Genomic DNA, 57,671 nt, shown 5'->3' with positions numbered 1-57,671 from the left:
TAAACCAAGGGAAAGGCCAGTTCTTAAATTATCTGCAAGGAATCATTCACGACCGGAAGGTTAATCCATCCGAAAAATCCTACACAACGAGTTTATTTGAACTGGGTGTGAACAAGATTGCACAAAAAGTTGGTGAAGAGGCTGTCGAGTTAGTAATCGAAGCTAAAGACGACAACGACGACTTATTTAAGGGAGAGGCTGCTGACCTGCTATTCCATTTCTTAGTTCTGTTGGAGCATAAAAATATGGATCTCGACGACATTGTGGCGGTATTACAGTCACGGCATAAAAAACAATAGATTCGGATTTGAGGTTAGTTTGTTCGACATTGGCAGGCATCAAACTAATGTTTGAGCAATGTTCTCACCAAACACATTTTTTTTTCATGGGACTGATTATTCGTATTCTTATCAGCGCAGTAGCCGTTTGGGTCGCTGCCTATTTCATTCCAGGTGTTTCAGTAACCGGCGGAGCTGGCACGTACCTGGTTGTCGCCATCGTATTGGGTCTGTTAAACGCGTTTATCAAACCCATTCTAACGGTTCTGACCATCCCAATTACCATTATTACTCTCGGCTTGTTTCTGTTGGTTCTTAACGTCTTAATGGTTTATCTGACAGCGTATTTAGTCCCGAACTTTCACGTCACTGGTTTCATCGCGGCTCTGCTTTTCAGTTTTGTCGTTTCCATTGTAACGGCTTTAATTGACGCGATTGTCTAACCAGAGGTCTACGTTAAAAATGAAGAATGCCATAACGTTGATGTTATGGCATTCTTCATTTTTAAGGATCATACTTACAGATTTAAAGTCAGTCTTCAAACGTCATGCAAGCTTGTTCAGTCTAAAAATAATTTACAATGACCTTTATTCAAACACCAAATGCACCTGTTCCGGGTGGACATTATTCGCAGGCTGTAATTCATAATGGACAAATTTATGTGGCGGGAATTCTGCCCATTACTGCCGAAGGTCAAAAACTAGCCGACGTATCTATTGCCGAACAAACGGAACAGATATTAGCCAATCTTGACGCTATTCTGCAAGCCGCCGGTAGCAAACGAGACAACGTATTGAAGGTAACCGTTTTTATCACAGATATCAGTGCGTGGGGCACGGTCAATCAAGTGTATGCTCAATTCTTTTGTGACCATCGCCCGGCCCGTACCGTTGTACCCGTTACTCCTTTGCATTATGGATTCAGTATTGAGTTAGACGCTATTGCGTTTGTTTGAGTACCCATCCCAGCCACTTTGTGACTGATTACCCTACCAAAAAATCAGCTTATTTATTATGGAGTCAGGTTCTCGAACCTGACTCCATAATGACTCAAACCTGACTCCACCAGATCATTATTCTACTTCACCTTCACTCGCTCTCCGGCAGAGTGGGCAGAGAATTCCGGTGCATAAAAGCATTGTACTGTAGCGACACCCGCCGAGAAATCACCCGTCTGGGCAACGCGCAAGTCATACTCAAATACATGCGTCCCAGTGGGTAGGTAGCTCATAAAGAAATCTGTGCTGGCATCGCGGGGCGATTCGTAATAACCCAGCCCATTCTGGTATTTGTAGCCCGATAAAGCCGCCACGGGCTCAAAACCTGACGCCCGACCATCTTTAAGGTGGACATATTCCATTGCCCGATCAGTTTTCAGCAACAACCGAACTTTGATTAGATCACCCGGTTTAAGATTCTTCTGAGACGCTACAGTTGTAATAATTGGTCCACTTGGTGAATCGTGCTGAACATAAAGCGTTTTCTGTACAGACAACCCTGCGCTACCTGGTTCAACATGATCAAGTGGTTCGAAATGCTGCCAATATAAGGCACCCCAAGCGGGACCATCGGCTTTTTTCGTGATTTGAATAACCCCCATCTCTGGCTTGATTTCGCTAGCGGCATAAGTCACTTTCTGATAACCAGTGATTATCTCGGTTTTTGTAATACGGCTTTCGATAGGCTGACCACCCAAAGTAACTTGCGTATTTACACCCGTACTAAGCCAGTCGCCACCCCGTAACAGAAGTGCATAAATGGCCTCGGTTGTGGCTTTGGTTGATGACCATGACTGCGTTTGTTTCTGGCGCAGCAGCCAGCGTTTCATATTATCGACTGTTGCCCGATCCTGTTTAATTTCGTCAAACGCTTCAATTAGATAAGCCTGCGTTTCAATGGGCGTTTGATACCAATTTAACCCACTTTGGTTATCAGGCCAATACACGCCCAACTCATCAGATTCTCGTGCCCGTTCGCGTAGAGAGCGCAGGATGCCGTCAGGCGTTTTGGCATCACCGAACCGATGGAGAGCCATTGCCGCCAGAGCCTGCCCTTGTAAACTTTGATTGGGCCAATCACTAGCCACATGCTGCTTCAGGTAAGCTAATACCGCTTTATCAATTGGTTTATCCAGATAAAAACTGCGGGCATACAAGTACTGCGTGGCCAAGAAATACCAGGAACTGGCAACTTTACTTTTCTTTTTCGACTCTTCTTTTTTCTGTTCATCTACCCACTGCTTCATTTCGGCATCGGCATATTGGATAGCATTAAGATGCATCTCGCTCAACTCAGAAAGCATACCGGCAGGAAAGCGAACCCCTAACTTCTGCAAATGGCCAAATCCACCCAGAATGTGTAATGTTATAGCCAAATTGGGTTCCATCCCGCCAAACCACCGAAAACCGCCCCCGGCTGGAGTGCCCCCGGCGGTCTGTAGTTCTTTCAATTTCTCAAAAGCCCGAATTTGTTCGCTCTCCATTCGGTTAGCGTCGAGCAATTGTCCCAGCTTCGCTTGTCGGGCAGTTTCGGAGCGAGCATCAGCCAGCCAGGGCGAATTTTCCAACATAACGCCTTTCAACTCCTCGTTCGATTCTAAGGGACTGCGGGGTGGCGTTTTCTGCCATTCTGTAATTACCTGCTTAAAAGCCGGTTTGCTGACTACGATGTGGGCCGCCAAACTGTTGGCATATAGTCGGCTGAATAGCTGTTCGGCACACTCGTAACGATACTCCATTAGATACGGCAACGATTGCAGCGCGTACCAGGTCGGGTTACTCGTTACCTCTACAGTTAGCCGTTCATGCTGCACAGGTAATTCAGGAGAGAGACTGGTTAAGGCTTTAAGTTTAAACTCCTTAGTCACCGTGGAATGTGACCCCGTTCCGTTCACCCAAAATGGTTGTGTGTCAGTCACAAGTATTCGATTGGGCAATACGGGTACCGTAAATTCTTCGCCATCGGTGAACAAGCCAGAACGAGCCGTTAACCGACAGGTTACCGTTTCGAGACCCGCTGGAATAATCAATGTCCAACCAACAACTTGACCTTGTCCGGCAGCTATGGTCATTACTGTTTGAAGATTACCGGTTGTAAGTTTCTGATTGATAGGCTCGCCGGTAAGAGCATCCAGTAAACTAAGGATTGCCGTAGCTGACATGGTTTTGTCAGTTAGGTTGTTAACACGAGCCGTTAGCCGGATAGTGTCGCCTTCTCGCAGGAAACGGGGCGCATTAGCCGTAATCATTAACTCCTTCTGCGTAATAATCTCCCGCTCAAGCGTACCAGTTTTAAGGTCTTTCGTATGCGCGAATGCCAACAGTCGCCAACGGGTGAGGGCTTCCGGCATCGTGAACTTCATTACTATATGCCCTTTCTCGTCGGTTTTAAGTTGGGGTAAGAAAAAGGCAGTTTCATTAAAATTACGGCGCGGGTTGATAATCGGGTCTTGATTTGGGTTAGATTTCGATTTGTCATTTGGCTCAGCAGCAACGGCTTCATTCAATTCAATAATTTCCTGACCACTGGCTGACGCATCCTGCATGGGAGCCGCAGCCCGACTCGCGCTCATCTTGGCAACGGCACCGGTCAACTGTCGGCCTCCGCCATATCCACTACGAATTCGTATAATGTCGTTTCGTCCACCCCCCGTCAACTGATCATATCGGCGCGTTGGCATGGGCGGTTCCGGACGGTAACGAAATAAAATAGTATTACTGAATCGAACCGCAAAACTTCCCGATTCCCAGCCATAGAAAATAGGTGAGTAAGGCTGGTAAAATGTTGTTGGCCAGTCTAGTTTGTCAAAAGAATCCAGCGACGCATCGTAGAGTGTTGCTACCAATTCGGCAGGTTTCTTGTCTAAACCACTAATGATTAAGGTCCATTCTTCGCGTTCGCCGGGTTTAAGTTTATTCCGGAATGTCTGGGTGGCGATCTGGAGCTGTTTGTTGGTGAATGGTACTGTAATGGTCTGTGATTTCTGATAAAGCCGCCCGTTTTGCACCATTGCAAAATGCACCGCAAACCCACCACGCTGCCGTTCAGTAACGGATAAAGCCACACGTTGGGGTCGACCATCAGTTTTCAGCCATTCCTGCCGGACTATCTTCTGGTTCTCTTCTATAGTCATCAAGATCCAGCCTGGTTGACTGTTTCCAACCCAGAAGACAGCTTCCTCCCCCGGTTCGGTAGTGGCTTTACGAATCTGCACCCAATCGTCAGCCCGTGCAGAAGCCACCGGCTGTTTGTCATTCACGACCGCAAAAAATGTCCTGTCGCTGGTTTTTTCTCCCGTCGAATCCACAACGGTTAATTCAGCAACGTATTCGCCGGGAGTAAAGCGACTTAAGTCCGGTTTTATGAGCGAATCGGCTGGCGTTTGAATAGCCTGTTGCTGTACCATTTCGCCTTTGGGCCAGAAACGAGGATCGTTTTCATTGGCAAACAAATCATTCGGGAATAGTCGCTCAAACTCAGCGCGACCCAATAGTTGACGATCAGGCCGGGTCCACAGGCGACTACGCAAAAGCCTAGTTGGTGGTTGCAGTTTATAAATCGTCACTTGCCCTTTTACCGCTACTTTCTCACCCGATTGATTCGTAATTTTTATGGGGAAGGCGATTGGTTTATCGGTCTCCACCTGCGCCGGAATGGACAAACTAACTTGTAGGGCCGAGTAGCCGATGCGAAGAGTTTGGGTACTGCTACGCGTTTCGCCCGCCCGATCTGTTACATCAGTCGTTATGCTAAACTCAAAAATGGGATTATCCTGACGAGATTTTTCAAGATCAGGGGAGGCTGTAAATACAACATTTATAATTCCTTGGGCATCTGTTTTCGTCGTTCCATTGGTAATCTCAGTTTGACCTGTGTTTGAGGAACCTCCACCCCGGTACATAGACCACCATTCCCAACGTGGCCGGAGTTTTCGTACCACTCGATAGCGCACTTCGGCCCCATCGACAACCGCGCCAGAAAAGGTTTTAGCCTCTGCGGTAAGTGTGATAGTCTGGCCCAGTTTAAACGACTGTTTTATGGGTTTAGCCTTTACCTCAAACGTTGGCCGCTTGTATTCTTCTACCCGAACACTAGTACTTCCAAACGGTGTTTGTAAGATCATGACACCCGTTAACCGCCCGACCGGAGCCGTAAAACTGGCCGTGAACGTACCGAACTCATTGGTTTTGAGCGTTTGTTGAGCTACGCGCTCGCCGTTCTGATCAAGCAGTTCAACGGCTACGTCCCGATCAGCAACGACACCAAATTGATTTACTTTGCCATCATACAGCAAACCTTTGACATAGATTAGCTGACCGGGTCGGTAAATGGCCCGGTCGGTGAAGAGTTTGACGTTGGACTGAACCGCTTCCTTATTTTGATTTCCGTAATAGTTGTAATAAAATTGCTGATCAGAAAGTAGGGTATCATCGCCAGCCGTTAGCAGGTATCGAAAGCTGGTTTGCAGCGGCATATTGCCCATTGGCACCTTAACTTGCCCATTAGCATCCGTTCGAAATGAATTGCGGGGATCAGCAAGTACAAGTGTTTTTGTCTGCACAATGCCAACAGATGCCTTCTTCACAGGCTCACCCGTCATCCGGTTGGTTACGTAAACCGTTTTGTTTAGTTCGGGCGTATTGATAGGCGATAGCACATAACCGAGCGACGAAACCGTGAAGACCGCATATTGCACTGGTGCCGTTTCTGCCTGAAATTTATCGTCCGTGGTGGCCAGCACAATGTACTGGCCTGTTGGCAAACCAGACACGGGCATCTCAACTGAATGACTGTTCAGGTCTCCGTCATCGGGCAAGGTAACCGACTTTTCAATGACGGCAAGCCGTTTCAACAACGTATTGAATACCTTTTTTTGTTGATTCTCGTCGCCAACATTGTCCCAGTATGTTTGCATTTCTGCCGTATTTATCCTGACAATTCGGTACAATACCTTAACGACATTTTGGTAAGTTACCAATACCCGAAACGGCTGATTCGGGACATTTACCTGCTCAACCTGTACCGAATAGGTTGGTAACAGCAACCGGTTCAGTAACTGAGCAGCCTGTTTTGCGGCCAGTGTTTTTGGAAACCGTTTGATCAAATCCCGGCAAATGTCGGCGGCTTGCTTATGATTCCATCGGGATTGATTTGGTTCTGATACAGCGTCATCTCCATCATCCAGTGGACGAACAGGAACGCCGTAGTTTGCCAAAAACTTAGCCAGTTGATACCCATATACCGCTTCGGTAGGCTGGCTTTTGGTTGTAGTAATCTGCTTTTCAAGTATTTGCCGATAAAGCGAGTCCTTATTGGGTACGACGCTATACCGATGGACAAAAGCCAACCGGAGTACATCAGCGTCGGCTAGCGCGTCCGGGTTAGTATCCGGCAGATGAAACGTCAACAGTTGCTGGTACAGCAGCAAAGCCTGATAACGACCTGATAGCGAATCGCGACTTTGTATGGTCAATTTTGCAAATAAGTCCGGTCCGGCAAGGTAGGCAGGCTGGTCTAACTCGAACTTAAAAACTGGTTTAAGCAGGTCAGGCTCCGTGTTTTGAAAAAATTCGATCGCACGATGTGCCAGCAGATCGTAGAGCGTGGGGCGAAGCGGGCGGGCGTCTGCATCACCTTTATCGAGGAGGGCGTCGTAAGTTGCGATGGGCGTTTTTTGGAGTAACTCTTTTGCTTTCACCGACGCCAGATAAGCGGTTGTCACGGCATCAATAAGCTGGTGGGCATCCCAAGTCACAAAATCAGCCGTTGAGTCAGCCGGTTTTTCAGGCTTATCTGGGGTAACGCCGGGCGCAGTCTTGCCTGTTGTTGCGCGGCCTATCGTGGCGCGATCATAAAACTTATAGCGATTTTGCTGAAAATATTGCCAGTACATATCGGCCAGTACTGATTGCAAGACCGATTTTGCTGGTTCAGGCGTATCAACGATATCGGTTCGGATCGACTTCACTAATTCAACGTACGCATTTTCATCCGAATAACTACGGAAAATCATGCGGTGCATGGCAGCCTTGGCAACCTGCGGGTAATTATGGGCCGCTTTCGCTTCTTTATAAATTCGGTTAACAATTTCCAACGCCGACTTAGGAAGCCCTTTAGTAGCCAACGAGTCAGCACGTTTCCAGTCGCGTGTGTACTCGGGTTGCGAACGGTTTTGTGCCGATGCAGCTAGGGCAATTAAAACAAAAAAAACAGATAGGTAAGGATGCATGGTGTGACGGTAGGTTGCCGAAATAGATGAAGATAGGAGTGTTTTTCCACAACGTTCACTACTATGATTCTGGTTTAGGTAAAAGGGTTTAATCCGTTTCTGTAAGTATCTTTAACCCAACCTGATCATTTAACTACGGATGTTATGCCTGCTATTTTACTTTTACTAGCGTACATTTTCTCGTTCACTCATCCTCCCAAGGTCGAAAAAACCTATCCGGTAGGGCAAATCAAGACGACTATGGGTGAAGTACTTTTCTGGCTATATGATGAAACTCCCACTCATAAGGCAAGCTTTGTAAAACTGGCTAATGAAGGGTATTGGGATACACTTACCTTCAATCGGGTAATCAATAATTTTGTCGCTCAGGGCGGTTGTCCAGACACTCCAGCGGGTTTTGCCGGATCACCTTATTTGTTGAAGCCGGAATTTCGACCAACCCTGCGACATGTATACGGAGCGGTTGGTGCCGGACGCGATAATAACCCGGAGATGCTTTCGGCAGGATGTCAGTTTTATATTGTGCAAAATAAGAAGGGTGAACACCGTCTTGACGATAAGTTTACCGTATTTGGGCAGGTTTTTAAGGGAATGGATGTAATTGATGCTATCGTTGCGGTTAAGAAAGACTCCACAAATAAGCCGCTAACGCCAATTAAGCTGGATGTGAATATAATCAATCTCACGGCTTCAGAATTAAAAAAACAGGGTTATACAATCAAGTAGCCCTGTTTTTTAATTTGGTGTATCTACTGCTTCAACAAAAAGGCGGCTAAATTAGCTAGTTGCTGGTCGTTTAGACCCATAGCGGTCGGGGCGGGCATAAGACTTGTTTTGTACTGTCGACGCGAGAGAACCTGATTGGCTGGAATAGCGTGTTTTTGACCTTTTATACCCTTAACAACCACTGATTGTTCACTGTCACTAACCAGAAAGCCGTAATATGCTTCGCCGGTTTTGGTCGTAATCAGCCAGGGTTCGTAGCCAAATGCAACGCTTGCGCTTGGATGGATGACAGCGTCTAACAAACTGTTCTTGTCAAATTTCTGGTGAATTTTCGTCAGTTCCGGGCCAATGTCGTTCCCCTGCTCACCATGTCGGTGGCAAGTAGCACAGTTCGTCTTAAAGACGATTTGGCCAGCCCGATCATCGCCTGTCAGCCCGGCAATTCGCGCAATTGCCGGGTCTGAACTAGTCGTGGCGACAATATCGGCATTATTAACCTTGGCGGGCGTTGTTTCCGCGGTTGCCGTCTGAACTGAATGTACAACAGGAGCGGTTTCCACCACAATCGGCGCTTCGGATTTGGTCGAAAAATATTCTTTCGCCATTGTCCGAACGCTCTGGTCCGGGTTTTTCAGAATCGTTGCCGTTATAGCTTTGGTTAACTTATCAGACAGTTTTTTGTCTGCTACCAGCCCAACCAGAATTCTGCCGCCTTCGGGATCACGGGCCATTTCGAGAGCTGTTCTTCGCTTTTCGGAATCGGTCTTAGAATCATCCAACAGTATTTGCCGACTAGTCATCATCTTCTGTTCTTCCTTCGACACCTTTGTGGGCATTATTTCCTCCCAATTTAAGAATTTAGCCCAGTCGTTACTACGGCGGAAACCCATCCAGTAAGTTGCCTGTTTCGCAATATCTGTATCGACTGATTTTGATAAATCGACCATTGCCTGAGCCGCCTTCTGGCTTTTAATGAAACCTATCGTTACAATAGCCTGTTGTCGGGCAGCGGCAGTAAGGGATGAAGCTTCAGCGCGTTTTTTCAGCATCGCTACAGCTGATGTCGGGTGTAATTCCCAAACGAGGTTCGCCATTCGCGGGTCCCACTCGACAGAATTTTCGGGCATCGTTTGGCGAATATCAGCAAACAGGGCTTCTTCTTTTCCGTCAGCAGCTTGACCGAGAGCGTCCAAATACCAGCGATCTTGCCCATCATAGCCTTTCACCAGATTTCTCAGTATAAACCGGCACTCATTAAAAGGAACATCACGCACAGCAATGGCAACTTCGCGCTGAACAGCGGTACTGCGGTCGGAAGATAAATTACCAATGAGCGGCAACAATGCCCGTTGCGAGGCTGTAAGGGCAGGATTCGATTTAGAATTTGCGGGGGTAATACTCCGTAAGGCCCGGAGAGCCGCCACTCGAACGGGCGCGTCAACAGCCTTGAGCAGTCGTTCTACTTCAAACTGACCTTCAGCCCCGAGTTGGGCAAGCAGGAAAATAGCGCGCGCCCGGTAGTAAGGATTTGGCGACGACAGAAGGGCCAACACCGGCTCAACGGCTTTTTCACCCTGCTCGGCAAGAGCCTCAAACCCAGCCATCCGTACATTTACAGCAGGGTTTAATAACGCGGCAATTTGTCCCTGTGTAGTACGCAAATCTATTTTGGGCGTTCTCAGATTTTTACCCTTGGGCGTGATGCGATAAATACGGCCATAGCCTTTGTGGTCCTGCATCTGATGACCACCCACAACAGGATCATACCAATCGGCAATGTAAATAGATCCATCTGTTCCAACGGTTACGTCGCTGGGACGAAACCACTTACGGGTATCATTCGTAACGGCATCCCACTTGTAATTAGCGTCTACTTTAGGAAATGTGCTGACAAAATCGGTGCGGGATAGCCGAAACCCAGCCCCAGAGGGTTCTGGTTTATAGCCAAAAATCACATTCCGTCCGGCATCGGCGCTCAGCAGCATTCCCCGGTATTGTGAACCAAGTTCATCGCCTTCATACATGACCATACCCGTAGGCGATCCCGCGCCTGTAATATCGCCAACGGGCATCACCCCAGGGTCTTCCTGATGCCAGTGCGCCGTGGGCACCGCTTGCCCAGGACGCTGATCGGCTTGCCAGGTGCGGGTGCCATCATCACTAAAATACCCGGCGTTTCCTCCTTCCATCAGCCAGCTCGTGCGGCAAGCCACCACCTCATCGTCGTTGTCGTTTTGCCACATGTTCCCGTAGGAGTCCAGAGCAATTTCGTAGTTGTTACGAAAATTATGCGCCATTACTTTTAGGTCAGACCCATCAGGATTAATGCGCAGAGCCAAGCCACCGGTCCAGATGCGGCCATCGTCGCTCACCTGATTGCCGTGGTTGATTTTATTATATGGGGTACCACCCACATACAAACTCCCCGACCGTAGTGTCCAGCCATCTTTGTCGGTCACTATGTGTGGTCCGGCATTCCCGGTGTTGAAGTAGTATTTACCATCGGGCCCGGCTACCACCGCATGAAGTGAATGGTCATGATCTAACCCACCAAACCCGGTCAGCATAATCTCTTTTTTATCGGGTTTATCATCGCCATTTTCATCGGTGTAGATGACCAGATTGGGCGAACAAGAAACAATAACCTTGTTTCCAATGACGGCAATGCCAAGGGGCGATACAAGATCAGGATCGGTCACGAATACTTTGCTGGCATCGGCTTTTCCATCGCCATTGGTATCTTCCAGAATAACAATGCGCTCACCTTCGGGATGATTGAGTCGCCCGGCGGCTTCGTTTTTAAATTTCCGGTAATTGACAGCTTCCGTAACCCATACCCGCCCCTTAACATCGATATCCATATTGGTTGGATTATAAAAGATAGGAGCCTCGGCCCACAGGGTGGCTTCGAGGTCGTTGGGCAGGTAGAGCATGGTCGAATCTGCCCCAGCCATCAGGCTCTGTTGCCGGAACGGTTCATTAGTTGACACTGGCATAACCAAGTCGGCAGTTGGTCGGAATGTTTGTCCGGCCAGGTATAAAAAACCAAGCGTTGTCAAAACGAATGGGAGCGGGGCAAGCGATAAATTACTGATTCTCATGACAAAATTCTTTTCACACGAATAGCGACCGCACGGTCTTGTTATTTTCAATATAACTGTCAAGCATCGGCTTCCCTTTGGGAACAGCCCCTTCTATATGTAGCCAGCCAGTGTAGTCAATGTCATTTAGTGCCCGTTGAACATTAAGCAGATTGACTTTCCCCTGACCGAGTAGATAACCGTTTTCTTTTAGGTGAATTTCGCAAATATTGTCATTACCGAGCATACGAATTTCGGTGAAAATATCATAGCCCATGTCAGTCGAGTTGCAGACATCATAATAAACCTTCACGGCTGGTGAACCAACGGCCTCCAGAATGGCCAAATGTTCGGGAGCCGACAGCCACGATTCAATTCCCAACACTACACCAGCCTTTTCAGCTTTCGGAGCAACTGCTTTTAAGCGTTCAATAACCACTTTGGTACCCTGCGGATCATTTTTCAAATCATTTTTCGAGAAGAAAGCCAATAGAATTTTCTTCACACCGAGGGCTTTTGCCACATCCACACTATCCTGCACCCACACTTCAGAACGCGGGTCTGATTTGTAGGGAATTTCATTCAGCAAACCAATAGCCAGCCCCCCAATTTGAACGCCCGCCCGACGAGCCGCGTTGTTGAACGCCTGCTGTGTGTCCGGGTTTCGAAGGTGTTCATGATCAGAAGCCGTATTTAAGCTTACTTGAACACCATCAAGACCGATTTGTTTAGCCACGTTAAAGGCGTTTATATCGCCCGCCGGACCAATAGACCAATCACAGGCACCAATTTTGAGGTGAGCTTTTGTTATTTCTGTTTCCGAAAAAGCGGAGTGTGCCAGCGTATAGAAACCAGCGCCAAGCGAGTAACGCAATGCATCACGACGATTCATCTGGAGTTATTGATAATGTTTCTCAAAGATACATATCCATGAAATATTCAACATAAACTATCTTAATTCTACTATCGGCCCTTTCGTGTGAACAGTTGTTATACCTAGCTTAGCATACTGACAATCGAAGCACTGTTTACTCTACAGTCTAACCATAAATGAAAATGAAAATATTTTATACTGCTTCCAACCGTTTGTTTCCTAATGAGGTCATTGGAGTGTCAACGTTGCTATGCAGGATGAATACGCATTAGTAGAAGGGTGCCGTCGGCAGGACCGAGTTATCCAGCGACAGCTCTATGAGCGGTTTGCCGGGAAGCTCTTTGTCATTTGTAAACGGTATATACATGATCCAGATGAAGCTGAAGACGTTTTGCAGGATGCATTTGTAAAGATTTACCGGCATATCGACTCATTTAGGTTCGAGTGCCCGCTGGAAGCATGGTTGAAACGGATAGTTATTAATACTGCCCTGAAAGCCATACGCAAACAGAAGCCGTGGGAACACACCTCCGACGTACAGGAACTGGCCTCGACGTTGCCGCAAGCCGACGAAAGTTTGCCAGCGTTGAACTACCAATACCTGCTACAACTCATTCAGGAATTACCGCCCGGTTGCCGGACGGTTTTTAATCTGTATGCTATCGAAGGCTATAACCACCCAGAGATTGCTGAAATGCTCGACATCGCAGAAGGCACATCTAAATCGCAGTATTCCCGGGCACGGGGCTTATTACAACAGAAATTACAATCGGATAAACGGTTTGCAGATGGGCACCCCGCCCAAGGTCGCCCATCATGAACAACGGCAATGAAATGGATGAATTAGAAAAAAACCTACCGGACGATTTTTGGCGGAAGGCATTTGAGGAAGCCGCCGAAACGCCACCACCACGCGTTTGGGCGGCCGTCGAACGTCGGTTAGATGAGTCCAACGGACCAAAAATTTTACCGCTCTGGGGAACGGGACTGGCATCGTCACGTCCGTTGCTGTGGGGTACTGGCTTGGCGGCTGCGATAACATTGCTACTAGTAGGCTGGTGGGCGGTTAAGACCGAATCGGTTACCCGATCCGTGGCGCGGGTGCAAAAAGCTAACCAAACCAGAAACGTAGCGGTTGCTCCTGACCTGCCATCGATGGCATCAACTGTGTTGCCAACAAATAAAGCCAGTAATGAACAAGCTGAAGCGACGGCTTACGCTACTAAATTACAACCAAGGCCGGTACGCCCAGCGGGTGGCTCAATTGATCAATCGTTGCGCTTACAATCGCAGGGGGGAGTAACTACTCGAACAGCCACCAAGCCATTTCCTAGTGTCAAGTCAATGGAAATCCAAACGGAGTTGGCTTCAGTCTTACTAGTTACAACACCCATTGAGTCCAGATATTTGGCCAGCCGAATGGCAATTGCTCCGTATGCGGCCAACGAAGGTGCAGTAGTACGCAACAGTGAGCGAAAATCAACCACGTTAGTCGCCTTCAATTCGCTCACAGGAAAACCAATGCGTTTGCGCACATTAAGCACCATTCAGCGGATTGTCTGGATTCGACCAACGGAATCGACGATGGAGCCGGAAGTGAGTAAATCGCAACACAAAGCCCGGGAAATGTGGGCATCGGTAAGTATGATGCCGGGCGCGTTCAATCCATCCGTATCGGTACGATCAGCGCAGTCTTCTGGCGCGGCTCTTGCTTCATCATCCACATCGAACCAGTCATCGGTCAACAGTCGGGCTAATTTTTCGGTGGCATATCAGGCAGGGGCGGGTGTCCAACTAACCGAACACTGGTCAGTGGAGTCAGGCATTGGGTATCTTTCGGGAAACTCAACGGTTGAGACCCCTGGTCAACAGGCAATGGCTACGGCCCAAATGGATTTACTTGCCAACCGAAATTCAGCAAACAACAATTTATATGTTGATGCCCTGCGGAATAGTTCGAAAGCCAGCAATCAGGCGAGCAATGCACCGGCGGCAAATTATACGGGTTTGGTGGCTGGTACGAGCCAGGCAAACTCATCTTATGACAACCGGAATCTGCAAACGATCAATAATAATTACCAATACATGCAGGTTCCCGTTCAGGTAGGGTATCAGTTTCGCCCCCGCAAACGGTTGAGTATGGCCGTGTTAGGTGGCTTGCTTACCAATATTTTTGTACGTAATACCGTTGGCGACGCGCTGGTAATCACGAATAAAGATGGCGTTTATCGGCCTTTATCATTATCGGCTACAATGGGGGCTCGATTCCGTTATCGGCCATCGCGTCGGTGGTCGGCTTCGCTAGCCGGTGTTTATCAGCCTTCGTTAGAACTGGGCACAAAAACTGACTCGCAGGTGCAAAGTCATCCTACCTCTACGGGAATGAGTTTCGGGGTTGATTATCACTTTTAATTGTCTACAACTATGAAACTGACTGGTATAGCGCTGCTGTTTTTGATGCTTTTGGGCCGTTGCACACAAAGCACAATATCGTCGGCAGAGCCATTGTCAGCCAACGAGCTGACTATTCGTACAGGCACGTCGTTTGGTATGTGCGTTGGTTATTGCGTAAATGAGTATGTTTTCAACGGAACCAGCGTTACGCTTACCCAAACGGGTCGCCCACTGGCGCAAAATCCAATAAAGACCTGCCAAACGACCATTGATCAGGCCACCTGGAATACATTAAGAGCCGCTGCGAATCTGGAGACATTCAGCAAGCAGCCCGAAACACGGGGCTGTCCTGACTGCGCCGACGGTGGTGCCGAGTACATTGAGTTGCAGACCGGCGAGCAGAAACACCGGGTTACGTTTGAGTATGGCACAACAATTCCAGGTTTTGAATCGCTGGTTGAGGCCCTTCGTGCGCAAAGAACTGCGTTCAAAGCCTGTAAGTAAGCCTATAAATATGATGTCCTGAAACGACAAAACCACTTAGCATAGTTCACAACTATCGTTCTCTCGTCTGTGGTTGAACCAATCATTTATTCAACGTACGTTATGAAAACGACCCCTTTTTCAATATTGACCGCTGCCACAGTTGGAATGCTACTGACCGCCGTTAGCTGTAATACGTCAAACGTTAGCCCCATGCCCGACACAGGCACAGTAAGTGAATTACGGGTTCCGGCTCCTTTTGTCGACCAGACTACCCAGTTCGCGTTTGATCTGGTTCAACGGGTAAATACACTGGAAGGTCAGGCTAAAAACATATTTATCTCGCCCCTAAGCCTCCATATTGCTCTGGGTATGATTATGAATGGGGCGAATGGCCAGACGGCGCAGGAAATACAAAAAACGTTGAAGCTGGACGCACAAACACTGACCGAAGCGAATGCGACCTACCGGAATCTGATAACCAATCTTCCTGCAGTTGATTCAAAGGTGACCGTGACGCTGGCAAATTCAGTTTGGTATAGAAACACCTTTTTGGTCGAGAATTCGTTTCAGGACTTGTTGAAACAGACGTTCAACGCGGAAATTTCGGCTCAGGATTTCAATAATCCCGCTACGGTCAATACGATTAATAGTTGGGCCAGTCAGAAAACCAATGGTAAAATCCCAAAGGTAATTGATCAGATAAAGCCGGAAAACATCCTGTTTTTGTTGAATGCGTTGTATTTCAAAGGCGATTGGACAACGCAGTTTGATGCCACCAAAACCATCAATGCCCCGTTCAAACTTGTATCGGACGCCACGACCAACGTGCGTATGATGCGGCTCAATACCGAGCTAAATCGCGCATTTCGTCCTACGTATACGGCGTTTGAGCTTCCTTATGGGGCTGACAAGACCAGCGGCCCGGCCTATTCAATGACTGTATTGCTGCCCGCAGAAAACACAACAGCTGACGCTTTAATAAATAGCCTTAACAGCACGGAATGGACGCAGTTACAGAAAGACATGACGAAAGGAACGATGGATATCGGGCTGCCGAAGTTCACGTTAAGTTATGAAGTCAATCTGAACAACACGCTAAGTGCGATGGGGATGCCAACCGCGTTTACTGACCATGCCGACTTCACGAAAATAAGTACACAAAGTGGTTTGACCCTGAGTTTTGTGAAGCAGAATACATTCGTGGCCGTAGATGAGACAGGCACCGAAGCTGCCGCTGTAACGACAGGGGGTATTTCGACAACGGCGGTGCAACTGCCCATACTTTGTGACCGGCCCTTTGTGATCGTTATTCACGAGAAGTCGTCAGGAACGGTGTTATTTGTAGGCAAAATTGCCGATCCGACTAAAACAAGTTCATGAGAGACAGAACAATAGTTTCCTTACTACTCCTATTATTACTAAGTCAGTGTAGTCAGAAGGAAACGGTAGTAGCCCCGCAGATAGCGCATTTGATTGGAACTTGGCGGCTTGTTGAACCAGATTCGTCGTATGCCGTGACTCTCCATTTTGCGTATGATAAGGATAACCCACCGCATGATATCACACCGTTTCTGGCCAGTGGAAAATCTTCAGTGAATAGCTATACCCTACGATTATTTGCCACTTTAGATGGCATGATGTCAGCCGATAACTTAGCCAGTACGAAAGTAGGCGGAACGCCCGAGGCCACGACATTTGAGAAAACGTACTTTGCTAATTTAGAAGCTGCTGTACGCTACGAATTGACAGCTGACAATCGACTTCGCCTGTTTCACGGCGGTGCACCGCCACATATAATGGTATATAAACGAATGAACTAATAATGACTAGTAGGAAGAGTAAACTCATTGTCGCTTTAACCATTGGCCTGATTCTGGGCTGTGAACATAAAGATTGTGGCTGTGTCCAGCCGCCAGCGCCATTAGAAGGTGAGTGGACCCTAACTAAAATCACGTATAGTTTAACGCAAAAGACCGTTACAGCAGCCGAAGCGGGGTACGCTGAAACCCTATCGTTTCGGGCCAGTTCTGACACAAAGGGAACCTATCGGCGTGCTCGAAATGGAATACCGAGTCAAACCAGTGACTATTCTCTATCATTTCCGAATGGTGGCAGTAGTGAAGGCTCGATTTATTTCCTTGCAGACACAACTCAACAGACATTTCGGCTGACCGACAACAAGTTATACCTATCAGAAATCAGCCCGGTCGGTGTAACCATTGCCGACGGCTCGACCTACGAATATCAACGTCAATAATTGCTAGTCTTTTTGTGTAAAATCAATATTACCCGGCCGTAATAAAGACAGCCGGGTAATTTTTTTTCATCCACTCACAACGCTTTCACGGTCAGCAGAATCATAGGCATAACCCCTAACTAAATCCTGTGTATGAAAACAAACCGTCTACTTCTTTTTATACTGCCGCTTTTGTCTTTGACAGGTTGCACCGATAATTGTAAAGAAACCCGGACATTCCGACGTTACTCACCTGTTAGCTTCACCGCTACTCAACTCAGGCTGGGCGTTCAGACAGAAGCTCCTCAGCCACTGGTTAATCCGGGAAAAATTTACACGAAAGACCAGTTCCTGTTCATCAACGAATTAAAACAGGGAATTCACATTATTGACAACAGAAACCCATCAGCTCCGAAGCCGGTGGCATTCATCCGAATTCCGGGCAACGGCGATATTGCCATTCGAAACAACATTCTGTACGCTGACAGCTACATGGACCTGATTGCTTTTGATATTAGCAATCCAAGTTCTGTTCAGGCCATAAATCGTGTACAGGATGTATTTCCCAACGGCTCGTTTGAAGGAGGTTGGTGGAGTTATGATGCACCGAATCAGATGCTTTATGACCAGAAAGTCAGCTATGTAACCGAGACGGTTGATACAAACTGTGACGAAGGTGTCAATCCCGCCGGAGGGTGGACAGGTGGTATTTTTTCGAGTGCTTTTTTTAATTCGGCCAGTTCAGACAATTCAGGAAGTTCAACGACGAACGGCGTGGCCGGTTCCATGGCGCGGTTTGCCCTGTATGATGATTACCTCTATACGGTCAATCAATCAGCCATGCAACTGTTCAACATTAAGAACCCGGCAGAACCGAAAGTAGGCAACAAAATACAAATGAGTTGGGGTATCGAAACCATTTTTCCCTACAAAGACAAGCTGTTTATCGGTTCACAAACGGGAATGCATATTTATGATAATGCCAACCCTGAAAAACCAGTGCTTTTGTCCGTTTTTCAACACGCCCGCGTGTGCGATCCGGTAGTTGTGCATGATAATATTGCCTACGTAACCCTGCGCTCGGGGAATCAGTGTGGTGGCTTTACGAATCAACTCGATGTTGTGGACATTACCGACTTGGTTAATCCACGTTTGCTTAAAAGTTACCCGATGCGCAACCCGCATGGATTGGGCATTTCCTACCCAAATCTGTTCATCTGTGAAGGCGCGTATGGCCTTAAATCGTTCGACATACGTGATGTGATGAATGTTGACCGCAACCTGTTGCAGCATATTGAGAATTTAAACGCTTTTGATGTTATTCCATTAGAAAAATCACTGCTCTTAATCGGTAAAGACGGGTTTTACCAATTTGATGCCAGTAATCCGCGTCAACTTCGCCAATTGAGTCATATTCCGGTTAGCCGACCAACGTATTACTAAGCATGGCTATGAAACGACTTCTTCCATTTTTCATGCTGGTATTTCTTCTCGGTAACAGCTACGCTCAACCGGCTTTCCAGCGACCGCTTTACGTAAATTATACAGAATTTGGCGGGTTATTTGGCCGGGTAGCTTCTGGAGTCACAACAGCTCAAACGGTTGAGAATCGACTCAGTTTCACAGCACAAACATTCAACGGTGTTCAGGTAAGCCATCGTTTGGCGATAGGTGGTATTGTAGGTGTTGACTGGTATAAGGCTGCTCTATTGATGCCTGTTGGCGCGGGACTTCGATTCGACTTAGCTCGCCATCCACACCGAAATGTGCGTCTACTTGCCGTTGCTGATGCGGGCTATGGGTTTGCCTGGCTTCACAAAGGCTCCACTGGCTACAATGTTAGTGGGGGCTGGATGATAAATCCGGGGGTTGCTTTGCGGGTTGGAAAACCCTCTGCAACAGCGTTTGTGTTATCACTTACATACAAACGGCAAACTTCCGATATCCAAAAACCTATTTCCGGAAACGATATTCAACGCGACGAACACCGGATTTACAATCGAATGTGTTTTCGGGTGGGAATCGCCTTTTGAAACAATGTGTAGATAATTTTTGTTTTGAACATAGTTACCCCCATTCATAAGTTCTATCCCGTTAGTTATGAAAAAAACAGCTTTATTAATTATAGGAGGCTTGCTATTCGTAGCTGGCTATTATCATGTGCATCGTCATCCTGCTTATACGGAGCCTAAAGATGCACAGGCAGGTTTTCAAACTGAAACAATTGCAACTCCGACGACAGTATTTCCGCCTAAAATACGGACTGCCTTTGCCTCTCACTCAGATAGACCTTTCCTGAATAATAAGTTTTAAAAGGAAACAGAAAAAGCCCCGCCTGAATATTCAGGCGGGGCTTTTTGATTACAAAACCTATAAGTCCATCAAGGACTTACAGGTTTTGTATTATGCCATTGCGAATTTACCCTGATTGCGTTTCCGCTCGTTTTCGTCTAAGTAAACTTTACGAATCCGCATCGACTTGGGCGTCACTTCAAGGTATTCATCCTTCTGGATATATTCCATTGACTCTTCGAGCGAGAACGAGATTTTCGGTGCAATCCGAACGTTCGTATCCGAACCAGAAGCCCGCATGTTGGTCAATTGTTTAGCCGTCTGCACGTTCACCACAATATCGTTCTGGCGATTATGTTCGCCAATCACCATACCTGCGTAAATTTCATCGCCCGGTTCAACAAAGAACGAACCCCGATCCTGAAGTTTGTCAATCGAGTAAGCCGTAGCCTGACCGCTGGTCATTGAAATCAGCGAGCCGTTGATACGCTCAGGAATTGGCCCTTTATATTCCTGATATTCTTTGAACCGGTGACTCATCACAGCTTCGCCAAACGTAGCCGTCAGGACGTTAGAACGCAATCCGATCAAACCACGCGATGGGATTTCAAACTCAAGGTGCTGCAAGTCGCCTTTTGGCTCCATGATCAGCAATTCGCCCTTGCGTTGGGTAGCTAATTCAATAACCTTACCAGCTGTTTCTTCCGGCACATCCACCACGAGGGTTTCAATGGGCTCCAGTTTATGACCCTTTTCGTCTTCTTTATATAAAACCTGTGGCTGACCAACCTGCAATTCGTATCCTTCGCGACGCATGGTTTCAATCAGAACCGACAAGTGAAGAATACCCCGACCATAGACCAGGAAACGGTCTTCGCTATCGGTAGCTTCTACACGCAGAGCCAGGTTTTTCTCGATTTCTTTGTAAAGGCGTTCACGTAAATGACGTGATGTCACGAACTTACCTTCCTTACCGTAGAAAGGCGAGTTGTTAATCGTGAACAACATGTTCATCGTTGGCTCATCCACCGAAATACGCGGTAGTGCTTCCGGGTTGTCGAAGTCAGTCAGTGTATCACCGATTTCGAATTCTTCAAGACCCGTAACGGCACAGATATCACCACAGGCAACCTCAGCTACTTTAACTTTGCCGAGTCCTTCAAAGGATTGTAGTTCTTTGATTTTTACCTTCTTCACTGTGCCATCTGCCTTAATGAGGCCCATGGTACTCCCTTCTTTCAGCGTTCCACGATGCACACGACCAATGGCAATCCGACCAACGAAGGTTGAATAGTCAAGCGAGGTAATCTGCATTTGTGGCAACCCTTCGTTCATGGGCGCTGGCGGAATGTTTTCAACAATGGTATCGAGCAGATACGTGATGTTGTCGGTTGGGGTTTTCCAATCCGGACCCATCCAACCTTGTTTCGACGAGCCATATACCGTTTGAAAATCTAACTGATCTTCAGTAGCACCCAAGTTGTACATCAAGTCAAATACTTGTTCGTATACTTCGTCGGGACGGCAGTTTTCTTTGTCGACTTTATTAACGACAACAATCGGCTTCAACCCTAATTGAAGAGCCTTGCCTAATACGAAGCGAGTCTGTGGCATAGGGCCTTCAAAGGCATCAACCAGCAGACAAACACCGTCGGCCATTTTCAGTACGCGCTCAACCTCACCGCCGAAGTCACTGTGGCCCGGCGTATCAATGATGTTGATTTTAACGTCTTTGTAACGTATCGATACATTTTTCGATACGATCGTAATTCCCCGTTCACGTTCGAGGTCGTTACTGTCCAAAATCAGGTCGCCAAATTCCTGGTTGTCCCGAAAGAGCTTGGATGCGTGAATAATCTTGTCAACCAGAGTCGTTTTGCCGTGGTCAACGTGGGCGATGATTGCTATATTGCGAATTGATTGCATACAAATCAAATATTGTCTGAACCTGAACACTGGTCTTTACCGTGTTCAACGGATTTTCACGATGGTATTAGCTTTTGACTAAAAAACCAAATCAGCTTAATCGCTTAATCTGAAAAACCCAGGTTCAAATAGTTCTAGGCCGCAAAGGTACGAAATTTTACGCTGAAACACAGATTTTTACAACTAAATAAACGAAAAAAAGCCCATCTAAGGGCCTGACTATGATATAAGTACAATTTCTTAACAATTGCTTAATGATTCGGGCACCCGCAGGCATTTTTCTTGCGAAAAAGACCTGTATTAAACAGGCCACCACGCTTCTGTTTATACCCTTTTCGCTTGCCTCCGATAGTTGTTAATTCTGTACTGTTTTTAGACGCCATCGTTTCCAGAGGTGCAGTAACCAGCATCAGCGATGCGGCAATCATCAGAATGATTTTTGTCTTCTTCATAACCGGCTCATTTCTTACCTAACGTCAAATCAACTACTTTCGTCAGGATGCAACCATTTTTTTGTTAAATGACTCACAACCCCGACTTTCTTATTGTTTACGGAACCCTTCGCCCACCGTTCGATAATACGTTTTCTCAGTATCTACGTCAGCGGGGCCGCTGTGTTGGCGACGGCTCATTTGCGGGTCAGGTTTTCGATATGGGCAGTTATCCCGGTGCTATATATCAGGAAAACTGCCCCACTCGTGTGTGTGGTACGGTCTTCGATATTAGCAATCAGAAAGCAGCTATTCTAACCTATCTGGATTATTACGAAGGTGTCGGTGATCAGTTTGAGAAGCCAACTGAATATATTCGGTCGGTTGTTCCCGTTCATTTTAATGATATAGTAGAAAACTGTTGGGTTTATCTGTACAATTTACCAATTGACGATAAACCTCTTATTGAATCGGGCGATTACGCGCAACACATCAGCGTCCCGTTTAAGTGGTCGGCCTGATATACAGTCAACATCTACATAAAAGGCCCCAACTTTTAGAAAGAGTCGGGGCCTTTTATGTAAACTAATAATCAATTACTTAACGTGGTCCGCGTGAACGACCACCACCACCACTATAGCCTCCTCGGCCGCCACCGCTATATCCGCCACGAGCATTAGGACTACCACCGCCGTAGTTGCGTGGTGATGGCGAATAATAACGTGGCTGCGGACGAATAACTACGGGTGGGCGATAATAGCCGTAAGGCCTATAGCCGTATCCATAGTTATAGCCATAATAAGGACGGGCACCGTAATAACCAGGACTATACCCGTAGCCGCCCGTATTTACATAAGACGGGCCGCAGCTGGTCATCAGAACGACCAGTAAACCAGCAGCCAGCAAAGGCAAGAGTTTTATCGTTTTCATGATTTTTCTTTATTAATTTATTGAACCATCTACCAAGGGTTTGGACTAACCGAACCCAATTGATGGTAGTTAGTCCAAACATTTATTTTAGCCTGTTTCGTTTACCAGCGATGCCCGCCACGGCCACCGCCAAAACCTCTACCGCCCCCAAAACCACCACGGCCGCCACCGCCATATCCATAGTTTGCATATGGACGAATAATTACTGGAGGAGCATAGACCACGGGAGGACCAATTACTACCCGTGGCGGAACAATGACCACCTGAGGTTGAACAGGATATACTTGTCCGTATTGATTATAACCACCATTTGGATAAGCCTGACCATAACCACCGTTCGGATAGTTTTGGCCGTAGCCATTATTATACCCATTGGGGTAAGCTTGATTTGGGTAGGACTGCCCATAACCATTTGGATAGTTTTGATTATAACCACCATTTGGGTAAGCCTGACCATAGCCGTTGCCAGGTCCGTAGACTTGTCCAAAACTAACTGTAGCCACGCCTAACAACAGACCAGCTATAACTCCACTCCATTTTGTCGTTTTCATCGCTATGGTAGGTTTTCACCCGATTTGTTAGTTAGACATATCATAAACCCCCACGTTTAATGAAAACGAATAGAAACTGGTTAAAGTTTAATTAAAAGCCTGACCACTAGATAGCAGTCAGGCTTTTCCTGAATAGTACACGACAAAACTTACGCGTTCAATTTATTTTTTAGATAAGCTAAAGCCAGTTTATAAGCATCGGTGGCTGCTTCTTTATTATAAACCGGGTTGCTTGGGTTAGCGAAGCCATGACCAGCGTCATATATTTTCACGGTCACCTTCTCGCCAGCTTTCGCCATGTTTTCTTCAAACGTTTTCACTGACTCCGGCGTAATGCCTTTGTCCTGGCTACCGAAGAAGCCCAGTACATCGGTATCGAGTGTTTTCAGTTTCTCAACGTCCTGCTCTGGCCGACCGTAATACATTATACAGCCTTTGGCTTGCTTGCCTTCCAGCATGGCCGACTGCAACGACAGCATACCGCCAAAACACCAGCCAACGCTGGCAAATTCGGCTTTCGAACCGGCATAGGCGATGGCTCCCTTCTGAATACTCATTAGCCGATCTTTGTTAGCACCCTGCATCAGCTTGCCTGCTTCGGCTGGTTCGGTGGCAACTTTACCATCATACATGTCAACCGCCAGCACATTTACGTCTTTCAGGTCGTTGTAAAACGTTTCGGATTGTTGCTTGATATTATCATTCAGACCCCACCATTCCTGATAAACCAGCAGCCATTTATTCGAGGACTTCTTCGCTTTTAGCAGAAATCCGTTCGCTGATTGGCCGTCTGGCGTTGAGAACTTGACCATTTCGCCCGCACCTGTATAGGTAAAGGGTAGGGGAGCCTCGTGCAGCCGTTGGAAAGCGGGGTCAGCAGCCATTGCCGACATATCGTTTCCCACCAACAATTTGGCTGGTACATGACAGAGCGGAATCGCCGTTTCTTTAGGTTGTGCTGGTTTCAGATAGGAAAACAGCGACATAAAGAAGGATAGTCCAGTAATAAATATAATTTTCATAAGTACACGATGATTTGTTGTTCAGGATAACTGCATGCGTAAGGAATTAGTTAGGCATTAGCCCTTCACTAATTCAAAAATAGTAATCTCTGGCAGAATACCGACGCGACCAGGGTAACCAATATAACCATAGCCCCGGTTAACATATAGCCGTTGGTCACCATCCTGATACAAGCCAGCCCACTGCTTATAGAAATACTGCGCTGGACTCCATTTCACACCGGCAATTTCAACACCGAATTGCGCGCCATGCGTGTGTCCGCTGAAGGTTACGTCAATGTCTTTGTATTGTGGCCGAACCTCGGCGTCCCAATGGGTAGGGTCGTGGGAGAGTAAGAGTTTAACTGGATAATCTTCTGCACCCTGATAAGCTTTCGCCAGATTTCCGGCCCGCAGTGCGGCTGGACCAAAACCGAGATTCTGCACACCGATGAGCGCTATTTTGTCGCCGTTCTGTTCCAGAATCTTATTTTCGTCCAGCATGATATTCCAGCCCATCTGCTTGTGGGCGGCTATCACGTTCAACACGTTTTGTCGCTCAGCCTGGGCAGTCGGCCACTGCACGTATTTGCCGTAATCGTGGTTGCCCAAAGTTGAATATACACCCAGGGGCGCCTTTACTTTATTGAATACATCAATATACGTGTTCACTTCTTCGGCATGGCTATTGACCAGATCGCCGGTAAAAAACACGATGTCGGGCTTTTGGCCAAGTAACATCTCGACACCACCTTTCACGGCAGTTTTGTTGAAAAAACTGCCCGAGTGAATATCCGAAATTTGAGCAATGGTCATACCATGAAAACCGGAGGGCAAATTCTTTAGGGGAAGTTTAATACGCCGGATCCGATAATCATGCGCTCCCGACACTATGCCCCAAGTAAAACCAACCAGTGGCACAGCCCCCACAACAACGGCCGTTTTCATCAAAAAATCGGAACGGGTAATGGCATCGGTAGACGGCATTGTTGTGCGGGTAGTATCCTCAACGGCTTCCTGCATTTCAGGTTTGTAGAAGAGCGAAACAATCCAGCGGAAAAACCGGCCAATGTCATCAATCAAAATAACGAGTACGGCAAAGATTTTCGAGAAATATGGAATAGCAATAATCGCCCAAAGAAATGTGCGCGTATTGCGGCTAATAGAGTCGGGCGGTATCAACTGCATAACTACATAAAGCAGCAACGACAAAGCGGTGAACCCCCAGTAGAGTAAGGCAATCGTTCGCTGGGTACTTTCGGTAGCCGACCGACTGAGTGTTTTAACGGCCTGAAAAACATACCAGTCAATCAAAAGTAGAATGGCGGGGAGAATGAAAAATAAAACAGTACGATTCATAATTTGCTCGTAGGTAGGCAATAAACGTAGCGGAACACTTTTTAAACGGAAAAAAGCACAGAGAGTTCATATCGTTTCTCTGTGCTTTTTCTCATTTGGAGCAATTCTTAAGCCAATTCCTCTTCCAGTTCCTCTTTAGGTTCCAGGGCGGGGTCTTTCTTGCCGAAGTATTTCATGCGAATGCGCTCGTTAATCCAGTATAAGCTAGGAACGATCACGAGCGTCAACACAGTCGAGAAGGTTAGGCCGTAGATAATGGTCCAGGCCAGAATATTCCAGAATACCGAGCTATCGCCACCCACAACAATATGTGGATCAAGATCGCGGAAGAGACCGACGAAATCCACGGTTATACCGAAGGCCAGCGGAATCAGTCCCAGAACGGCTGCTGATGCGGTGAGTAACACGGGCGTTAGACGAATGCCGCCCGCTTCAATGATAGCCTCACGCAGGGGAATGCCCCGACCGCGCAACTCTTCAATAAATTCGATGAGCAAAATCCCGTTTTTCACCACAATACCAGCCAGCGAAATAATACCAACACCAGACATGATAACCGAGAAGTCTTTACCCGTAAGGACAAAGCCAAGTAATACACCAATCAACGATAGGAAGATGGTTACGAAGATAATCAGTGGTTTAACGACCGAGTTAAACTGTGTGGACAGAATTAGGTAGATAAGCAAAATAGCTGTTCCGAATGCCGAAATCAGGAAGCTCATCGACTCCTGCTGGTCTTCCTGTTCGCCACCCATTTTAATTGTATAGCCATTGGGCACATCAATATCCTTGATCGCTTCCTGAATCTGACCGACAATTTCGTTTGCGTTATAACCCGGCACAACGTTCGAACCAAGCGTTACCAGACGTTCCTGGTTTTTACGATTGATCTGGCTAAACGTAGTCGAGTAGCTGATATTTGTCACCGACGTAATTGGCACCTGCCGTAGTTGCCCGCCCATAACCATATCACGATAAACCACATTGAGGCTTAACAGCCGGTCTATCTGGCTCCGGTCATCGGGTTTCAGACGAACCATAATCGGGTATTCATCCTTGGCATCACGGAATTTCGATATCTCTGTTCCGAATAAGGCTGTCCGAATTGTCGTGGCCACCTGAGCGGATGAAATTCCTTCACGCTCGGCTTTTTCGCGGTCAATATCAATTACGATTTCTGGCTTATTGGTGATCAGATCTGACTTTAACTGGTCAATACCTTTAATACCATCCTGAGCAATTTTCTGCCGAACCTGTTTTTCTAATTTCTGCAGTTCGCTGAATTCTTCGCCTGCAATTTCGACAGAAATCGGCTTACCCGTTGGTGGCCCGTTCGATTCGCGCTCTACCGAAATTTCGCTGCCCGGCAATCCGCTCATGGCTAGCCGCACTTTCGACAACAGCGAATCGGTGGAGATTCCTTTACGTTCTTCGTTGCCTTTGAACGCTATAGTTACTTTCGATTTTTGGGGTGTTGCCGACCGGTCGGGGTTTTGTGGATCACCCGCGTTCTTACCAACGTTTGAGATAACCGAGTTAACAATATCCGTAGCATCATTGTCTTTCAGGACTTTGAATACCCGCTTCTCAATGACCCTTGTTACCGAATCAGTCACTTTGGCGTCGGTGCCAACTGGCATTACGTTATAGATATACACATAATCGGGTTCACCGCTTGGGAAGAAAAGCACTTTTGGTTTAGCAATGCCAACGATAACAAATGTTACTATCAGCAATACAAACGCGCCAAGTACAACAAATGCCGGGCGCCAGCCTCGTAACACCCACGAAATTAGCCGGCGATAGTTGTTTTTAAGCGCTGGCAACGTCCTTTCCTGAAACGGTAGAATCAGCTTGGGCGTCAAGACATAGTGATTGAAAACATATAGAATAATGAATAACACAAACAGGTTTCCAATACCCCGATCAATAAGGTAGCCTACACCCGCCAGGGCAGCCATAATCATGAGTGGCCGTTTAATTTCCTGGAAGCCTTGTTTGTCTTCATGGTTATCGTCTTCATGCCGTTTCATAAACGTTACAGCAAAGACAGGGTTGATCACATACGCGACGAACAACGAAGCAAACAGGGTCAGAATGAGCGTTAGCGGCAGGAATTTCATAAACTCACCCACAATACCCGGCCAGAACAACAGCGGAAAGAATGGGGCGATAGTCGTTAGCGTACCCGAAAATACCGGCACAAATACCTCACCCGCAGCGGCTTTTACCGCCTGCTTAATATCCCAATCTTTGTTTTCATTGAAAAGCCGGTGCGAGTTTTCAATGACCACAATGGCATCATCTACCACCAGACCTAAGCCCAGCAGGAAGGCAAACAGCACCATTGTGTTGAGGGTAAAAGCCGTACCAACCATGGGCCCTAAAACCGGCATCAGCAGAAACCCTACCAAGGCTGAAAGTGGAACCGAAAGCCCAACGAAAATAGCATCGCGTATGCCCATGAAGAACATTAACACAATAACCACGAAAATGAACCCTAAGGCAACCGTATTAATCAGGTCATTAACATTTTCGCGGGTTCGTTCCGACTGGTCAGCCGTGATTTTGATGTCTAAACCCTCTGGGAAGCGTGTTCCTTTATATTCTTCAATGGTTTTTTCGATGCGATCGGCAGCCGAGATCAAGTTGGCCCCGGCACGTTTGACAACGTTCAGTGTAACCACCGACTTGTTGTTCAGACGGGCAAAATTCTGTTGCTCCTCAAAGTTGTCACGCACATCGGCAATCTCACCAAGCTTGATCGTTGCGCCCGTTGCCGTACGGATTTGTAAGTTTTGAAGTTGGGTAATGTCGGTAAACTCACCTTTCACACGCACCGTCCGACGGACGCCATCAATGCTTAATTCCCCGCCCGAAACGTTAATATTTTCGCTCTGGACCGCCTGCTGAATATCCGAAAACGCCAGACCTGCCGACTGCATTCGGGGCAGATCGACGTTAATCTGAATTTCGCGTTCGAGCGCGCCAATGATGTCAACCCGCCGAATCTCAGGCATTCCTTCAATCACATCCTGTAAATCCTCCGCAAACTCCTTTAATTGTTTTAGCGAATAGTTACCGGCCATGTTAACATTCATAATTGGCAACTCCGAGAAATCGACATCCTGTGCTGTTGGACCCGAATCAAGTTCTTTAGGCAAATCAGGTTTGGCTTTGTCAATGGCATCTCGAACCCGTTGCAAAGCTTCTGACGATTGCACATCAGGATTAAATTCAACCAGAATAACAGACACGTCCTGCAAGGCATTCGATTTGATACGTTTTACGCCCGAAATAGACTTCAACTGCTTCTCGATCTGTTTGTTAATCGTATTTTCGATATCGGCTGGGGCCGTACCAACATATACGGTGTTGATGTACACCTGTGGTATTTTAATATCAGGAAACTGCTCTCTCGGCAGGTTAACATACACCAATAGACCGCCTAATGTGATCAGGAAGGTGAAAATGTAAATCGCCGTTCGGTTCTCAACGCACCAGTTGGTGAATCCAAGGGTTTTATACTGTTCAAATTTCATATAGAAGAAGTTTGTAGTTTTTGTTTGTAGAGACGCACGTATGTAGTTCTACAAACAAAAACTGGTCAACTAAAAACTGATTGCTTGTCCATCAACCAAATCCTGATACCCAGCCGTAACAACTTGATCGCCCGCCTGTAACCCTTGCGTAATGGCAATTTGACCGCCATATGACTGACCCGTTTTCACGGTTCGCGCTTTAGCTATTTTCTTGCCGCCTTCATTCACCGCCACATAGACCAACTGCCCATTTTCTGTACTTTGAATCAGGTTCTGATTAATGACAATCGCATTGACCAGTGTCAGGTCATTAATTTTTATGCGAGCCAGCATATTCGGTTTCAACGAGTTATCCGACGGGAGCGGAGCCTCAATTGTAAATGTTCGGCTGAGCGCGTCGACTGTTGTCGCCACAAACGAGATATGCGAATTCAGCGTCTTTTTCAGGTCTGGAAAATCAACCAATACGGCATCGCCTTTACGAACACTACCCGAATACGAATCAGCCACTTTAGCAACAACCTTAAGTTGCGCGAGATTGACAACCCGAACTAAACCTACTCCCGGAGCCGCTGACTGTCCGATCTTCACCGTAACCTGATCAACAACACCCGAAATAGGTGATGTTACCGTTGACTGACTCAACTGAGCATTAAGCGTTGACAACCGGCGTTCGAGCGACTCCTTATTGTTTTTCGCCTGCAAATACTGAATCTCGGTACCAATCTGCTGTTTCCATAAAGAAGCCTGTTTTTCATAAACCGTATTCACGAGCGACAATTGAGTTTTGACTTCGGCCATCGACTCACGTAAAAGCTGATCGTCAACTTTGGCGATAGGCTGTCCGGCTCGCACATTATCACCTTCTTTCACGTAAACCGCCGTAACGACTCCGCCCGATTTAGGCGATACCTGCACATTATTTTTGGCATCAATCGTACCCTGTAATTCAACAAAGTGCCGGAATGTAGAGGTCGCTAAGGGAGCAACCGACACATCTTTCACACGCGTATCGTCTTCTTTCTTGGGCTCAAGTTTGGCTAAATCGGTTTCCAACGTTTTGATTTTCGTAGTCAACTCGGCTTGCTGTGTTTTCAACTCGGTGAGTTGATCACGTTTCCCTTGCAGGTCGTTCTTCTTCTCCTGCGAGCAAGCAGTTAACAGGCTCATCAGGGCAATTGCGTAATAAAGTTTCATTAGTTTTTAGTTTTGGACAATGAGAAACGAATGGTGTAAAAGGCTACCGTTCGGTATAATCCCTAAGTGGTTAATAAGTTATTGACCCGTATAAAGTTTTCCATTGGCTTTGTCGGCATCAACTTTGGTTTGCAGGAAGTTGTAAAGCGAATTAAAGTAGTTGGCCTGAGCCTGACGAAACGAATTCTCGGCATCTAATACTTCAATATTTGAGCCAACACCTTCCTGATATTTAATCTTTGTTACGCGGGCCACTTCCTGGGCCAGCCCAACATTACGTTTCTGAGTGCGTAGCGTTTGCAAACTATTGCCCAGCGTAATAGTCGACTGTCGAATTTGCAGGTCAATCGTATTTTTTAACAACTGGCTGTTATTCTGCGTTTTCTGTAGCGTAAATCGTTTCTGCTGTGCCTGATATTTCTTCTGAAAACCATCGAAGATGGGCACCGATAAGTTCAGGCCAACCGATCCGGAACTAAACCAGGGTGAAGAAATTAAATCGCTAAATTTATTCCGTCCCGTGTTATACCCATAGTTGCCAAAAGCAGTAAGACGTGGGTAATATAGTTTGGCTATATTTTGCACATCCAGATCGGCTAATTGAATCTGCGATTGCAGAGTTGAGAACTCAATTCTCTGTGTGTAATCAAACTCAGCAGCAGCCTGTGCGGTGGTGCGCTCAACAGCATCGAGATCAATATCCTGAATCTGCTCAGTCAGCGTAATGTTGTCGTTTATACCAAGCCCCATCTGAAATTTGAGCAGATAGTAGCTCAACTCAACCAGATTTTTAACGTTCTGCCGCTCAGCTTGCAAGTTATTGACCTGTACTTCAAGCCGAGTTACATCAATCTTTTCGGAGAAACCCTGTTTGTTTAATTCTTGCGTAGTATGCCACAACGTATCAACTCTGGCAATATTCAGATCCAGCAATTTAATCTGCTGCTCGTTTACCAGTACTCCATAATACGCTTTGGCGACTTGTTCGGCTACCGTAATTTTGGATGCCAGTATATTTTTCTGAGCCAGTTGCCGATAGGTCTCAGCCGCCCGCAAACCCAACCGGTAAGATGCATCGAACAAGAGCTGGTTAAGACTACCAGTCATGTTGCCCGAATAGTTTACGCCAAATTGCACAGGAACAGGAGGAGCCGTTTCAGATGCTTTGGGATCGAAGAATATTGCCGGTAGAAATACCTTTTGAATAATCAGATTGTCTACTACCTGACCAGCTACGCTTATCTGTGGCAGCGCAACTCCTTTTAATTCCTGAATACGTGCTTCAGAACTTAAGGCATCCAGCCCTGAGTTTTTAATGTTAATGTTATTCTCGATGGCAAATTTAATCGCTTCATTTAATGAAAAATCCTGCCGGTTTTGAGCCAGTATTGGACTTGCACTACTTAGCAACGTAAGCAGCCAAATCGCTACTATCTTTCTTGTATTCCTTAACTTCATGGTTGTACTGTTTAACATACTGGTTGTAAATGGTGAAGCCCTTTTCGGTGAGCATACCGCGCACGAAATGATGTATCAGTTCGGACTGAATATCGTGCATAGAGTACTGATCGGTTGGAAAGATGTCGTTGTCGAAGGCTAGCTCTATTTGTTCAACCCGTAGTCGGGCTAAAATGGTTGGATTTATGTCGGAACGATATAGACCTTGAGAAATACCTTTTTGGATATTTTCAAGAATAGAATGCATAATATGTTCCTCTTTATACTGACGAAATAGCGCAAATGCCTGTGGATAATAGCGTTTTACATCAATCAACAGATTAGGGCTGATATGGTCGGCCTGTTTCTGCATCATAGATAGCACCTGTAGAATCTCTTCAACTGGATTATCCTTTTCAACGTGCATACAGGCCATTTCAGATTGATTCTTGCCCATTTTGTCTAGGATAACCTGGTACAGAATCTGTTCTTTGTCCGCAAAATGTTGATAGATCGTCTTCTTTGAAATACCAAGTTGTTTAGCGATATCTTCCATAGTCACAGATCGAACTCCATATTTCCAGAATAACCGTTCAGTCTCCGCTAAAATCCTCTCCTTCATTATAAAATAGAACTTTAGGAGGATGAACTTAGGAAACTCAAATATAGTTCTTAGTTTCCTCTATATTTTTACACTAAATGATGAACGGCCTAAAAGGCGGAGTAAAACCAGCAGAAAGCCCGACGAACCTGTGAGATGCCGGGCTTCTTATTGAAGAAAAGACTACTTTCAGCCGTGCGATGAACTAGTTACCACGGCTAAAGGGGGGTGCTTACAACCTTGCTTTTCTGGTTTGCAAATGGCAATGACAGGTTTACAGAAATCAATTGAAAGGGCGTTGATTCTAACTAAGGAGCCGAGTAGTTTTTACCGGCATCATCCAGTACAAGTACCCAGTCCTGTCCATAACCAACTGATGGGGGCGTAAATTTCTGTTGACCTTTATTAGCGATGATACCGTTGTCTTTAGCTTCGCCAGTTCGAGGATTTAGCCAGATTGTTTTTAATCGTTGACCTGAAACTTTACCCAAGTTAACGGTAAAGGGTTTCCCTACTGACGTATAGACGAAGGCATACGAGTTGCCTCGTGTCGCCTGAATTCGCTCAGCTGGTACGTAATTATTCTCAACGATCAGCGATTGATCAGGAACACGGTCTAGTAGAGGTCTCGACTCCATTAGCCGACGAACAAACTTCATTTGGTTGGCGGCAGGAAGCTCAAGCGCGATTTCCCAATTTTTGTTAGCCCCATTCACGCTCTCCCGTTTAGGACCATACATCTGCCAAACATCGTGGCAACCATAGGTGTGGCCGTGTGCGCCGGCAAACAAATCGAGGTAAGCGTACATTCTCACATCGTAAGCATTCGAAATACCGAGGTCTTTAGCATTGAAGCAAACCGGGTGATCTTCGTAAATCGGTTCAGCATCCATCGTCGGCTTGGTAGGCGTTCGATTGTAGCTGACGGTGATCTTATCATAAATAGGTGTATCACGGCAGTGGCCATTCTGGTGCATGTTGAAATCTAACCAGGCATCCTGATGAAACCACTTGGACGAGCCACCATCCTTTATCGAATTCGGCTGCGGGTGGAACGTCATCAACGCTTTAGCAGCACTGCCTACGCCTGCTTCAATCCCTTCGGCCATCGCCCGCCAGATAGCCACATCTTGTGAAGCGTCGCGAGGGGTCCGGTCTCCGCCCAAAATCCAGATAATATTTTGCCGGTCTTTATACCGATTACCAAGCCATCGTCCATACGTGCGGGCATTTTGCGGATTAAAAATTTCCGGTCCCATTCCCCATGTATCCTTGAAAACTTTATCTCCCCAGGTTGGCAGAAAACCAATGACCAACCCGTTTTCAGCGGCTTTATCAACGATATAATCTACATGTTTAAAATAAGCGTCGTTAGGCGTGGTCGGATCGTTATTTAGCAGTGGCTTGTCACCATTGGCGTTTGGCGTATTCAGACCATCAAATTCTGCCAGCGCAACGGCCTGAATAACAGTAAAACCCTGTTCGGCCCGGCGTTTGAGATAGTGGTCGGCTTCTTCGCGGGTCAAGCGATGAAATAGCTCCCAGGCTGTGTCGCCCATATAAAAGAATGGCGTTCCATTCTGATGCACCAGATACCGTTGATTATCGGACACTTTCAGAGGACCACTCACAAAGGGCTTTTGGGCAAATGACGTTACTGTTCCAACGAGAAATACGATCAGGCTAAGGACTTTTTTCATATAGAATGAAGTCGCTTACAACCGTAATCTAATCATTACCAATATCAAAAAACTGCACATCGGCTTTTACATTATGGAGCAAATCGCGGGTTCGCTCCGGGCGGGCATCCGTAATAAAAAGCTGACCAAACGCGCCCTGATCCATACGCTGAATAAGTTTACCGATTCGGCGGTCGTCCAACTTATCGAAAATATCGTCTAGCAGTAAAATTGGTTTTATACCTTTTTCGGCCTGTAACTGATCGAACTGGGCTAGTTTCAGCGCAATCACAAATGTTTTTTGTTGCCCTTGCGAACCGAATTTTTTTAACGGCACCGGATCGCTGGACCGCGACTCACCGAACTGATCTATGCCGGAACGACCCTCAATCATAAAAGAGTAGTCATCTTTATGAATACCCATCGTTGTTCGTTGCAGCACGGTATCGCGCCGACGAAAGTGGCGGAACTCATCGGCAAAGGCCGGATTGCTCACCTCCGACTCATAAACAATGTTCACGACCTCACGTTCGTCGCTCAAGTACGCGTAGTGAGTTCGAAAACTGGGAAGAAATTCTAAAATAAACTGTTGCCTGCGGTCATGAATCTTTTGGCCAAGATCGAGCAAAGGCTCGTCGTAGGTATCCAGCATGTCATTGTCAACTTGATTTCGCTCGGCAAAAAGCTTAAGTAGACTGTTGCGCTGTTTCAACACCTGCTGATACAGTAGATAATCGCGTAGGTAATTGGGGTCTAGTTGAGAGAGTACGCCATCAAAAAAGTGCCGTCGATCTTCGCTATGTTCACGAACAAGGTCAGTGTCGTTTGGAGCCACCAACACGACCGGAAACCGGCCAATGTGTTCACTAATACGCTCATACGGCTTTTTATCAGCCATCAGCACTTTTCGTTGGTTCCGTTGCAGACTAATGGTAATTTGTACCTTACGGTCGTCATGTTCCTCAAAAATACCATCGATGATAAAATAGTCAGCATCGTGCAAAATGCTCAGGGCATCTTGGGTATGAAACGCACTTTTGCTCAAAGACAGAAAATAAACCGCGTCCAAAAGATTTGTTTTACCGCTACCGTTTGGTCCCACAATTACGTTTACCTGCTGCCCAAATACATAGCGGGCATCTTCATAATTCTTAAAATTGGTCAGGCTAAGCTTTTCCAGGTACATAGATGTAGCGTGTAACGCGATAATGCGTAATTTCGCGGGAGTTAATTACTCGTCTAGTTTATATACTAAATGAGCAATTGATATTGCCAACAAAGATATGGCCGGTTTGTTAGGTAAACAGACCCCATACCTGATTGGCACCGTTGTACCAGGCCGCTTGCAGCAGCCCGTCGCAACGGTGGCCCGGCAGCGATTGTTGATTTTATCGAACTTCATTCCTCATGGCAAGCGTCAAAGAGAAAACCAAACAAAACGGCAAGGCTCCAGAAGCCGCGAAAACGCAACATCCGAAAGAGCGGTATATGTATTGGTATGAATCCATGCAGTTGCAGCGGAAGTTTGAAGAAAAAGCCGGGCAACTTTATGGTCAACAGAAAATTCGTGGATTCTGCCATCTATATATAGGTCAGGAAGCCTGCTCGTCAGGATCCTATTCGGCCTTGACTAAAGATGATAAGTGGATTACGGCTTACCGCGATCACGGTATCCCGCTCGCGCTCGGATCTGATCCAAAAGCCATTATGGCAGAGTTGTTTGCGAAACAAACTGGCTCGTCAAAAGGAAAGGGCGGTTCGATGCACATTTTTGATAAGTCGGTTAATTTCGTAGGTGGTCACGGTATTGTTGGCGCGCAAATTCCAATGGGAGCGGGCATCGCCTTTTCTGAGAAATACAACAAGACCGGTAACCTTTGCATCACGTTTATGGGCGATGGCGCTGTGCGGCAAGGTGCTTTGCACGAAGCTTTCAACATGGCCATGCTTTGGAAACTGCCCGTCATCTTCGTCGTGGAGAACAATGGTTATGCGATGGGAACATCTGTAGCTCGTACCTCGAATGTTACGGATCTATATACCCTCGCTGAAGCCTACGATATGCCTTCTGAGCCAGTCGATGCAATGAGTGTTGAAGCCGTGTATGAGTCCGTTAGCCGTGCCGCCGAACGCGCCCGCGCTGGCGAAGGCCCTACTTTCCTGGAGTTCCGTACATATCGCTATCGGGGTCACTCTATGTCTGACCCTCAGAAATATCGTAAAAAGGAAGAAGTTGAAGAATACAAAATGCGTGACCCTATCGAGCAGGTGAAAGACAGCATTTTGAAACAAGGCATAGCCTCAGAAGAAGACCTAGCGGCTATTGACTTAAGGATTAAGGGCATCGTGGACGAGGCTGTTAAATTTGCCGAAGACTCTCCGTACCCTGGTCCGGAAGAAGCTTATAGGGATGTTTACATGCAGGAAGATTATCCGTTCTTGATGGAATAAATACATTCCCGTAGATTATAATATGATAAGCGTCCAGGCTACATTGTCTGGATGCTTTTTTTATGGAACATTTTCCTTACATTTAATGTATATACATTAAATGTAATAACACGAAAAACCTTTTTCTCATTTATACCCTTTAATTCGTATGGAAACTCTCATAAACGGCTTACATCACGTCACGACATTGGCAGGTGATACACAACGGAACGTTGATTATTACACTGATATTCTCGGTCTTCGGTTAGTTAAAAAGACGGTGAATTTTGATGCGCCAGATGTGTATCACCTTTACTACGGTAACGAAACGGGTTCGCCCGGTACGATTCTGACGTTCTTTCCATACGGTAATATTACCCGTGGTCGGAAGGGTGTTGGGCAACTAACGTACACCGCTTTTTCAGCTCCTACAGCATCTCTCAGTTTTTGGATGGACCGCCTGCACGAACGTAACATTCCGTATGCCGGGCCGTACAAACGCTTTTCGGAAACGTATGTACGATTCGAAGATTTCGATGGCATGGGTATTGAACTTGTATTTACAGACGATGATCAACGGCCTGGCTGGAACAATGGTCGGATTCCGGCAGAGTTTGCCATTCGAGGTTTCCACACCGTTACGCTAAATGAACTGAACCCCGACCGAACCATCAAACTTTTAACTGAAACGTTACAGCACACGCTGGTAGGGGAGGAGGAAGGCCGCTTCCGGTTTAAAGCTGGTCTGGGTGGTCCCGGCAATTACGTAGATGTGTTGCATTCTCCCAAAGATGTACATGCCTTGCAAGGTGGTGGTTCGGTTCACCATGTTGCCTTCTCTACAGATTCGGACGATACTCAATTGATAATTCAACAACAACTATCTGAAGCGGGCTATCACGTAACGCCCGTACAGGATCGTAATTATTTTAACAGCATTTACTTCCGCGAGCCCGGCGGTATTTTATTTGAGGTGGCAACTAATCCTCCGGGATTTGCCGTCGATGAGTTGGTTACGGAGTTAGGTACAGCCTTAAAACTCCCATCGCAGTACGAATCGCGCCGGGCGAAGATCGAAGCTGAATTGCCAGAAATAAGTGTAAAATAAATTAATCGCATCAGACCGCCGTAGTGAAAGCACTCAGGGTACGGAGAAGGTTTTCATACAACTCTACCCATTTTGTCCTGAGTACTTCGCTTCGACGGCCCGGTGGGACTAGCGAAAATTTATTGATTCTTAAGCAATGATTCATAATCCAAATAACATTCGCACTGCCGGAAAGCCACTTGACCAAGCCACTAAAGTTATGATTATGGTTCATGGCCGGGGTGGTTCAGCGAGAGATATTTTATCGTTATCGAACCATATTCAGGATAAGGACTTTGCCTTTATTGCGCCCGAAGCACAGAACAATACCTGGTATCCATATTCTTTTTTGCGACCAATGGAGGAAAATGAGCCGTACTTATCGTCGGCTCTGGAAGTGATGGCAAGTCTGCGCGCCCGGTTGCAGGCGGACTACAATTTTAAATTACCCCAAATTTACTGGCTTGGTTTCTCCCAGGGAGCTTGCCTTATGCTGGAATTTCTGGCCCGTAACGCAACAGAATACGGAGGTGTTTTTGGCTTGAGTGGTGGGTTGATCGGACCAGCCGAAACACCCCGCGCCTACGAAGGTTCGTTTGGTAACACACCCATTTTTTTGGGATGTAGTGATCACGACTCGCATGTCCCAAAAGAGCGCGTCTTAGAATCAGAAAGCGTATTTCGGAAGTTAGGCGCTAAAGTCACCACAAAATTGTATCCAAATTTTCCGCACTCAATTAACGAAGATGAATTAAACGTTGTTAATTTGCTAATAGCTGGAGACCAACCACCTCTGGCTATTATTTAACAATGATGCCTATGAGCCAATATATGGTTGAATTTGATCTTCCAGCTGTGATGGATGAAGGGTTTGAAAACCGGATTCCTGCCCAACGGCTCAAGGTGGAGGAATTAATGGAGAAGGGATTCTTACTGTCTTATTCGCTTTCGATGGATCGTCATAAGCTCTGGTGCATCTTCAAAGCCGACTCAGAACTGGAAGTAATGGAATCAATTTCGGAATTTCCGCTCATCAAATACATGACACCAATGATTACCGAGTTAATGTTTCACAACATGGTTGCGGCCCGAATTCCTCTCTTTTCACTAAATTAATCTAAAAAAAGCCCTCCCGAACCGAGGGCTTTTTTGTGGGCAAAAATTGTACTTTTGCACGTACCCTATACCCAAATATGCATATGTAACCAGGGTTTAACTGGTTACATACGATTACAACTGTTTGATTATCAGTTCCACGTGGAAACTTCATAGCAGTAGCATAAGCACCGTTTATTTGTAAATATCACATGACACCAAACATTCTTATTAGCCAGTCAGAGAGCGATTTAGAAAAGCGTTTTGCTACTGACTTCATCGCTCATATTGACGGACAGAAGATCCTGACACTTCGCCAGTTTTACGAAGAGATTGCTGACTTGCTTGAAATTCCCGATTTCGGTTTTACTCTCGACGCGCTCAACGATTCGCTCAACGATCTGCAATGGCTGGAAGATGAGCGAATTATTCTCTATTTCACGAACACAAATGAGCTTATCAGTAAAGAGCGTGACCCGGCTAAAGTAGGCAGTTTATTGAACATTTTAGATGCTACCGCCGAGGATTGGAAATGGATTGATGAGGACGAATCACTCGGCAAAAAAGAGATTATTGTCGTGTTTGAAGATAGCCCGCGCATTCGAAAAATGCTGGACAAAGAACGTATAGATTATGCCCTACTTTCGGAATTGAAATAAGCAGTTAACGCAACAAATTTTCAAAACCTTCTGTTACCCTAGTGTGCCGCCGGAACGCCCTTCCAGCGGCTTTTCGTGTTTGACATACAACCTGACTTTAGCTTGAAACCTAATGAATTAGTCGGTCTCTATACCGACGATAATTATATAAAATTACTGACCGAGCCGTTTAGCCGAAAACTATCCAGTGAACCGCAGCGATTGCAGATTAAAGGATTGGCTGGTAGTCTGGACGCGGTCCTGGCTTCATCTATTTTTAAATCGGTTGGCGGGAATCACCTGTACATTATGACCGACCGCGATGAAGCAGCTTACTTCTTCAACGATCTACAAAACCTGCTCAGCCGGGAGGTATTGTTGTTTCCAATGTCGTATAAGAAGCCATATCTGTACGAAGAAGTTGAGAATGCCAATGTTCTGATGCGAGCCGAAGTGCTAAACAAATTAAACCCGGCTCCCAAAGATGGCTTGTTGATGGTGACGTATCCAGAGGCTCTCTCGGAGAAAGTTATCAATAAGCGATCATTGCAGGCAAACACGTTGACCATTCGGTTAGGGGAAAAGCTGGACACTCATTTCGTATCGGAATTGCTCCAGACGTATGAGTTTGAAAAGACGGATTTTGTCTACGAAGCTGGCCAGTTTTCGGTACGCGGGGGAATTATTGACGTGTTTTCATTTGCCAGTGAGTTCCCTTTTCGAATTGATTTGTTCGATGATGAAGTTGAGAGCATTCGCAAATTCAATCCCGAATCGCAGCTTTCAACCGACTCCGTCGATTTTATCAACATAATCCCCAACATTCAGACCAAGCTTATACAGGAAAGCCGTGAACCGTTTTTCGATTTCCTTCCCGAAGCCACCACTATTTGGGCTAAAGATGTTGAGTTTACGCTCGAAATAGTCGAAAAATGCTACGAGAAGGCCGAACAAAGCTTTGCGTCCGTACTCGCCACGAGTGGTGGCATTCAGGTTGTGTCAGATCCAAACGCGCTTTTTGAAACTCGCCGGACGTTCTTGAATGAGCTAAAACGATTCCGCACGGTTGAGTTTGGTCGTAAATTTTATTTCAAAACCGACGGACGTCAACAATACAGCTCCAAGCCACAACCGTCGTTTAACAAAGATTTTAAGCGACTCATCGATACGCTGGGCGAAAATCAGGCAAAAGGATATACCAATATTATTGCGGGTGAATCCTTTAAACAACTTGACCGTCTACGAGCCATCTTCGAAGAACTTGATCCCTTCGTCAAGTTTCAACCGATGAATATTGGGCTGCGCGAAGGGTTCATGGACGATGCGTTGAAAATCGCCTGCTTCACCGATCACCAGATTTTCGACCGATATTATAAGTACCGCGTTCAGGATAAGTTTTCGAAGTCAAAAGCATTAACGCTGCGGGAGTTAAAAACACTCCAACCGGGCGATTATGTAACGCACGTTGACTATGGCATCGGTCGATTTGCCGGTTTGGAGAAAGTTGATCATGCCGGTAATCAGCAGGAAGCTATCCGGCTTATCTACCGCGACAATGATATTTTGCTGGTCAGTATTCACAGTTTACACAAGATTTCGAAGTATAGTGGTAGAGAGGGCGGGCCGCCAACGATGAGTAAACTTGGCTCGCAGGAGTGGGAGCAGAAAAAATCCCGTATCAGGAAACAGGTAAAAGACATTGCCCGCGAGTTAATTGCCCTTTACGCCAAACGTAGAACCGCACCAGGTTTTGCCTACAGCCGCGATAGTTTTCTGCAAACCGAACTCGAATCGTCATTTATTTACGAAGACACACCCGACCAGGCCAAAGCCACCAACGATGTAAAAGACGATATGGAACGGCCACACCCAATGGACCGACTCGTTTGTGGTGATGTGGGATTTGGTAAAACTGAAATTGCTATCCGAGCTGCTTTTAAGGCCGTAACCGATAATAAACAGGTTGCTGTACTTGTCCCGACAACTATTCTGGCAATGCAGCATTTTAAGACATTTACTGATCGCATGGCCGATTTCCCGGTTAAAATCGACTATATCAATCGGTTTCGGTCGGCGGCTCAGGTGAAGGAAACACTCAGAGGGGTAGCATCGGGCGAAATTGGCATCCTGATTGGCACGCACCGAATTGTCAATAAAGACATTAAATTCAAAGATTTGGGTCTACTGGTTATTGATGAAGAGCAAAAATTCGGCGTAAAAACGAAAGATCGCCTGAAGGAAATGCGTGTCGAAGTGGATGTACTCACGCTCACAGCTACGCCTATCCCTCGTACACTCCACTTTTCGCTTATGGGTGCGCGTGATTTGTCGGTTATTGCAACGCCCCCGCCCAACCGTCAGCCAGTTACCACGGAAGTGCACCCGTTCAACGAAGCAACGATACGCGATGCTGTTAGTGCCGAAATCCGTCGCGGTGGACAAGTATTTTTTGTTCACAACCGCATCAACGACATAGAATCTATTGGCAACTTGATTATGCGTTTAGTACCGGAAGCCCGCATTGGCGTGGCACATGGACAGATGGAAGGCGACCGGCTGGAGCGGATGATGACCCGCTTTATCGAGGGAGACTACGATGTGCTAATCTCCACTAATATTATTGAATCGGGTCTGGACATTCCCAATGCCAACACGATTCTTATTAACAACGCTCATTATTTCGGATTGTCAGATTTGCATCAGATGCGCGGTAGGGTAGGCAGATCAAATCGAAAAGCGTTCTGTTATTTACTAACGCCACCTCCCTCGGTGCTAACGGCTGATGCTCGTAAACGACTCCAGACTCTCGAAGATTTTTCTGACCTTGGAGAGGGTTTCAAGATCGCCATGCGTGATCTTGACATTCGGGGTGCAGGGAATTTACTAGGTGCTGAACAAAGTGGCTTCGTCAATGATCTCGGCTTTGAGATGTACCATAAAGTGCTGGACGAAGCCGTTCAGGAACTTCGTGAGAGTGAATTTAAAGACCTGTTTGAGACCAAACCCGGCGATCTGAAACTAACACTCCCCGACACGGTTATCGAAACTGATTTACAGGTAGTTATTCCCGAACGGTACGTATCGAATATTTCGGAACGACTAGCGTTATATACTCGTCTGGACAGTCTCCAGAATAATGAAGAGGTGCAGGCCTTTCGGCAAGAAGTACTCGACCGCTTCGGACCAATGCCGGAAGAGGTAGGAAATCTTATCAAAATGGTTAACGTTCGCTGGAAAGCTGAGCGGTTATACCTTGAAAAACTGACGCTTAAGAATAATATCCTCAAAGGGTACTTCGTTTCTAACGGGAATGATGACTTCTTCAAGTCTGATCAATTTGGCAAGGTAATTGAATACATAAAGCGAAACCCGACCAAATGCTCGTTGAAAGAATCGAAAGGACGACCTATTTTTACGCATTCGGACGTTTTTTCGGTCGAGCAATTAGACGAAATAATGGGCACGTTGACAAATTAATCACGATTTTTGCACCTACGTTTTACACAAAATAGAACAATGATTCAAAAGTATCACCTGCAACGAGTAGCCTATGTGCTACTGGTAACGGCGGCCCTGGCATCTTGTAAGCCTAAGCACCCAACCAGCGTACAGCCCGGTAAGACAAGTACAGCGACGGGGATTGCTTACAACCAGAAAGACGGGTTTCAGGTCAAGAAATTTGCTGGACAGAAGGCAGGTCCAAATCTTGTATTTATTGAAGGTGGCCGATTTACCATGGGCGCCCTTGAAGAGGATGTCATGAACAGTCGTGACAACCGTGAGCGAACCGTGTCGATTCAGTCTTTTTATATGGACGAAACCGAGATGGCCAATGTTCACTATCTCGAATATCTCAATTCTATTTCGCGCGATTCGTCTGAAGAAGTAGTGAAAGCTGCGTTACCCGATACGACCGTTTGGGCCAATCCTCTTTCATTTAACGATTCATACGTAACGCAGTACCTTCGTTATCCAGCGTTTCGCTACTACCCTGTTGTGGGTGTATCGTGGGTACAGGCTAGCGATTATGCTGTTTGGCGGTCAAATGCTGTGAATAATGAATTAGCTAAAGGTGGTGCTCCCAAGAAAAAGGGTGGTGGCTTTTCGCTAAAACGAAAATCTAAGAAAGAAGCTGAACCAGCTTTAGCAGAAGCAACATCAGCCGCACCAGCTAAACCAAGTCTTGAGAGCGGTATGATTTTACCCGATTACCGACTTCCAACCGAAGCCGAATGGGAATATGCGGCCAAAGCCCTTATTGGAACGCAGTATATGGACGAGAATCAGATCAATCAGCGGATTTATCCGTGGGATGGGTCGTCGGTACGAAATCCCAAAAAAGGACGTAAGCAAGGCCAGATGCTAGCTAACTTCAAACGCGGTCGCGGTGACTATGCTGGTATTGCAGGCCATTCTAATGATGGGGCAATTATCACGGCTGAAATTTATGCTTATCCAGCCAACGATTTCGGGCTTTACAACATGGCTGGTAACGTAAACGAATGGGTATATGACGTCTATCGGCCATTATCTTATCAGGATGTAAATGACCTAAACCCGATTCGCCGGAATGGGTATATGGATGACGCCAAAAACTACGATACCAAGAATAAGCAATCGTTGATTGACGATAAACTACGCGTCTATAAGGGCGGTTCCTGGAATGATGTAGCCTATTGGCTTTCGCCTGGTACACGTCGTTTCTTAGATCAGGATTCGGCTACAGCTATGATTGGTTTCCGTTGCGCCATGATTGGTGTTGGCCGCAATAAATAATTTTTCACGTTACGTTCAAAAGCAAGCGGTCATTCAGAAATGGATGACCGCTTGCTTTTGAACGAATTATAAAAACTACGGTGAACAAATCGGGTTCGTTTCACTTATCTATGTGCAGCTGCCAACGTTAGTACACCTACCGACTTACACCCAGCCCGCAATAGCTCGATAGCACAGGCTTCAATTGTTGCACCCGTTGTTAGCACGTCGTCTACAATGATGATGTTTTTATTCTTAATCTCATCGTGATTCTTTACCGTAAATACTGTTTTTACATTCTCCCACCGTTCCAATCGATTTTTACGAGTTTGTGATTCCTTGAACCTGTTGCATACCAGAATATCTGTTCGCATGGGTACACTAAAGGCTTCAGAAAATCCTTCGGCAATCCAGTCTGCCTGGTTATAGCCTCGTTGGTGAAAACGGCTTTTATATAACGGAACACCAATTATTATATCGATTTTATTAACTAATTTACTTTCAGAAAGTAGCTGGTGACCGTACCAATTTGCAACTTCTTTAGCGGCTTCTTTCTGGCCTTTGTACTTAATACCGTGAATCAGTTTTTGCACAATCCCGCCTTTGGTAAAATAAACATAAGAAGCTAAAAATTGAATGGGCACTTTCCCGGCAAACTTATGGAGGAGAGTTGAGTCGTAAGGCTCTTGATGATGGCCTGTTTCTGGCAAGTTTATCCGGCACTGTGTACAAAGAACTTTCTCATTCGCGCTCAACGGCTGGTTACAACCAAGGCACAAAATAGGAAATAAAAGATCGGTAAAATCGGCTGTGAGCTCACGAATAAATCGAAATAGGGAGAGCATTCGTTAGATAGAATAAATCGTTGTAATTTAGAGAGAAGAATAACCGTATGAGCGTCGTGAACGAAAAAAGTATAGATAAATCGTGGGATGAGTTACTTGACCAATTACTGGAACTTGTTGGGAAACGCCCTGCCGACCTCAACGCTGTTCTTTTTCTGATTGGGGTGCAAGAACTGGGTACTGGTCCCAAACGCTTCTCTAAGGAAGCTAAACAAGACCTAATGCATATTGCCGTGTGTCGGGTGCTGAGCTCGGCTGGTTATTACACGTTCGATGGTCTTGATAAGGATGGTTGGCCGCGATGGACGTTGGCTAAACCCATTCCGCACGGCGACTTATTAGCCCAGGAGAGTTTTCTAAAACAACATGTAATTCAGTATTTCGAGTCTCTTTTAGTTTAACTCTCAACCTGAATCTTTATGCAATCTTCAACGGCTTATACTACGTTGCTTCAACGTATCGATGAGTATAAAAAGCGTTATTTTCAGAATCAGTTAGTGAAAGGTAGTTTGTTCTTTGTTGCCTTACTTGGTAGTGGCTACCTATTCATAAACACTGCCGAATTTATTGGCCGGTTCAATTCCGTTGGTCGTGGTGCCCTGTTTTTTGGTTTCCTACTTACTACGCTGGTCGGTTTATATTTACTCGTTATTCGTCCATTGATGAATTTGTACGGGCTAAGTAAACCTTTATCGAATGATGAAGCTGCCCGTCAAATTGGTACTTTCTTCCCCGAAGTAGGCGATAAGTTGCTGAACACACTTCAACTCCAGCGCATCTCGTCTGACCAAAGTGATTTGCTGGAAGCTAGCTTAAACCAGCGTTCTCAACAATTACTTATTAATCGTTTTGCCAGTGCCATCCAAATAAACCGTAATCGTCAATTTCTAAAATATGCGATTCCTCCATTGGCGTTGATTCTGCTTATTCTGGTTTTCAATCCAGCTTTCTTCGCAAAATCGTCAACACGGCTGGTTAACTACAACGAAGAATTTGTTGATGAAGCACCCTTTCAGTTTGTCGTTCAGAATAAGTCGTTAAAAGCATTCAGAAACGAAGATTTTCCACTATCGGTAAAATTGACTGGTGATGCTATACCACAAGCTGTGTATGTTGTAGCTAATGGAACACGCTTTAAACTTGAGCAGTCTAAGAGCCAGTTCACTTATAATTTCGATAATCTACAACGCGACTTAGACTTTCATCTGGAAGCATCCGGTTATAAATCGCCAGAGTACAAAGTAGCCTTACTTGACAGGCCATCCGTCCTTTCGTTTAATGTAAAGCTGGCTTATCCAGCTTACTTAAATAAACCAGCAGAACAGCTTTCTAATGTTGGTAACCTACTCGTACCTCAGGGAACGGTTGTAAACTGGGAGTTTGCAGCTGATCATACAGACTCTCTTTTGCTTCGATTTAATACGGATGCAAAGCCAACCCCTGCTCGTTTGATCGATGATAATACGTTTGTATTAAATAGGCAGCTTATGCAAAATGCAGCTTATACGGTATCCCTAAAAAATGGTCAGGTTGCTTCGCCGTCAACAATTCAGTATAACGTTCAGGTCATTCCGGACCGTTATCCACAAATCTCGGTCGATCGGATTCAGGACACCGTAACGTATAACTATATAGCCCTTTCTGGCCTTATTTCTGATGATTATGGCTTCTCTAAATTACGTTTAAACTATAAAATCAATCGTAATGGAAAAGCTTCACCTATATACGTAAAGGATATTCCAGTAAACAAATCAACAACTTCTCAAAACTTCATCTACAATTGGTCACTTGATAGCTTAAAGCTTGGGCAGGAAGATCGGTTAGAATACTTTGTGCAGGTTTGGGACAATGATGGCGTCAATGGTGCGAAGTCGAGTCGATCTAACCAATTGAACTTTGAGGTTCCTTCGAATGCAGAGATTCAGAAACAGGTTGATAAATCATCTGAAAAAACGGAAGAGCAGATAAGTAACGCCCTCAGCAAAACGCAGGCGATAAAGAAGGAACTACAAACCATGGAAGACCGGATGAGGACAAAAAAATCGTCCGATTTCCAAGATAAGAAACAGCTTCAGGATGTGCTGCAAAAGCGAGAAGAGTTGATGAAGGAAGTTCAAAAACTACAGGAGCAAATGCAGAAAACAAATGACACACAACAACGCTTTGCTGAGAAAAATCAGTCCATGCAGGATAAGATGGAGCAGTTGCAGAAGCTATTTAATGAGTTGCTCGATCCTGAATCGAAGCAATTATATGAGCAGTTGAAGCAGTTGCTAGAACGAAAACAAGATGAGAAAGCGTCCGATATGCTTGACCGTTTAAGCCGTAAAGAGCGCAATATGGAACGCGATTTAGACCGAGCCCTTAAGCTTTTCAAGCAAATGCAGTTGGAACAGAAGGTTAATAACGTCGCGGAGAATCTGGAGAAACAGGCCGAGCAGTTAGAGAAGCAAGCCGAAGAGAATGCGAAGAAAAACGAGACATCTGAGGAGCAGCAAAAGCAACAGGAGAAATCTCAGGAAGACTTTAAAAACACGGAAGAGCAACTAAAGGAAATAGAGAAGCAAGCAGAGAAAGACGAGCTAAATAAACCTGAATCGTCTGAAAAGGAGCAGCAAGATATTGAGAAGGATATGGAGGAAGCGACCAAGAGCATGAAGAGCGATCAAGGTAAGCAAGCTTCTGCTAAACAGAAAAAGTCAGCGAAATCTATGCGGGCAATGAGTAAGTCGATGAAAGAGTCTATGGAATCATCTGAGAAGGAGGAGATGCAGGAGAACATAGACGACCTACGTAATATCCTTGATAACCTTATTACGTTATCGTTTGGGCAGGAGAGAGTGATGAAGGATTTTCGTGGAATGAGCTTACAGGATCCTCGCGTCACGAAATTATCTCAGGAGCAACTTAAGTTACAGGATGATGCGAAAATTATTGAGGATAGTTTAAATGCCTTGGCTAGTAGGGTTGTGCAGATTCAATCGTTTGTAACACGTGAATTGACGAACATGAAATTTTACATGGACGAAAGCGTTCAGCAACTACGTGACCGTCGCTTGAGCATGGCTTCGTCAAAGCAGCAGTTTGCCATGACATCTATCAACAATCTAGCGCTTATGTTGAGCGATGTTTTAAAGAATATGCAGCAACAAATGAACGCTATGGCGATGCCTGGCAAAGGTAAAGGGGGCAAGAAAGGTAAGAACTCCGACGGTATGGGTGAGATGCAAAAACAGCTGAATGCAAAGATGCAGCAGATGCAAAAAGGCGGCAAATCGGGTAGGGGATTATCAGAGGAGCTATCGCAAATGGCCGCTGAGCAAGCCATGATTCGAAGTATGCTCAAGAAGTTGGAAGAGAACGCAAAAGGGACTGAAGCCGGTAAACAGCAGGATAAGCAGGTGAAGGAGTTGATGGAGAAAATGGACGAGGCTGAAACTGACTTAGTGAACAAGCGTGTTAATCCAACTACCATTAATCGTCAGAATGAAATTTTAACCCGCTTGCTTGAATCAGAGAAAGCGTTAAAACAACAGGAAGAAGATCCGAAACGTCAGGCAGAAGCAGCGAAATCGACTAAGCGTAGTACCCCTTCTTTTTTTGATTCTACCAGTATGCAACAGAAAACGAAACAAGTTGAAGTACTTCGCTCGGTTACACCAAATTATAATCTCTTTTATAAGAAGGAAGCAAATCAGTACTTACAAAAGGTAAGTAAGTAGAGTCTCAACTCTTAAAAACCGCTGGCTACGCACTAAGGTCAGCGGTTTTTTGTTGCCTTGTTATTCAATAAATAATGCGTTTCACCTTTTCGACAACTTTTAACAATTTTGTGAAAAGTTTCCACGTGAAACATTTTTCATAAATTATCAAAAATGTATTCTTCATACGATGTCATTGTAGTAGGGGCAGGTCATGCCGGATGTGAAGCAGCTAATGCAGCGGCAACAATGGGCTCCCGAGTTTTGCTCATTACAATGAACATGCAAACCATCGCACAAATGTCCTGCAACCCGGCAATGGGTGGCGTAGCTAAAGGACAAATTATTCGCGAAGTTGATGCACTCGGTGGACTCTCGGGTATCATCAGCGACAAAAGCATGATACAGTTCAGGATGCTGAACCGGTCTAAAGGTCCAGCTATGTGGAGCCCACGCTGCCAAAGCGATCGAAATGTTTTTGCTTGGGAATGGCGTAAGGCGTTGGAACAAAATAAGAACATTGATTTTTGGCAGGACACAGTCAATGAAGTCCTAGTAAAAGATGGCCGTGTTAATGGCGTGAAAACAAGTTTAGGGGTCGAATTTTTTGCAAAGGCAGTTGTTCTAACGAACGGGACGTTCCTAAATGGAAAAATGTTCATAGGCGAGAAAGTGTTTGGTGGCGGACGAACTGCTGAACGACCATCTACCGGATTGACAGAACAACTGATATCATTAGGGTTCGAATCTGGCCGTATGAAAACGGGGACACCTCCACGAGTTGACGGTCGAAGCCTGAATTATGCCTTGATGGAGGAACAACTCGGAGATGAAAAGCCGGGTAAGTTCTCCTATACAGATACAGCTGCCTTAACTAAGCAGCGAAGTTGCTGGATCACCTATACCAATCAGGCAGTACATGACGAATTGAAAACTGGATTCGATAAATCGCCAATGTTTACCGGGCGAATAAAAGGACTGGGCCCACGATACTGCCCATCTGTAGAAGACAAAATAAATCGCTTTGCCGACAAAGACCGCCACCAAATTTTTGTAGAACCTGAGGGTTGGGATACGGTGGAAGTGTATGTAAATGGATTTTCTACCTCTTTACCAGAGACAGTACAATACAATGCATTGCGTAAAATCCAGGGCTTTGAGAATGTGCGAATGTTCCGTCCGGGCTATGCGGTAGAGTATGATTTCTTTCCACCAACGCAATTAAAGCCAACACTGGAGACCCATTTAGTAAGCAATCTGTTCTTTGCCGGTCAGATAAATGGCACAACGGGTTACGAAGAAGCGGCCTGTCAAGGGTTAATGGCCGGTATTAATGCTCATCGAAATACAAACGAAGAAGCGGAATTTACGATCAAACGTTCGGAAGGATATATCGGGGTGTTAGTTGATGATCTGATTACAAAGGGCACAGAAGAACCTTATCGTATGTTCACCTCACGAGCTGAATATCGGACATTACTAAGACAGGATAATGCCGATCTGCGACTCACAGAGAAAGGATATGCTATTGGTCTTGCTTCACAGGAACGCTACGAAACAATGATCGTAAAACGAAATGGTGTGGCCCAATTAACCGAAGCTATTCGCTCGGCAAAAGTGAAACCGGAAGAAATTAATGATCTGCTCGAATTGAAAGGGAGTGCGCCACTACGGGAAAAAAGTAGCTTATACACTCTTTTGAAAAGGCCTGAAATTGATCAAGCCGACGTAAAAAAACTCATGACTACACTATCTGACATGCCCAGGGTAGGGGAGGAGATAACTGAGCAAACTGTTATAGAGATAAAATACGAAGACTATCTTAGTCGGGAAAAACAGAATGCCGAAAAATTAGACAAGTGGGAAAATCTGTCGATCAACCCCACTTTTGATTATGATAGATTAAAAGCACTTTCATTTGAAGGGAAAGAAAAACTGAAACGTTTACGACCCTCAACCATTGGTCAGGCATCACGAATCAGTGGTGTTAGTCCATCCGATGTGTCGATTTTACTAGTCTACATGGGCCGATAACTGCTTTAATTTATGGCCATAAATTCGTAAGAGTTTATGGCCTTTTTTTGTACTCACTCATTTTTAATACCTGTTTTGGAAACCGTACATCAATGCCCAGTCTGCGGCAACAACACGTTCAGTACTCATTTAATCTGTGAAGATTACCTGGTTAGTAATCAGAAATTCACAATACAGCAATGTCAAAAGTGTAGCTTCCGGCTAACAAATCCTCGCCCGGATGCCAGTTCGATAAGCTCTTACTATAAGTCGGAGCAGTACGTATCTCACAATGATGAGAGTAGTGGATTGGTCAATACGGCCTATCGTTTAGTTAGAAACTACACCCTACGGTCCAAGCTAAATCTCATCAACAAATTAAATGGCAAGCAGGGAAAAATTCTGGATGTGGGCTGCGGCACAGGTGCCTTTTTAGAAAGTTGTCGAGAAGGAGGATGGCAAGTGACAGGGATGGAACCAGATCCTGATGCACGCACTATAGCCATAAAAAAACTACAGGCAGAAATTGAGCCTAGTCTAGAAGCCTTTGACAAGACTCAGCCATTCGATATTATTTCACTTTGGCATGTACTTGAACATATTCCTGATCTGAACGAATCGATCACAATTCTTCATCAGTTACTAGCAGAGCAGGGAACCTTACTGATAGCCGTTCCAAACTCAGATTCTTACGATGCCCATTATTTTAAAGAATACTGGGCTGCTTACGATGTACCTCGGCATCTGCATCATTTTACTCCCTTAACAATTGAACCTCTCTTTAAAAAGCATGGCTTTGTCTTGACTGATAAGCGGCCAATGGTCTTTGATGCATTTTACATCGCTATGTTAAGTACAAGATACAAAACGGGGAAAACTGATTATTTAAAGAGTGTACAAGTAGGATTATCCTCAAACGCTCAAGCCGGACGAACAGGTAATTCGTCAAGCCTAATTTACCTCTTCAAGAAGATATAGTTGTAGCGCCTGTCATGTGGATATAACTATTCCTTCACACAGCCGTCAGGTAAAGGTCTATTTTAAATTAAAAAAGTTAAATTTTTATGTGAATAACCTTGTGCATAACTCCCCTTAGATGGTGGACAACTTGTTCACAACAGGCCAACGGTATGTGGAAGAATACCAAAGTAATCCACACAGCTTTTTAATAAGTTGATATATGTGGAGAAATACACACATATCACAATCAGGTCCACAAATTTTCCCCACTCAAAAGTGTGTATTAAGTTTATACACAAATCCACAGACCATTAACACGCTAAATGTGGATAAAATGTTATTTACTTAATAATAAGGCTATTAGAAGTGGATAAGTAAGAAAGAAATTGTGGATATATTGTTGCTCTTATCCACAATGAGTATCTTCAAGAGTGGATAACTTATTTATACACATTTCCACATAGCTAATGGTTGTAATAACGTTTCTTTTAAAAAGCTTTTATATAAAATGTTAATAAGGTCAAAAGTCATTATTGTATTGATTTGGCTGATGGCTATCGGTCAGATATGGGGACAGGTCGTACCCACGCCAGGCGGAGCAACGCTGGCCGAAGAATATTATAAAGCTGGCGAATTTGAAAAAGCGGCCAACGAATATGCCAAGCTCTTGAAAACAGATGTGACCTGGACAAAGCTATCCCGGTATGTGTATAGCTTGCAGAAAACCAAGAAAGCTGAAGATGCTGTCAAATACCTGCGCAAGCAGCAGCGCAGTGATGAACCCAACCGACCTTTCTACGAACTGTTAACGGGTCAGTTAGCCACGCAACAAGGCGATACAACGCTGGCGAAGACACAATACAACGCTGCCATACAATCGAGCAAATCGTCAATAGCAAAACTCGAAAAAATTGCAGCAGCCTTCAGTGAAGCAGGAGAGACCCGCTGGGCGATTCGATCTCTTGAAACGGCACGCGAGGTAAGTAAAGATCCTACGGCTTACAGTGAAGAGTTAATGGCCCTTTATCGGGCAACGGGTCAGACTGAAAAATCCATCGATGAAATCATAACGACTAGTAAACAGACTGAGAAAAAAGAAACTGTACTGGCCGCCTTACAAGGGTTTATCAACACGAAGGACGAACCTCTTGTGGAAAAAGCACTTTATACGAAAATTCAACAAGAGCCAAACGAACTGGCTTATAACGAACTTCTGATTTGGTACTTTGTCCAGAAACAAAAGTTTACCCGGGCGTTGCTACAAGAGAAGGCAACTGACAAAAGACTGAAATTAAATGGTAGCCGGGTGTATGATCTTGGTATGCTGGCCATGAACAACAAAGAATATAAGACAGCGGCCGAAGCTTTTGAGTACATATCCACAACTTATCCACAAGGACAGCTTTACCCATTTGCTCGCCGGTTAGTTATCAATGCTCGAGAAGAACAGGTAAAAAACACATACCCTGTGGATAAAAGCGAGATCCGTAAACTCATTAGCGATTATCAACGGATGCTTCAGGAAATCGGCACAAATGTAAAAACGCTTGACGCCCTTCGCAGTACAGCCAATCTCTATGGAAATTACCTGGATAGTAAAGACACCGCACTAACGGTCCTGGATTTGGCGATTGATTTAGGCAAAGCCGACAAAAACTTTGTAGACCGGTGTAAGCTTGATAAAGGTGATATATATCTGCTCAAAGGCGAACCTTGGGAATCGACACTATTGTATTCACAAGTTGAAAAGTCTCAAAAGGAAGAACTCTTGGGGTACGAAGCAAAACTGAAAAATGCTAAGCTACACTATTACCGGGGGAATCTTGCGGTAGCAAAAGATTTGTTGGATGTCTTAAAACTAGCTACATCACGCGAGATTGCCAATGATGCAGAACAGTTGAGTTTATTGATTGTGGATAACACGGGCATGGATAGTACCGAGGCTGCTATGCGCGAGTATGCTAGTATTGACCTGCTATTATTTCAGAATAAAACAGACGAAGCCATCGACGCCCTTAATGGAATGATGAAAAAGTATGCGGATCATAGCTTGGCCGATGAGATTCTCTGGCTTCGGGCGAATACGTATATGAAGCAGGGCAAAAACACAGAGGCCATCGAAGACTTAAAGAAAATTGTCACAACTTATCCAACTGACATACTAGGTGATGATGCTCTTTTCGCGCTGGGTAAGATGTATGAAGACCGCCTGAAAGACAAACAGGCAGCCATGGAAGCCTATCAAAAAGTATTGACCCAATACCCAGGCAGTATTTATGGAGCAGAAGCCCGTAAACGGTTCCGCGTATTACGGGGCGACACCTTGAACTAAAGCTTCCGGTAAATTTATTCCAGCAAGAAATTAAGTTATCCACAGAAATGGGGCTAAATCACGTGATTTAGCCCCATTTCTGTGGATAACTTCGTTTAAATTGTTTGCAAGAAAGACTCTTTGAAAGCCTCGTAGTCGGCAGGAATAACAATACTATATTTTTTGCGATGGGCTAAAATTTCCAAACGCTCCGGCACTTCCACAACTTGAGCAAGCACTTCTTCTACCAATGGTTTAAACTTTGACGGGTGCGCTGTTGCTAATGCCACACCCACATAGTCTTGTTGTGTTTCGTTCAAATAGGACTGTAGACCCATAATACCAATAGCCGTGTGTGGACAGGCTACGTACCCAAATTGATCATGAATCCGTTTCATGCCAGCTCGCGTTTCATCATCGTCGAAAAAGTAGCCAGATACGTTTGTTTTAAACTGATCGTAATCGTCATCGTAAAGATGAGCTAGCCGAACGAAGTTACTTGGATTGCCAACATCCATTGCATTCGATATTGTCGTAACCGAAGGCTTGGGAGAGTAAACACCAGTTTCCAAATAAGTTGGAACAACATGATTAAGATTAGTAGCCGCGATAAAATGCGCAACTGGCAACCCCATCTTTTGTACCATTGCCCCAGCGCTTAAATTACCAAAGTTTCCGCTTGGTGTCGAAAAGACTACGGGTTTATGATATTTCTGAACTTGACCATAAGCGCTGACATAATAGAATCCTTGAGGAATAAGTCGGAAAATATTAATCGAGTTTGCTGAGGATAAAGACAAGTGCGCATTCAGTTCCGCATCAACGAAAGCCTGCTTCACAATAGCCTGACAATCATCAAACGAGCCATCTACTTCAAAAGCCTGTATGTTGCCGCCAAGCGTAGTTAATTGCTTTTCCTGCAATTCGCTAACCCGGCCAGTTGGGTACAAAATAGATACCCGAACACCAGGAACATTATGAAAACCCATTGCTACCGCCCCACCCGTATCGCCCGAAGTGGCTACCAGAATATTGACTTCTTTATCACTATGCTTTGAGTAGTGAGACATTAAACCGGCCATATACCGGGCGCCAACATCTTTAAATGCCAACGATGGGCCATGAAACAACTCTAAAACACTAGTCTTACCGGGTTCAAGATCAACAACGGGGGTAGCGAATGGAAACGCCTGATGGGTCAGTTCTTCCAGATCAGCCTTACTGATTTCATCGCTAAATAAGGCTTTACTTATTGCAAACCCAATATCAGCCAGCGACTGATCGGCGATAGCCGAAAAAAAATCGGGACCCAAAAAAGGTAAATGTGTCGGCATGTAAAGTCCTTTGTCAGCAGGCAGGCTGTGAAAAAGGGCTTGTTCTGTAGATACAGTCGTCTGAGGACTGTTTGTGCTGTAAAAACGCATGGACAAAGTCAGAGTAAGGATGCAAAGTACGGTAAATCAACTAAATGAAATGAAACGGAATAACCAAAATGTGGAAAACTATTGTTGATTAGTGGATAAGTAGGTCAATCCTTAAATTTGTCGAAACTCCAACACTTCAGTATGTCATTCGGACTATTCAACGTACCAACACCGGCAAACGAACCGGTAAAAGAATATCGGCCTGGTTCGCCAGAACGCGAAGCCGTTAAGAAAGCCTTAGAAGATTTTCGCTCTCAGGAAACTGATGTTCCAATGTATATAGGGGGCAAAGAAGTGCGAACCGACCGTAAACTTCGTATTGCTCCTCCCCACGATCATCAACACACGCTAGGCTATTTTTACGAAGGTGATGCCCAACATGTGAAAGAAGCTATTCAGGCGGCACTAACGGCTAAAGATGATTGGGCAAATTTGTCATGGGAACACCGGGCTGCTATTTTCTTAAAAGTCGCCGAACTCATCGCCGGACCGTACCGCGCCCGAATCAATGCCGCTACTATGCTGGGGCAATCGAAAAACGCCTATCAGGCCGAAATTGACTCGGCTTGCGAATTAATTGATTTCCTACGTTTCAATGTCCATTACGCGGCTGATATATACAGGCAGCAACCAGCTTCATCACCGGGCGTTTGGAACCGTCTGGAGTATCGCCCGCTCGAAGGATTCGTATTTGCACTGACACCGTTCAATTTTACGGCTATAGCTGGCAATTTGCCTACATCCGCTGCCCTCATGGGGAATACAGTTATATGGAAACCGGCCTATTCACAGATTCTATCAGCTAAAGTAATTATGGAAGTCCTTCAGGAAGCAGGATTACCAGACGGCGTCATCAACCTGATTTACGTGGATGGACCAATAGCGGGAGAGGTTATTTTTAACCATCCAGATTTCGCCGGAATTCATTTCACCGGAAGCACTGGTGTTTTTCAACAAATTTGGGGAACAATTGGCGCTAACATCCACAAGTACAAAACGTATCCACGGATTGTGGGAGAAACCGGCGGAAAGGATTTTGTTTTGGTTCATGAATCAGCTAACGCCGATGAGGTAGCTACCGGATTAGTTCGGGGTGCCTTCGAGTATCAGGGCCAGAAATGTTCAGCGGCTTCCAGAGCTTATATACCATCGTCGTTATGGAAAGCGGTAGAAGCTAAAGTGAAACAATTCTTGGGTGAGATGAAAATGGGCGTGACAGAAGATTTTACCAACTTCATCAACGCCGTTATCGACGAAAGGGCGTTTAAGAAAATTACCGCTTATATTGAGGAAGCTAAACAGAACGATACCGTCGAAGTTGTAGCGGGCGGCAATTACGACGGGACAAAAGGCTACTTTATTGAACCAACCGTCTTGTTAGTGAAGGATCCAAACTATCGAACAATGTGCGAAGAGATATTTGGCCCTGTCTTATCAATCTACGTTTATGAGCCGTCGGAGTTCGAAAATGTACTCCAATTAGTAAATACTACCTCTCCATATGCGTTGACAGGCTCAATATTTGCCAAGGACAGATATGTAATTGAACACGTCGCTCATACACTCCAAAATGCGGCTGGCAACTTTTATATCAATGATAAACCAACGGGAGCCGTAGTTGGTCAACAACCTTTTGGTGGCGCCCGAGCCTCCGGTACGAACGATAAAGCTGGTTCTGCCTTAAACCTATATCGTTGGGTGTCAGCACGTACCATAAAAGAGACGTATACCCCACCCAAATCTTTCGAATATCCATTTCTACAAGCCGAATAATATTTTAAAAAAAGTTTGAAATAACATTTGCGTAATGAAAATAAATGGCCTACTTTTGCACTCCCAAACAGCGAAAAGCAAATAACTAATTATGCTAATTGCCTTTCAATCAATAAGTTGAAAATGGGAATTGTAAAAAGTTGTCAAAATAATTTTTCAACTTTTTCTTGACAATGAAGACAGAGTAACGTACCTTTGCACTCCGAAATATAAGATAGGCCAACAACGGTTGGCCACAATCTCGAAAGAGAGACAGTTCTTTGACGTATTGACATCAAAAGGTTAGCACTAATAAGGCTAAAAACAACGTGACTACATTTATGTGATCACACAATTATTTACGATGGAGAGTTTGATCCTGGCTCAGGATGAACGCTAGCGGCAGGCCTAAT

Annotated in this window: 44 protein-coding genes (1 of these 44 running past the window's edge); 27 read left to right on the top strand and 17 right to left on the bottom strand. The window is 45.5% G+C overall.

Annotated features, from left to right (window positions below):
* From hisIE to ACFS25_RS00210, 3 genes are all read left to right on the top strand, one after another.
* A protein-coding gene (gene hisIE / locus ACFS25_RS00220) for a bifunctional phosphoribosyl-AMP cyclohydrolase/phosphoribosyl-ATP diphosphatase HisIE (RefSeq protein WP_381496377.1) crosses the window boundary here: on the top strand, positions 1-299 show its end. It extends 310 nt beyond the left edge of the window; only the last 299 of its 609 coding nucleotides appear in the window; the start codon falls outside the window, past its left edge; its stop codon occupies positions 297-299.
* A gap of 86 nt (positions 300-385) precedes the next feature.
* Positions 386-721, top strand: coding sequence for a phage holin family protein (locus tag ACFS25_RS00215; protein ID WP_381496375.1), 336 nt, complete (start codon positions 386-388; stop codon positions 719-721).
* A gap of 137 nt (positions 722-858) precedes the next feature.
* Entirely contained in the window at positions 859-1,233 is a 375-nt protein-coding gene (locus ACFS25_RS00210) for a RidA family protein (RefSeq protein WP_381496373.1), read from the top strand.
* A 122-nt stretch (positions 1,234-1,355) separates the two neighbouring features.
* Here ACFS25_RS00210 and ACFS25_RS00205 read toward each other — a convergent pair whose 3' ends face one another.
* Positions 1,356-7,505 (bottom strand): alpha-2-macroglobulin family protein, encoded by a 6,150-nt coding sequence (locus ACFS25_RS00205; RefSeq protein ID WP_381496371.1) that lies wholly within the window; start codon positions 7,503-7,505, stop codon positions 1,356-1,358.
* Positions 7,506-7,649: 144 nt separating this feature from the next.
* Here ACFS25_RS00205 and ACFS25_RS00200 point away from each other — a divergent pair, with 144 nt between their 5' ends.
* Entirely contained in the window at positions 7,650-8,231 is a 582-nt protein-coding gene (locus tag ACFS25_RS00200) for a peptidylprolyl isomerase (protein ID WP_381496369.1), read from the top strand.
* 23 nt (positions 8,232-8,254) lie between these two features.
* Here the strand turns inward: ACFS25_RS00200 and ACFS25_RS00195 are convergent, their stop codons facing one another.
* Both ACFS25_RS00195 and ACFS25_RS00190 read right to left on the bottom strand, forming a co-directional pair.
* Positions 8,255-11,332: a PVC-type heme-binding CxxCH protein gene (locus ACFS25_RS00195; protein ID WP_381496367.1), complete on the bottom strand. Its 3,078-nt coding sequence runs from the start codon at positions 11,330-11,332 to the stop codon at positions 8,255-8,257.
* A gap of 13 nt (positions 11,333-11,345) precedes the next feature.
* Positions 11,346-12,203, bottom strand: coding sequence for a sugar phosphate isomerase/epimerase family protein (locus ACFS25_RS00190; protein ID WP_381496365.1), 858 nt, complete (start codon positions 12,201-12,203; stop codon positions 11,346-11,348).
* A 232-nt stretch (positions 12,204-12,435) separates the two neighbouring features.
* On the opposite strand from ACFS25_RS00190, the gene ACFS25_RS00185 reads away from it, so the two are divergent.
* The 9 genes from ACFS25_RS00185 to ACFS25_RS00145 all read left to right on the top strand — a co-directional run bounded on the left by ACFS25_RS00185 (position 12,436) and on the right by ACFS25_RS00145 (position 19,614).
* On the top strand, positions 12,436-13,005 hold the full coding sequence (locus ACFS25_RS00185; RefSeq protein ID WP_381496363.1) for an RNA polymerase sigma factor: 570 nt from the start codon (positions 12,436-12,438) through the stop codon (positions 13,003-13,005).
* Positions 13,002-14,597, top strand: coding sequence for a hypothetical protein (locus tag ACFS25_RS00180; protein ID WP_381496361.1), 1,596 nt, complete (start codon positions 13,002-13,004; stop codon positions 14,595-14,597). The genes ACFS25_RS00185 and ACFS25_RS00180 overlap by 4 nt, the downstream gene beginning before the upstream one ends.
* Positions 14,598-14,609: 12 nt before the next feature.
* Positions 14,610-15,083 carry a hypothetical protein gene (locus ACFS25_RS00175; protein WP_381496359.1) on the top strand — a complete coding sequence of 158 codons (474 nt, stop codon included), beginning with the start codon at positions 14,610-14,612 and terminating at the stop codon, positions 15,081-15,083.
* Between the two features lie 102 nt (positions 15,084-15,185).
* Positions 15,186-16,445 (top strand): serpin family protein, encoded by a 1,260-nt coding sequence (locus tag ACFS25_RS00170; RefSeq protein ID WP_381496357.1) that lies wholly within the window; start codon positions 15,186-15,188, stop codon positions 16,443-16,445.
* Positions 16,442-16,885 carry an META domain-containing protein gene (locus tag ACFS25_RS00165; RefSeq protein WP_381496354.1) on the top strand — a complete coding sequence of 148 codons (444 nt, stop codon included), beginning with the start codon at positions 16,442-16,444 and terminating at the stop codon, positions 16,883-16,885. The genes ACFS25_RS00170 and ACFS25_RS00165 overlap by 4 nt, the downstream gene beginning before the upstream one ends.
* Positions 16,886-16,887: 2 nt before the next feature.
* The gene (locus ACFS25_RS00160) at positions 16,888-17,322 is read left to right on the top strand and encodes a hypothetical protein (protein ID WP_381496351.1); all 435 of its coding nucleotides are present in this window, start codon (positions 16,888-16,890) and stop codon (positions 17,320-17,322) included.
* 132 nt (positions 17,323-17,454) lie between these two features.
* On the top strand, positions 17,455-18,744 hold the full coding sequence (locus tag ACFS25_RS00155; protein WP_381496349.1) for an LVIVD repeat-containing protein: 1,290 nt from the start codon (positions 17,455-17,457) through the stop codon (positions 18,742-18,744).
* Between the two features lie 8 nt (positions 18,745-18,752).
* The gene (locus tag ACFS25_RS00150; protein WP_381496347.1) at positions 18,753-19,334 is read left to right on the top strand and encodes a hypothetical protein; all 582 of its coding nucleotides are present in this window, start codon (positions 18,753-18,755) and stop codon (positions 19,332-19,334) included.
* Between the two features lie 67 nt (positions 19,335-19,401).
* Positions 19,402-19,614, top strand: coding sequence for a hypothetical protein (locus tag ACFS25_RS00145; RefSeq protein ID WP_381496345.1), 213 nt, complete (start codon positions 19,402-19,404; stop codon positions 19,612-19,614).
* A 90-nt stretch (positions 19,615-19,704) separates the two neighbouring features.
* Here ACFS25_RS00145 and typA read toward each other — a convergent pair whose 3' ends face one another.
* Both typA and ACFS25_RS00135 read right to left on the bottom strand, forming a co-directional pair.
* Complete coding sequence (gene typA, locus ACFS25_RS00140; RefSeq protein WP_381496343.1) at positions 19,705-21,519, bottom strand: translational GTPase TypA; 1,815 nt, start codon at positions 21,517-21,519, stop codon at positions 19,705-19,707.
* A 251-nt stretch (positions 21,520-21,770) separates the two neighbouring features.
* Positions 21,771-21,971, bottom strand: coding sequence for a hypothetical protein (locus ACFS25_RS00135; protein WP_381496341.1), 201 nt, complete (start codon positions 21,969-21,971; stop codon positions 21,771-21,773).
* 68 nt (positions 21,972-22,039) lie between these two features.
* Here ACFS25_RS00135 and ACFS25_RS00130 point away from each other — a divergent pair, with 68 nt between their 5' ends.
* Entirely contained in the window at positions 22,040-22,471 is a 432-nt protein-coding gene (locus tag ACFS25_RS00130) for a gamma-glutamylcyclotransferase family protein (RefSeq protein WP_381496339.1), read from the top strand.
* 79 nt (positions 22,472-22,550) lie between these two features.
* Here ACFS25_RS00130 and ACFS25_RS00125 read toward each other — a convergent pair whose 3' ends face one another.
* The 10 genes from ACFS25_RS00125 to recF all read right to left on the bottom strand — a co-directional run bounded on the left by ACFS25_RS00125 (position 22,551) and on the right by recF (position 35,433).
* Positions 22,551-22,880 (bottom strand): hypothetical protein, encoded by a 330-nt coding sequence (locus ACFS25_RS00125; protein ID WP_381496337.1) that lies wholly within the window; start codon positions 22,878-22,880, stop codon positions 22,551-22,553.
* A 101-nt stretch (positions 22,881-22,981) separates the two neighbouring features.
* Entirely contained in the window at positions 22,982-23,431 is a 450-nt protein-coding gene (locus ACFS25_RS00120; protein ID WP_381496335.1) for a hypothetical protein, read from the bottom strand.
* A 149-nt stretch (positions 23,432-23,580) separates the two neighbouring features.
* Positions 23,581-24,453 carry a dienelactone hydrolase family protein gene (locus ACFS25_RS00115; RefSeq protein WP_381496333.1) on the bottom strand — a complete coding sequence of 291 codons (873 nt, stop codon included), beginning with the start codon at positions 24,451-24,453 and terminating at the stop codon, positions 23,581-23,583.
* Positions 24,454-24,510: 57 nt separating this feature from the next.
* The gene (locus tag ACFS25_RS00110; RefSeq protein WP_381496332.1) at positions 24,511-25,791 is read right to left on the bottom strand and encodes a metallophosphoesterase; all 1,281 of its coding nucleotides are present in this window, start codon (positions 25,789-25,791) and stop codon (positions 24,511-24,513) included.
* A gap of 107 nt (positions 25,792-25,898) precedes the next feature.
* On the bottom strand, positions 25,899-29,333 hold the full coding sequence (locus tag ACFS25_RS00105; RefSeq protein WP_381496330.1) for an efflux RND transporter permease subunit: 3,435 nt from the start codon (positions 29,331-29,333) through the stop codon (positions 25,899-25,901).
* A gap of 69 nt (positions 29,334-29,402) precedes the next feature.
* The gene (locus tag ACFS25_RS00100) at positions 29,403-30,530 is read right to left on the bottom strand and encodes an efflux RND transporter periplasmic adaptor subunit (protein WP_381496327.1); all 1,128 of its coding nucleotides are present in this window, start codon (positions 30,528-30,530) and stop codon (positions 29,403-29,405) included.
* Between the two features lie 78 nt (positions 30,531-30,608).
* A complete protein-coding gene (locus ACFS25_RS00095) occupies positions 30,609-31,988 on the bottom strand; it encodes a TolC family protein (RefSeq protein ID WP_381496324.1) in 1,380 nt (459 codons plus the stop codon).
* Entirely contained in the window at positions 31,930-32,589 is a 660-nt protein-coding gene (locus ACFS25_RS00090; RefSeq protein ID WP_381496322.1) for a TetR/AcrR family transcriptional regulator, read from the bottom strand. Before ACFS25_RS00090 ends, ACFS25_RS00095 begins: the two co-directional genes overlap by 59 nt.
* 287 nt (positions 32,590-32,876) lie before the next feature.
* Positions 32,877-34,268, bottom strand: a complete 1,392-nt coding sequence (locus ACFS25_RS00085) for a glycoside hydrolase family 140 protein (RefSeq protein ID WP_381496320.1) — start codon at positions 34,266-34,268, stop codon at positions 32,877-32,879.
* A 28-nt stretch (positions 34,269-34,296) separates the two neighbouring features.
* On the bottom strand, positions 34,297-35,433 hold the full coding sequence (recF, locus tag ACFS25_RS00080) for a DNA replication/repair protein RecF (RefSeq protein ID WP_381496318.1): 1,137 nt from the start codon (positions 35,431-35,433) through the stop codon (positions 34,297-34,299).
* Between the two features lie 221 nt (positions 35,434-35,654).
* Between recF and pdhA the strand changes: the two genes are divergently transcribed.
* From pdhA to gldJ, 7 genes are all read left to right on the top strand, one after another.
* Positions 35,655-36,698, top strand: coding sequence for a pyruvate dehydrogenase (acetyl-transferring) E1 component subunit alpha (pdhA, locus tag ACFS25_RS00075; protein ID WP_381496316.1), 1,044 nt, complete (start codon positions 35,655-35,657; stop codon positions 36,696-36,698).
* A gap of 148 nt (positions 36,699-36,846) precedes the next feature.
* Positions 36,847-37,785 carry a ring-cleaving dioxygenase gene (locus tag ACFS25_RS00070; protein ID WP_381496314.1) on the top strand — a complete coding sequence of 313 codons (939 nt, stop codon included), beginning with the start codon at positions 36,847-36,849 and terminating at the stop codon, positions 37,783-37,785.
* A 136-nt stretch (positions 37,786-37,921) separates the two neighbouring features.
* Positions 37,922-38,572 (top strand): alpha/beta hydrolase, encoded by a 651-nt coding sequence (locus tag ACFS25_RS00065; protein ID WP_381496311.1) that lies wholly within the window; start codon positions 37,922-37,924, stop codon positions 38,570-38,572.
* A gap of 11 nt (positions 38,573-38,583) precedes the next feature.
* The gene (locus tag ACFS25_RS00060) at positions 38,584-38,880 is read left to right on the top strand and encodes a muconolactone Delta-isomerase family protein (protein WP_381496309.1); all 297 of its coding nucleotides are present in this window, start codon (positions 38,584-38,586) and stop codon (positions 38,878-38,880) included.
* 191 nt (positions 38,881-39,071) lie between these two features.
* Positions 39,072-39,518 (top strand): barstar family protein, encoded by a 447-nt coding sequence (locus ACFS25_RS00055; RefSeq protein ID WP_381496307.1) that lies wholly within the window; start codon positions 39,072-39,074, stop codon positions 39,516-39,518.
* A gap of 102 nt (positions 39,519-39,620) precedes the next feature.
* Positions 39,621-42,974 carry a transcription-repair coupling factor gene (gene mfd, locus ACFS25_RS00050; RefSeq protein WP_381496305.1) on the top strand — a complete coding sequence of 1,118 codons (3,354 nt, stop codon included), beginning with the start codon at positions 39,621-39,623 and terminating at the stop codon, positions 42,972-42,974.
* A 39-nt stretch (positions 42,975-43,013) separates the two neighbouring features.
* Positions 43,014-44,273 (top strand): gliding motility lipoprotein GldJ, encoded by a 1,260-nt coding sequence (gldJ, locus tag ACFS25_RS00045; RefSeq protein WP_381496303.1) that lies wholly within the window; start codon positions 43,014-43,016, stop codon positions 44,271-44,273.
* Between the two features lie 104 nt (positions 44,274-44,377).
* On the opposite strand, the gene ACFS25_RS00040 is transcribed toward gldJ, so the two are convergent.
* A complete protein-coding gene (locus tag ACFS25_RS00040) occupies positions 44,378-45,097 on the bottom strand; it encodes a ComF family protein (protein WP_381496300.1) in 720 nt (239 codons plus the stop codon).
* A 47-nt stretch (positions 45,098-45,144) separates the two neighbouring features.
* On the opposite strand from ACFS25_RS00040, the gene ACFS25_RS00035 reads away from it, so the two are divergent.
* The 5 genes from ACFS25_RS00035 to ACFS25_RS00015 all read left to right on the top strand — a co-directional run bounded on the left by ACFS25_RS00035 (position 45,145) and on the right by ACFS25_RS00015 (position 54,103).
* Positions 45,145-45,498: a hypothetical protein gene (locus ACFS25_RS00035; protein ID WP_381496298.1), complete on the top strand. Its 354-nt coding sequence runs from the start codon at positions 45,145-45,147 to the stop codon at positions 45,496-45,498.
* An 18-nt stretch (positions 45,499-45,516) separates the two neighbouring features.
* Entirely contained in the window at positions 45,517-48,819 is a 3,303-nt protein-coding gene (locus ACFS25_RS00030; protein WP_381496295.1) for a DUF4175 family protein, read from the top strand.
* A 153-nt stretch (positions 48,820-48,972) separates the two neighbouring features.
* Entirely contained in the window at positions 48,973-50,832 is a 1,860-nt protein-coding gene (gene mnmG, locus ACFS25_RS00025; protein WP_381496293.1) for a tRNA uridine-5-carboxymethylaminomethyl(34) synthesis enzyme MnmG, read from the top strand.
* A 75-nt stretch (positions 50,833-50,907) separates the two neighbouring features.
* Positions 50,908-51,789: a class I SAM-dependent methyltransferase gene (locus tag ACFS25_RS00020; protein ID WP_381496291.1), complete on the top strand. Its 882-nt coding sequence runs from the start codon at positions 50,908-50,910 to the stop codon at positions 51,787-51,789.
* Positions 51,790-52,279: 490 nt separating this feature from the next.
* Positions 52,280-54,103: a tetratricopeptide repeat protein gene (locus tag ACFS25_RS00015; protein WP_381496288.1), complete on the top strand. Its 1,824-nt coding sequence runs from the start codon at positions 52,280-52,282 to the stop codon at positions 54,101-54,103.
* 95 nt (positions 54,104-54,198) lie between these two features.
* Here the strand turns inward: ACFS25_RS00015 and thrC are convergent, their stop codons facing one another.
* Positions 54,199-55,506, bottom strand: coding sequence for a threonine synthase (gene thrC / locus ACFS25_RS00010; protein ID WP_381496286.1), 1,308 nt, complete (start codon positions 55,504-55,506; stop codon positions 54,199-54,201).
* 141 nt (positions 55,507-55,647) lie between these two features.
* Between thrC and pruA the strand changes: the two genes are divergently transcribed.
* Positions 55,648-57,279 carry an L-glutamate gamma-semialdehyde dehydrogenase gene (gene pruA, locus ACFS25_RS00005; RefSeq protein ID WP_381496284.1) on the top strand — a complete coding sequence of 544 codons (1,632 nt, stop codon included), beginning with the start codon at positions 55,648-55,650 and terminating at the stop codon, positions 57,277-57,279.
* Positions 57,280-57,671 lie beyond the last annotated feature (392 nt).

The sequence above is a fragment of the Spirosoma flavum genome, assembly GCF_042686045.1.
In the GTDB taxonomy this organism is placed as follows: Bacteria; Bacteroidota; Bacteroidia; order Cytophagales; family Spirosomataceae; genus Spirosoma; species Spirosoma flavum.
This window is presented reverse-complemented; position numbering and strand designations above follow the sequence as displayed.

Excerpts from the sequence above, each read along its gene's own strand:
- ACFS25_RS00215 (WP_381496375.1), top strand. The coding sequence starts at position 386 with ATGGGACTGATTATTCGTATTCTTATCAGCGCAGTAGCCGTTTGGGTC.
- ACFS25_RS00210 (WP_381496373.1), top strand. The coding sequence starts at position 859 with ATGACCTTTATTCAAACACCAAATGCACCTGTTCCGGGTGGACATTAT.
- ACFS25_RS00205 (WP_381496371.1), bottom strand. The coding sequence starts at position 7,505 with ATGCATCCTTACCTATCTGTTTTTTTTGTTTTAATTGCCCTAGCTGCA.
- ACFS25_RS00200 (WP_381496369.1), top strand. The coding sequence starts at position 7,650 with ATGCCTGCTATTTTACTTTTACTAGCGTACATTTTCTCGTTCACTCAT.
- ACFS25_RS00195 (WP_381496367.1), bottom strand. The coding sequence starts at position 11,332 with ATGAGAATCAGTAATTTATCGCTTGCCCCGCTCCCATTCGTTTTGACA.
- ACFS25_RS00190 (WP_381496365.1), bottom strand. The coding sequence starts at position 12,203 with ATGAATCGTCGTGATGCATTGCGTTACTCGCTTGGCGCTGGTTTCTAT.
- ACFS25_RS00185 (WP_381496363.1), top strand. The coding sequence starts at position 12,436 with ATGCAGGATGAATACGCATTAGTAGAAGGGTGCCGTCGGCAGGACCGA.
- ACFS25_RS00180 (WP_381496361.1), top strand. The coding sequence starts at position 13,002 with ATGAACAACGGCAATGAAATGGATGAATTAGAAAAAAACCTACCGGAC.
- ACFS25_RS00175 (WP_381496359.1), top strand. The coding sequence starts at position 14,610 with ATGAAACTGACTGGTATAGCGCTGCTGTTTTTGATGCTTTTGGGCCGT.
- ACFS25_RS00170 (WP_381496357.1), top strand. The coding sequence starts at position 15,186 with ATGAAAACGACCCCTTTTTCAATATTGACCGCTGCCACAGTTGGAATG.
- ACFS25_RS00165 (WP_381496354.1), top strand. The coding sequence starts at position 16,442 with ATGAGAGACAGAACAATAGTTTCCTTACTACTCCTATTATTACTAAGT.
- ACFS25_RS00160 (WP_381496351.1), top strand. The coding sequence starts at position 16,888 with ATGACTAGTAGGAAGAGTAAACTCATTGTCGCTTTAACCATTGGCCTG.
- ACFS25_RS00155 (WP_381496349.1), top strand. The coding sequence starts at position 17,455 with ATGAAAACAAACCGTCTACTTCTTTTTATACTGCCGCTTTTGTCTTTG.
- ACFS25_RS00150 (WP_381496347.1), top strand. The coding sequence starts at position 18,753 with ATGAAACGACTTCTTCCATTTTTCATGCTGGTATTTCTTCTCGGTAAC.
- ACFS25_RS00145 (WP_381496345.1), top strand. The coding sequence starts at position 19,402 with ATGAAAAAAACAGCTTTATTAATTATAGGAGGCTTGCTATTCGTAGCT.
- typA (WP_381496343.1), bottom strand. The coding sequence starts at position 21,519 with ATGCAATCAATTCGCAATATAGCAATCATCGCCCACGTTGACCACGGC.
- ACFS25_RS00135 (WP_381496341.1), bottom strand. The coding sequence starts at position 21,971 with ATGAAGAAGACAAAAATCATTCTGATGATTGCCGCATCGCTGATGCTG.
- ACFS25_RS00130 (WP_381496339.1), top strand. The coding sequence starts at position 22,040 with ATGACTCACAACCCCGACTTTCTTATTGTTTACGGAACCCTTCGCCCA.
- ACFS25_RS00125 (WP_381496337.1), bottom strand. The coding sequence starts at position 22,880 with ATGAAAACGATAAAACTCTTGCCTTTGCTGGCTGCTGGTTTACTGGTC.
- ACFS25_RS00120 (WP_381496335.1), bottom strand. The coding sequence starts at position 23,431 with ATGAAAACGACAAAATGGAGTGGAGTTATAGCTGGTCTGTTGTTAGGC.
- ACFS25_RS00115 (WP_381496333.1), bottom strand. The coding sequence starts at position 24,453 with ATGAAAATTATATTTATTACTGGACTATCCTTCTTTATGTCGCTGTTT.
- ACFS25_RS00110 (WP_381496332.1), bottom strand. The coding sequence starts at position 25,791 with ATGAATCGTACTGTTTTATTTTTCATTCTCCCCGCCATTCTACTTTTG.
- ACFS25_RS00105 (WP_381496330.1), bottom strand. The coding sequence starts at position 29,333 with ATGAAATTTGAACAGTATAAAACCCTTGGATTCACCAACTGGTGCGTT.
- ACFS25_RS00100 (WP_381496327.1), bottom strand. The coding sequence starts at position 30,530 with ATGAAACTTTATTACGCAATTGCCCTGATGAGCCTGTTAACTGCTTGC.
- ACFS25_RS00095 (WP_381496324.1), bottom strand. The coding sequence starts at position 31,988 with ATGAAGTTAAGGAATACAAGAAAGATAGTAGCGATTTGGCTGCTTACG.
- ACFS25_RS00090 (WP_381496322.1), bottom strand. The coding sequence starts at position 32,589 with ATGAAGGAGAGGATTTTAGCGGAGACTGAACGGTTATTCTGGAAATAT.
- ACFS25_RS00085 (WP_381496320.1), bottom strand. The coding sequence starts at position 34,268 with ATGAAAAAAGTCCTTAGCCTGATCGTATTTCTCGTTGGAACAGTAACG.
- recF (WP_381496318.1), bottom strand. The coding sequence starts at position 35,433 with ATGTACCTGGAAAAGCTTAGCCTGACCAATTTTAAGAATTATGAAGAT.
- pdhA (WP_381496316.1), top strand. The coding sequence starts at position 35,655 with ATGGCAAGCGTCAAAGAGAAAACCAAACAAAACGGCAAGGCTCCAGAA.
- ACFS25_RS00070 (WP_381496314.1), top strand. The coding sequence starts at position 36,847 with ATGGAAACTCTCATAAACGGCTTACATCACGTCACGACATTGGCAGGT.
- ACFS25_RS00065 (WP_381496311.1), top strand. The coding sequence starts at position 37,922 with ATGATTCATAATCCAAATAACATTCGCACTGCCGGAAAGCCACTTGAC.
- ACFS25_RS00060 (WP_381496309.1), top strand. The coding sequence starts at position 38,584 with ATGAGCCAATATATGGTTGAATTTGATCTTCCAGCTGTGATGGATGAA.
- ACFS25_RS00055 (WP_381496307.1), top strand. The coding sequence starts at position 39,072 with ATGACACCAAACATTCTTATTAGCCAGTCAGAGAGCGATTTAGAAAAG.
- gldJ (WP_381496303.1), top strand. The coding sequence starts at position 43,014 with ATGATTCAAAAGTATCACCTGCAACGAGTAGCCTATGTGCTACTGGTA.
- ACFS25_RS00040 (WP_381496300.1), bottom strand. The coding sequence starts at position 45,097 with ATGCTCTCCCTATTTCGATTTATTCGTGAGCTCACAGCCGATTTTACC.
- ACFS25_RS00035 (WP_381496298.1), top strand. The coding sequence starts at position 45,145 with ATGAGCGTCGTGAACGAAAAAAGTATAGATAAATCGTGGGATGAGTTA.
- ACFS25_RS00030 (WP_381496295.1), top strand. The coding sequence starts at position 45,517 with ATGCAATCTTCAACGGCTTATACTACGTTGCTTCAACGTATCGATGAG.
- mnmG (WP_381496293.1), top strand. The coding sequence starts at position 48,973 with ATGTATTCTTCATACGATGTCATTGTAGTAGGGGCAGGTCATGCCGGA.
- ACFS25_RS00015 (WP_381496288.1), top strand. The coding sequence starts at position 52,280 with ATGTTAATAAGGTCAAAAGTCATTATTGTATTGATTTGGCTGATGGCT.
- thrC (WP_381496286.1), bottom strand. The coding sequence starts at position 55,506 with ATGCGTTTTTACAGCACAAACAGTCCTCAGACGACTGTATCTACAGAA.
- pruA (WP_381496284.1), top strand. The coding sequence starts at position 55,648 with ATGTCATTCGGACTATTCAACGTACCAACACCGGCAAACGAACCGGTA.